The following is a 52,719-nucleotide window of genomic DNA, read 5'->3' on the forward strand; positions in this document are numbered from 1 at the left end:
TGCCATGCGTCCGAAGCCGTCCGACACATGACCATGATCCGGCCGATGCAGCCGGGACATCTTGGCGCCATCAAATCCACCCGGATTCCGGCGCGTTCGATCACCGCGCCGTAGCGGGCGCATTCCTCGGTGATGATGCGGGCGAAATCGCGGGGATATCGCGACCAGCCCATCCTCCCGCAACCGTCGCAGCGCCTCCCGCACCGGGGTGCGGCTGAGCCCGGACCGGGCTGCGTGGCGGGTTCGGGAACCGGTGCGCCGGGGGGGCAGGCGGAGCCGGAGGATGGCGGTTCGGAGCGTGGCGTTAAGCTGTTCCGCTGCCAGAGCCTCAGGGCGCTGCCAGGAAGGCCCGGATCCGATCCGCCAGCGGCGCCATGCCCACCACGCCGTTCAGGTGGCCGAGCGGCCCGGTCACCTCCGCCAGCTCCGCCGGACGGCCGACGCGTTGCAGCGTCGCCAGCAGTTCGCGGTTGGCGTCCATCAGGAACACGCGGTCGGTCGGGGAGGCCACCACCAGCCAGCGCGCTCGGCTGCGCCCAAGCGCCGCCTCCGTGCTCGGATACTCGTTCAGGAACAGCTGGTTGGCGCGGGTCAGGTAGAGAAAATGGTTGGCGTCCGACAGGCGCGCGCGGGCCAGCGCGGCCTCGTCGATCGCGCGCTCCGCCTCAAACCGGTCCGCCAGCCGCCGGGCGGGGTCCTGGCCCTCGGGGATGGCGCGGCCGAAGCGGGCCAGGCTGGCGCGGTCCTGGGCGTGGACCGTCACGATCTTCAGCGCCGCCGCCAGCCCCTGCAACGGCGGCTCCCGCCCCTGGGCGTAGTAGTCACCTCCGCGCCAGTTCGGGTCGAGCCGGATCGGCGCCTCCCAGATGTCGAGCCAGTTCAGCATCCAGGGGTCGATCTCGCCGGCGCCGATCACCGGCATGACGCGGTCGATCATCTCCGGATAGGCGGCGGCCCATTCGATGGTCTGCAGCGCACCCATGGAGGGGCCGGTAACCAGCGCCAGGCGCTTCACGCCCAGGCTGTCCAGCAGCTTCTTCTGCACCTCGATGAAGTCGCGCATCGAGACCACGGGGAATTCCGGGCCCCAGGGCCGGCCGGTGGCGGCGTTGATGGAGACTGGGCCGGTGGTGACGGTGCGGCCGTCCCGCACATTCAGGTTCACCAGCGTGTCGGAGGAGATGACGAAGTAGCGGTTGGTGTCGATCGCCCTGCCCGGGCCGATGATGGCGTCCCAGTAGCCGGGCGGCTGGTCCGCCGCGTAGCGCCCGAAGGCGTGGCTGTTGCCGGAGAAGAAATGCGCCACCAGCACGGCATTGTCGCCCGCCGCATTCAGCGTGCCGGCGGTCTGGTAGCCGATGCGGAGGCTGGGCAGGGTGGCGCCGTTGCGCAGCGTTTGGTCGGTGGTCTCGAAGCTGCGCTTCTCGACGATCTCGGTCGGGGTCGGGTTTGTCGCCGTCTGGGCCTGCGGGGCCCCTGCCACGCCAGCCGCCATCACCGCGGCCAGCAGCCATCTGCGATACATGTCCTGGATCCTTTCGCGGTGCTTTGCGTGAGCCCCGTGCTTCGGGTGCGTCCCGTGCTTCGGGTAAGCCTGCGGCGCCGGGCATGCCCAAGGCAAGCGGCTTTCGATCCGCCACTCGGCCCCCCGTCGCCTCCCGCCGCAGGGCGCGCTAGGGTGGGGGATCAAAACGCTAGCCAAGGTCCTCCCCGACATGAACCTCGCCAAGATCCCGACCGGCAAGGCCCCGCCGCATGACATCAATGTCGTGGTGGAAATCCCCCAGGGCAGCCAGGTGAAGTATGAGCTGGACAAGGATAGCGGCGCGGTGGTGGTGGACCGCTTCCTGTTCACCCCCATGGCCTATCCGGCCGCCTATGGCTTCATCCCCGGCACCCTGGCCGATGATGGCGATCCGGCCGATGTGCTGGTGCTGACCCCCGCCCCCGTGGTGCCCGGCTGCGTCATCCGCGCCCGCCCGATCGGCGTGCTGCACATGGAGGATGAGGCCGGATCGGATGAGAAGCTGGTCTGCGTGCCGCATGACAAGGTCCATCCGATGTATTCGGGCATCACCAGCGCCGAGGAACTGCCCGAGATCACCCGCCGGTCCATCGAGCACTTCTTTGCCACCTACAAGGACCTGGAATCCGACAAGTGGGTGAAGGTGCGCGGCTGGGGTTCGGCCAGCGAGGCGGCGGATATCATCCTGTCCTCCATGGCGGCCTATGAGGCGACGGTGGACAAGGACGCGACCGAGTAACGATCGCCCCTCGCTTTTTTCTGGGGTGCACTTGACGGGCGGCGTGGACAGCGCAAGCGCCGCCCGGCAAGCTTCCACCGGCTCGCAATGCGGGCCGGCCCCCGCGCGGCTCCCCCCGCACCCGGACCGGCCCGAAGAACGGACCGGGAAGCCCAGAAAAGAGGCCTGAAAAGGGGGAGTTCGTCGCTTTGATGACGTTCGCATTGTTGCTGATCATCGCATTGGGCACGCTGTCCATCGCCTATGGCGTGGTCACGGCGAAGGAGGTGCTCGCGCGGGACGCCGGCACCGACCGGATGCAGGAAATCGCCAAGGCCATTCAGGAGGGCGCCAATGCCTATCTGAAGCGCCAATACATCACCATTTCCATCGTCGGAGTCGTGCTGTTCTTCGTCATCCTGGCGGCCTTCGGCTTCGGCGGGCATGCCTTTGCGGTGGCGATCGGATTCCTGATCGGCGCGGTCCTGTCGGGGGGCGCCGGCTTCATCGGCATGAACGTGTCGGTGCGCGCCAATGTCCGCACCGCCCAGGCGGCAACGCAGTCGCTGGCCTCGGGGCTGGATGTCGCGTTCAAGTCGGGCGCCATCACCGGGATGCTGGTGGCGGGCCTGGCCCTGCTGGGGGTGGCCGCCTACTTCATGATCCTGGTGCCGATCGGCGGGTTCGCGGCCAATAGTCGGTTGGTGATCGATGCGCTGGTGGGGCTGGGCTTTGGCGCCTCCCTGATCTCGATCTTCGCCCGCCTCGGCGGCGGCATCTTCACCAAGGGCGCCGATGTGGGCGGCGACATGGTCGGCAAGGTGGAAGCGGGCATCCCGGAGGATGACCCCCGCAACCCCGCCACCATCGCCGACAATGTGGGCGACAATGTCGGCGACTGCGCCGGCATGGCGGCGGACCTGTTCGAGACCTATGCGGTGACCATGGTGGCGACGATGGTGCTGGCCGCCATCTCCTTCACCGAGGAAGCCCGCATCGCCGGCATGCTGTTCCCGCTGGCGATCGGCGCGGTCTGCGTGGTGACCTCCATCGCCGGCACCTACTTCGTCAAATTGCCGGCCAGCAACAACATCATGCACGCGATGTATCGGGGCTTCATCGTCACCGGCGCCTTGTCGCTCGCCGTGCTGCTGCCGCTTTGTTACCTGGTCTTCGGCACCGGCACGATCACCGCAGGCGGCCATAGCTTCGGTGCCTTTGCGCTGTTCCTGTGCGGCGCGGTGGGCCTCGCGGTCACGGCGGCGATCGTGGTGGTGACGGAATACTACACCGGCACGCAGTTCCGCCCGGTGCGCTCCATCGCGGAAGCCTCGCAGACCGGGCACGGCACCAATGTGATCCGCGGCCTGGCTGTCTCCATGGAAAGCACGGCGCTGCCGGCGCTGATCATCATCGCCGGCGTGCTTTCGTCCTATGGCCTGGCCGGGCTGTACGGGATTGCCATCGCCACCACGACGATGCTGGCACTGGCCGGCATGGTGGTGGCGCTCGATGCCTTCGGGCCGGTGACGGACAATGCCGGCGGCATTGCCGAAATGGCGGGGCTGCCGAGCGAGGTGCGCGTTTCCACGGATGCGCTGGATGCCGTGGGCAACACGACCAAGGCGGTGACCAAGGGCTATGCCATCGGCTCCGCCGGCCTCGGCGCGCTGGTGCTGTTCGCGGCCTATACCCAGGACCTGAACCACTTCATCGCCAACCCGGACATCTACCCGTATTTCGCCGGGATCGGCGTGATGACCTTCAGCCTGTCCGACCCCTACGTCGTGGTCGGCCTGCTGTTCGGCGGCCTGCTGCCCTATCTGTTCGGCGGCATGTCGATGACGGCGGTGGGACGCGCGGCGACCGCGGTGGTGGAGGAAGTGCGCCGCCAGTTCCGCGAACATCCGGGCATCATGACCGGCGCGGAAAAGCCCGATTACGGGCGCGCGGTGGACATGCTGACCAAGGCGGCGATCAAGGAAATGATCATCCCGTCGCTGCTGCCGGTGCTGTCGCCGATCTTCGTCTTCCTGGTGATCCTGATGATCGGCGGCAAGGCGGCGGCGTTCTCCTCGCTGGGAGCCATGCTGCTCGGCGTGATTGTCACCGGCTTCTTCGTCGCCGTCAGCATGACGACCGGCGGCGGTGCCTGGGACAACGCCAAGAAGTACATCGAGGAAGGCCATTACGGCGGCAAGGGCAGCGATGCCCACAAGGCCGCGGTGACCGGCGACACGGTGGGCGACCCTTACAAGGACACCTCCGGCCCCGCGGTGAACCCGATGATCAAGATCACCAACATCGTGGCACTGATGCTGCTGGCGGTGCTGGCGCATAGCTGAGCGAAGCCTGGCCTCTCCCTCCCCCGCACTAGCGGGGGAGGGTCGGGGTGGGGGTCTCAGCGTCGCCGTAGGCTCAGCGCCCCCTGAACACCGGCTTCCGCTTCTCCACAAACGCCCGCGTCGCCTCCCGGAAATCCTCCGTATACGGAAAACTCTTGCTCGCCTCATACTGCGCGGGCGTGATCGGCAGCGCCCCGCGCAACTCCTGCAGCGCCCGCTTGTGGAAGCGGTTGGCGAGCGGCGCGCCCTGAGCGATGCGGTGCGCCATGGCCAGCGCTTCTTCCTGCACCGCCTCATCCGCCACCAGTCGGGACAGCAGGCCCTTCTCATAGGCCTCCGCGCCGGTGAAGACGCGGCCCTCCACCAGCATCTCCATCGCCACGCCGTAGCCGACCGACTGCAGCAGCGGGTCCAGTTCCTCATAGGCATAGAAGATGTTCAGGTTGCGCGCCGGGATGCCGATGCGCGTCGCGGGTCCGCCGACCCGGAAATCCGCCATCGTCGCCAGCCCCGCGCCGCCGCCCATGGTCCAGCCGCGGCAGGCGGCGACCACCGGGTGCCGGCAGAGCCGCAGGGACTGGAAGCTGCGGCCGATCTCCGCGGCATAGACCGCCTCCCGCTCCGGCGTGCCGCGCTCGGTCTGGAAGGCGGCGATGTCGGCGCCGGCGCAGAAGGCGTCCTCGCCGGCGCCGCGCAGCACTAGGCAGCGCAGGTCTTCATCGGCGGAGCAGGTCTCCACCGCCTCCGCCAGGCCGATCCACATCGGCAGATCCATCGCATTGCGCTTGGCCGGCCGGTCGATGGTGAGGATGGCGATGGCGCCATCGCGCGCGAGCTTGATCAGGGGGTGCGACATGGCCGCGACCGTAACGCCCTCGCGCCCCGCCGGCCAGATGGCCGCACGCAACCCCGGCCCCGCCCATCCGTTCTGCCCGCGACGTTCACAGGAGCCATCCATGACCCAGACACGCACCGACCAGGCCGCCCGCGACAAGGTGTGGGAGCTGATCCGCGACATCGAGGTGGCAACCATGGTCACCCTCGACCAGCAGGGCCACATGCGCGGCCGCCCGATGCGCGCCGTGGAACTACGCGAATTCGACGGCACGCTGTGGTTCTTCACCGCCGGCGCCTCGCCCAAGGCCGATGAGATCCGCCAGGATGAGCGCGTGCTGCTGGCCTATGCCGAGCCGTCCGACCAGAACTACGTCTCCATCTCCGGCACCGCACAGATCATCCGCGACGTGGCCAAGCAAAAGGCGATGTGGTCCGAGCCGCTGCGCACCTGGTTCCCGGGCGGACCCGAGGATCCCAATGCGGCGCTGCTGAAGGTGGAGGTCGAGGGTGCCGAATACTGGGATGCACCCTCCTCCACCCTGCTGCACGCCTATGGCTACGTGAAGGCGCGCATCACCGGGGAGCCGCCGAAGGCCGGCGAGAACGACAAGGTGTCTTTCTAGCGCCCGGCATAGGCCGCCTCAGGGCCGCGTGATCCACGCCTCAGCGATCACGCGGCACACCAGAAAGCTCAGCCACCAGCGCCCCCACGGAGGCGCTGTCCAGCCCCCCTCGGCCGGAGGCGACCACCGCCTCCAGCATCTGCGCCGTCAGCGCCGTGGCGGGGGCGAAGACGCCGTGATCGCGCATGGCGGTGGCGGACAGGCGCAGATCCTTCCGCATCAGCTCCGCCCGGAAGCCGGGCGCGAAATTGCCGGACAGCATGCGTGCTGCGTGGTTCTCCATGACGAAGCTCGCGGCACTGCCGCCGCGCAGCGCCTGGCGCATCTTCTCCCCGTCCAGCCCGGCCTTGGCGCCCAGCGCCAGCGCCTCCGCCACCGCCAGCATGGTGGTGGCGACGATCAGCTGGTTGGCGGATTTGCAGACCTGGCCGGCGCCGGCGGGGCCGAGATGGGTCAGCGTCTTGCCCATGGCGCGGAAACAGGGCTCGGCGCGCAGGAAGGCGGCTTCGTCGCCGCCCACCATGCAGGTCAGCGTGCCATCCAGCGCTCCCTTCGGCCCGCCGGAGACCGGGCTGTCCAGCAGGATGGCGCCCGTCTCCGCCGCCAGCCGTGCCGCGAATCCGGCGGCGGCGGCGGCCGAAATGGTCGAGAAATCCACCACCACCGTGCCCGGGGCGACACCCTTCGCCAGGCCCTCCGGCCCGAACAGCACCGCCTCCACATCCGGCGTATCGGGCAGGCACAGCGCGACGAAGGCGGCGCCGCGCACGGCTTCCGCCGGCGTCCCGGCCCAGCGCGCGCCACCGGCTTCCAGCGCCGCCGCCTTGCCGCGGCTGCGGTTGCTGACCGTCAACGCATAGCCGGCCTTGGCCAGGTTGGCCGCCATGGCGGCGCCCATCACGCCGAGGCCGATGAAGGCGGCGGGGGCGGGCGGCTGGATCGTCTCGGTCATGCTGTGTCCTCAGGTGCGGCGGATCGCGGCGCGGATGTTGTCCAGCAGACTGTCCATGTCGCGCTGGAAATCGACGCCATTGGCATAGCCATCAGCCTCCCCGGTCTGTTCCATGAAGCGCTGCCAGCGCGGCGCCGCCATGGCCTGGCGGAAGCGGTCGTGCAGGGAGGACACCATCGCGGGCGGCATGCCCGCTGGGCCCACCCAGCCCTTCATGTTGTCCGCCACCAGGTCGATGCCGAGTTCGCGCAGCGTCGGCACCTGCGGATAGGCCGGCATCCGCTGGGCGGAGGCGCAGGCCAGGGGCAGGATGTCGCCGGAAGCCGCCAGCCCGCGCAGCTCATCCGAGGCCTGCACCACCAGATCCACCTGCCCGGCCAGCAGCGCCTGCTGCTGCGGTCCGCCGCCGGTGTAGGGCACGTGCAGCAATTCGGTGCCTGTGGCGCGGCCGAGCAGGATGAAGATGGAATGGGACAGGCTGCCGACGCCGGCGGAGCCATGCGTCAGCGCCTCCGGCCGCACCTTCGCCGCCTCTATCACCTGTTGCATGGTGGTGAAGCGGCCGCCCTTTCCGCGGGCGCAGATGAAATGCGCGTTGCGCGTGAGGCGGATGACGGAGGTGAAGGAGCGCTTCGGGTCGTAGGGGACCTCCCGATGCGCGGGGATCGAGGTGCTCTCGGACCCACCGGCAATCAGCAGCGTGTGGCCATCCGGCGCCGCGCGGCTGACGAATTCGGCAGCGATCGCCCCGCCCGCGCCGGGCCGGTTCACCACCACCAGCGGCTGCGGAAACAGCGGGGAGGCGGCCTCGGCGATGGTCCGCGCGATGATGTCGGAGCCGCCGCCGGGCGCGAAGCCGACGATGAGCTGGATTGGCCGGGTCGGCTGCCAGCCGGATTGCGCGCGCGCGGCGCCGATGAAGGGCAGGGCCAAAGGGGCGGCCAGCAGGCTACGGCGGCTGAAATTCATCGACTTTCTCCCGATCACGGCCGTCTGCGCGGCCCGTGCGGAGAAAATGCCGTCGCTGCCGACAGTCTGCAACCTCGCCAATGCCCGGCGAGGTTCAGTCGCCGTCGTCGGGAATGTTCAGCAGCACGCCGCAGGCCTTGCAGTGCACCGCATCGGTATCATGCCGGCCGAGGCCGCAATCCGGGCAGCGGAAGCTCACCTTCAGCGGCCGGAACAGCGCCTGCGCCAGCCGCAGGAACAGCGTGACGCCAGCCAGCATGATCAGCACGGTCAGCAGCCGGCCCCAGGTGCCTTCCAGGGTGATGTCACCGAAGCCGGTCGTGGTGAGGGCTGCCACGGTGAAATACAGCGCATCCGCCCAGTTCGCGATGTCCGGATTGCGGGCGTATTGCGTGGCGTGGACGATGCCGGTCATCACGGAGATGAACACCAGCAGGTCGGCGGCGGCGATCGGCGCCTCCGGGTTGCGGCGGAAGATCGGCAGGTCGCGGCGCAGCTTCGCCAGCAGCCGTGCGGAACGCAGCAGGCGCAGGGTCCGCAGGCTACGGAGGAAGCCCCAGCCGGGGGCGAAGGGCGCCAGCAGGAAGGCGGCGACGGCCACCACATCGGCGATGCCGGCGGGGTGCAGGATCTCCCGCCACGGCCGCGGGCTGGCCCGCAGACGCAGCACCAACTCCGTCCCCAGCACCAGGCCGAAGGCGAAGTCCACAAGGCGCAGTACCGGCCCCTGCGGCAGGAAGGATTCGACGATCACCCAGGTCAGCGCCGCCAGGTCCAGCGCCAGCAATCCGTAGCCCGCGCGGATGCCGACCCGTCCGGCGACCCTGTCGAAGGCGCCGATCGGCTCGGACATGGGCTAGTGGCCTGCCCGTGGCATCTGTTGCGCTGCGCAGCTTGTGCCGCGGGCCACAGGCCGCCGGCCGCGGGGCATCAGCGCGTCGGCTTCGGCGGGGTCACGCTGTAATCGTAGAAGCCGCGGCCGGATTTGCGGCCCAGCCAGCCAGCCTCGACATATTTCGCCAGCAGCGGGCTGGGGCGGTATTTCGGGTCGCCCATGCCCTCCTGCAGCACGCGCAGCACGGCGAGGCAGGTGTCCAGCCCGATATAATCCGCCAGTTCCAGCGGCCCCATCGGGTGGTTGCAGCCCAGCTTCATGCCGGCATCGATGGAGGCGACATCGCCCACCCCCTCATGCAGCGCGAAGCAGGCCTCGTTGATCATCGGCAGCAGGATGCGGTTGACGATGAAGGCTGGGTAGTCGGCGGCATAGGCCACCGTCTTGCCCATTCTTTCGGCCAGCGCCGCCACCGCTGCGACCGTTGCGTCGTCAGTCGCCAGCCCCCGAATCACCTCGACCAGCTTCATCAGCGGGACGGGATTGAAGAAATGCATGCCGACGAAACGGCCTGGCCGGTCGGTTGCCGCCGCCAGCCGCGTGATCGGGATGGAGGAGGTGTTGGACGCCACCAGCGCATCCGCCTTCAGATGCGGCGTCAGCGTGGCAAAAATCTTGTGCTTGATGTCCTCGCGCTCGGTCGCAGCCTCGATCACCAGGTCGCAGTCGCCGAAGGCCGCGTAATCCGTGCTGGTGGAGATGCGGGCCAGCGCCGCGTCGCGATCCGCCTGGGACAGCGTGCCCTTGGAAACCTGCCGGTCCATGTTCTTCGCCAGCGTGGCCATGCCCTTGTCGAGGGCCGCCTGCGCCACGTCCAGCAGCACGACCGTCAGGCCGGACTGGGCGGCGACATGGGCGATGCCGTTGCCCATCTGGCCGGCGCCGATGACGCCGAGTTTTTCGATTTCCGTCATCATCGTCTCCGCCGTGGGGCGCCCTGCTCCCCCCGTTGGGGGAGAGGGCTTTCGAGGCTTACTTCGCGTCGAGGGCGGCTTCGAGTTCCGGGATCACCTTGAACACGTCGCCGACCAGCCCGTAATCGGCCACCTGGAAGATCGGCGCCTCCTCGTCCTTGTTGACGGCGACGATCACCTTGCTGTCCTTCATGCCGGCCAAGTGCTGGATCGCGCCCGAGATGCCGAAGGCCATGTACAGCTCCGGCGCCACGATCTTGCCGGTCTGGCCCACCTGCATGTCGTTCGGCGCATAGCCCGCATCGACTGCGGCGCGCGAGGCCCCGATGGCTGCCCCGAGCCGGTCCGCGATCCCGTCCAGGATCTTGAAGTTGTCGGAGGACCCCATGGCGCGGCCACCCGAGATCACCACGCGGGCGGCGGTCAGCTCCGGCCGCTCCAGCTTCACCAGCTCGGCGCCAACAAAGGTGGACAGGCCCGGATCGGCGGCGGCGGCGGCCGGCTCGATCGCGGCGCTGCCGCCCTCGGCGGCCACCGGGTCGAAGCTGGCGGCGCGCACGGTCAGCACCTTCTTCGCGTCGGCGGTCTTCACCGTGGCCAGCGCATTGCCGGCATAGATGAAGCGGCGGAAGGTGTCGGCACCCTCCACGCCCGCCACGTCGGAGACGATCTGCACATCGAGCAGGGCGGCGACGCGCGGCATCACATTCTTGCCGGCCGCGCTGCCCGGGGCCAGCAGATGGTCATAGGAGGGCGCGAGGGAGACCAGCAGCGCCGCCACCGGCTCCGCCAGCCCCTGCGCCGTCGCGCCACCTTCGGCGACCAGCACCTTGGCCACGCCGGGAAGCTGGGCTGCGGCGGCGGCGTCGGATTGCGCCAGCACCAGCACATGCACATCACCGCCCAGCTTCTGCGCCGCCGCGACGGCGCTGCGGGTGGGGGTGGAAACGGTTTCGCCGCGGTCGGCGAGCACCAGGACGGCCATGCTCAGATCACCTTCGCTTCGTTGCGCAGCTTGTCCACCAACTCGGCGACGCTGCCGACCTTGACGCCCGCCTGGCGCTTCGGCGGTTCCTCCACCTTCAGCACGGTCAGGCGCGGCGCGGCATCGACGCCGAGATCGGCGGGCTTCACCGTCTCGATCGGCTTCTTCCGCGCCTTCATGATGTTGGGGAGGGAGGCATAGCGCGGCTCGTTCAACCGCAGATCGGCGGTGACGATGGCCGGCAGCTTGAGGGAGACGGTCTCAAGCCCGCCATCAACCTCCCGCGTCACGCGGGCGGCGCCATCGGCGATCTCGACCTTGCTGGCGAAGGTGCCCTGGCCCCAGCCGAGCAGCGCGGCCAGCATCTGCCCGGTGGCGTTCATGTCGTCATCGATGGCCTGCTTGCCCATGATGACGAGTTCCGGCGATTCCTTGGCGACCAGCGCCTTCAGGATCTTGGCCACCGCTAGGGGTTCGACCACGCCATCGACCTCGACCAGGATGCCGCGATCGGCGCCCATGGCGAGCGCGGTGCGGATCTGTTCCTGCGCCGCGGTCGGGCCGACGGAAACCGCGATGATCTCGGTGGCGGCGCCCTTTTCCTTCAGGCGCACCGCTTCCTCGACCGCGATCTCATCGAAGGGGTTCATGGACATCTTGACGTTCGCCGTCTCGACGCCCGTGCCGTCCGCCTTCACGCGGACCTTTACATTGTAGTCCACCACCCGCTTCACGGGGACGAGGATTTTCATGATTTGCCGGGTCCCTGGTCGTCGCGCGGCGCGGAAAAGGGGCGCCGGGCGTATTTCGCACATGCAAAAACGGTCCGGACCATAGGGCGGGGTCCGGGTGTGGGCAAGGCGGGCATGGCTGAGGCGGGCATCAGCCGCGCGAGACCGCCATGAGGATCAGGAACAGCACAAGCGTCACGCCCTGCATCACCACGCGCCAGCGCATCAGCCGATTGGATCGCACGCCACCAGCAGCCTCGCTGCGCGCCAGGCCGAGCATGCCGGCGAACATCACGCCGAGCGTGGCAAGCAGGGAAAGGCCCACAAGGACCGTCAGGAATGTCGTCATGCCGCCAAGATGGCACGTCCCGCCGCCGGGGCAAGGCGCGCCGGATCGCTACTTCCGCGCGCCAGATATCGCGACGGCGCCGATCGTCACCGCCACCACGCACATCAGGAAGCCGGCCGAATAGCCGCCGGTCAGGGCGATCAGTCCGGAAAAGGCGGGGGGGGCGACCAGCATGGTCATGCCGAAGGCGAAGGACAGCGCCGCGGTGGCGCCGCCGACCTGGCCTGGCGGGGCCAGCCGCGCGGCCTCCGCCAGCATCACCCCGTTCCAGCCCACCGCGGTCGCGCCCATCACGACCCCGGCAGCGGCCACCAGGAAGCCCGGCCAGCCCGGCCCGGCCAGCGCCAGCGCCAGGCCCGCGAGCGCCGCGCCGCCACCGCAGGCGGCCAGCACGCGGGAGGCCCCCAGCCGGTCCGCCAGCAGCGCCCAGCCGATGCGCCCGACCACGCCCGCCGCCTGCGCCAGCGCCAGCCGCAACCCGGCCTCTGCCAGGGGGGTGCCGAGGCTCGCCACCTGGAACGCCACGAAGAAGGTGGAAAAGCAGAACTGCGCAATGCCATAGCCGCAGGCCATCACCGTCAGCCGCGCCAATTCCCGGTTCGTCCGCAGCAGGCCGACATGGGCGGCCGATTCGCGCAGCACCGCCAGCAGGCCGGGGCTGGCCCCGGGGCGGTTCCGTTCCGCATCCAGCCCGGCCCGCAGCGGCTGGATGGCAAGCGCCACCAGGAAGGCGATCGCCGCCATGCACAGGATGCTGACGCGCCAGCCGGCGACCAGCGCGATGGCGGGTGCAAGGGCCGCGACGATCATGGCGCCCAGTGGCACGCCGGCCTGCTTCAGGCTGAACACCAGCGCACGGCGCCGCGCCGGGGTATGCGCCGCGATCAGATGGCTGCCACCCGGCGTCACCGGCCCATGTCCCATCCCGGCCAGTACGGCGGAAGCCGCCAGCGCCGCCGGATGACCGAGCGCCGCCAGCGCGATGCCGCAGCCCAGCACCACCATCGAAATCTGCAGCATCCGCACGCCGCCCCAGCGGCGGATCAGCGGCCCGGTCAGCGGCCCCGTGATCAGCGCGCCGAAATAGACCAGCGCCGTATGCAGCCCGGCCAGGCTGGCCGGCACCCCGGTTTCCGCCGCCATCGCCGGCGCCAGCACCGGCACCGTCAGGAAGGCGCCCATGCCGGCCAGATGGGCCGCCATCAGGGCGAGCATGATCACGGGCAGCGGGGGGGCGGGGGAGGTCACGCGGCTATCCTCCGCCGGTCCGCGCTGCATCGCAACATGCTGGCCTGCATTCTCATTCCAGGGTTGACCCGCAACGGTTGAGCGGGTTCACCCCTGCCATGCGCGTCCTTATCCATATCCTGCCAATCCTGGCGCTGCTGCTGGGCAGCCCGTCCCTTGGCCAGCCCGCCCTTGGCCAGCCCGCACCGGCCCAGACGGTCAATCCCGCAACGCCCCCTGCACCTCCGGCAGGCACCGTCCCCGCGGCCGGGGCTACGGACATGGAACGGCTTCTGGCGACGCTGCGAAACGATGCGGCGCGCGCCGAATTGCTGCGGAGCCTGGAGGCGCTGGTCGCTGCCCAGCGCAGCGCCGGCCCGGCTGCCGCCCCCGGCACGCCCGATGCGCCCGCCACACCGGCCACGCCCGCCACACCGGCCACGCCCGCCACACCGGCCACGCCCGCCACACCGCCGGCGGCGGAGCCCGTTCTGCTGGCCCCCAACACGCTGGGCGCGCAACTGCTGACCGGCGCCTCCGAGCGGTTGCAGGGCATCTCCGAAAGCCTGGTAGCCGCGGCGGAGGCTGCGACGGACCTACCCTCGGTGGCGCGCTGGGCCTCGGATTTGGCGAGGGACCCGGTGACGCAGGCCCGCATCATCGATGCCGCCTGGAAGCTGGCGCTGCTGTTCGGCGCCGGCCTGCTGGCCGAATGGATGACCCGCCGCTTCCTGCGCCGCTGGTCGAACCGGCTGGACGCGATGGCGCCCGCCAATGGCGATGCCTGGTCGCGCATGCGCCGCGTGCCGCTGGTGCTGGCCCGGTTGGTGCTGGACCTGGTGCCGCTGCTGTCCTTCGCCGTGATCTCCTACGGCATGATCGGCGCGGTGCGGCCGCTGCCGACGACGGAACTGGTGCTGCTGACGGCAAATAATTCCTACATCGCGCTGCGGGCGGTGATGGCGCTGTCGCGCATGATCTTCTCCCCGGCCTCCAGCATTCTGCGCCTGGTGCCCTGCCTGGATGAGACGGCGGCCTATGTCACCATCTGGGTGCGGCGCATCGCCGGCATCGCCATCTTCGGCTATGCGGTTGCCGAGGCCGGGCTTCTGTTCGGCCTGCCCTGGGCGGCGCATGACGCCATCCTGCGGCTGTCCGCGCTGGTCGTCTCCCTGCTGCTGATCATCGTCATCCTGCAGAACCGCGCCGCGATGGCGAACCTGCTGCGTGCCCCGGACCTCCGCCCCGGCGACCAGCCGGACCGCATGCGCCGCATGCTGCGGACCATGCGGAACCGCCTGGCAGATATCTGGCACCTGCTGGCGATCCTGTGGCTGCTGGCGCTGTGGGGCGTCTGGGCGCTCGAGGTGCAGGACGGGTTCGAACGCCTGTTGCGCGTCTCCCTCGCCACGCTGCTGATCATCGGCCTGGCCAAGCTGGTGGATGAGCTGCTGCGCCGCGCCATCATCCGCGGCTTCGGCATCGGCCCCGAACTGGCGAAGCGCTATCCGGGGCTGGAGGCGCGGGCCAATCGCTACCTGCCGGTGCTGAAGGGCATCATCAGCGCCATCGTCACCGTCCTCGCCTTGCTGTTCCTGCTGGAAGCCTGGGGGATGAATTCCTTCGCATGGTTCCGCCGCGGCCGGCTTGGCGCCATGCTGCTGTCCTCGCTTCTCTCCGTCGCGCTGACCCTGGTGGTGGCGCTGACGGTGTGGGAAGTGGCGAACGGGGCCATCGCCCGCTACCTGGAGCGACTGTCGCGCGATGCCCAGGCGGCGCGCAGCGCGCGGGTCCGCACCCTGCTGCCGATGCTGCGGACCATCCTGTCCGGCACCATCATCGTCTTCGTCGCGCTGAACGTGCTGACCGAGATCGGTGTCAATGTCGCCCCGCTGATCGCGGGTGCCGGCGTCATCGGCCTGGCCATCGGCTTCGGGTCGCAGACGCTGGTGCGGGACGTCATCACCGGCATCTTCCTGCTGTTCGAGGATGCGGTCGCGGTCGGCGACGTGGTTTCGGTCGGCGGGCTGTCAGGCGTGGTGGAACAGCTTTCCATCCGCTCCATCCGCCTGCGCGCGCTCGATGGCAGCATCCACATCGTGCCGTTCAGCGCGGTCACCACCGTCACCAACATGACGCGGGACTTCTCCATGGCCGTGCTGGACGTCTCTGTCGCCTACGGCGAGGATACGGACCGGGTGGTGGGGGTGATGAAGGAGGTCGCGGCCGAGATCCGGAGCGATCCGAAGTTCGCCCCGCTGGTGCGCGACGAGCTTGAGGTGATGGGCGTCGAGCGGCTGGCCGATTCCGGCGTGGTGATCCGCGCCCGCATCAAGGGCGAGCCGATGGCGCGTTGGAGCCTGAGCCGCGAGTTCAACCGCCGCATCAAGCAGCGCTTCGACCAGCTCGGCATCGAGATTCCCTACCCGCACCAGAAGCTGGTCATCGAGCGTCAGCAGGGCCGCCACCCTGCAGAACACTTCCCCGAGGCGCCGGAAGGCGCTAAGACCTAGGGTGTGACGACCTTCCGGATCCTCACGGGCCGAATTATCGGCCCGGTCGCCTGACCCGATCCCCCCATGGGGGGATGGGCGCATGCGCGGCCGGGTGCCTTCTCGGTTCTTCGCCACCCGATCCGGAGCCTTCCCAGATGTCCTTCTACGACCCCGAGCCGCTTTGCGCGGCGCGCTTCACCGTCACCGCCGATGCATTCCCCGGCCTGCTGCCGCGCATCCTGGAGCCTTTTGCCAAGCGCGACCTGATCCCCGACCTGGTGCGCGCGACGCGGGAAGGGGATGCGATCCGCGCCGAAGTCGCGCTGCACGCCATGCCGCTGTGCATGGTGCATCTGGTGGCGGGCAATCTTGGCCAGATCATCGGCGTGCGGCGGGTGGAGGCGATGGAAGGCCGTGTCGTGCGCCCGCTGCCCGAGGCCGTGGTGGAACTCGCAACGGCGGCGTGAAACCCTCGTCCAGGATCGGCCTCGCCGATTGAACCGAAGGGCCGGCAGGGCGATATGGGGGGTATCATGCAATACCTCCTCGCCCTTCTCGTCCCTCCCCTCGCCATCCTGTTCGCCGGCAAGCCGTTCCAGGCCGTGTTCAACGGACTGCTTTGGATAGGCGGGCTGCTGTTCATCCTGCTGCCCTTCGTCGCCGGGCAGGCGGCCTGGGGCATCGCGGTGATCTGGGCGCTGGCCGTGGTGCATGGCCGCCGCAGCGAGGCGCGCGACCGCCAGTTGATCGAGCAGGCGCTGCGCCGGCGCGGTTAGGGCATTTTCAAGCCTTGCGGCTTCGCAAGGCGATCCAGAAAATGCGTTGAGACAATTGCCTAAGCCGCTGCCAGCACCCGCCGCGCCTCCGCCGCGTCCGCCGCGATCGCCGCCTTTAGCGCCTCGAGGCCGGCGAAGGTCGCGTCCGGCCGCAAGAAGCGCACCAGCCGCACGCCGATTTCCTGATCGTACAGGTCGCCGGTGTAGTCGAAGATATGGGTTTCCAGCCGCGTGACCGGGTCTCCGCCGAGGGTCGGGCGGCGGCCGACATTGGCGACACCCTCCACCACCCGTCCGTCCGGCAGCGCCACCCGCACGGCATAGACGCCGCGCGCCGGCTCCAGATGCCGGCCGAGCAGGATGTTGGCGGTGGGCCAGCCCAGTTCGCGCCCCAGCTTGTCGCCGTGGAACACCACGCCGCGCACTTCCCAATCCCGGCCGAGTTCGGCCGCGGCACGGTCCGGGTAGCCATCCTGCAATGCCCGGCGGATGCGGGTGGAGGAGACCGGCCCACCCTCATCCACCACCGGCGGCACCACCGTCAGGCCGATGCCGCGGGCCTCCGCCTGCTGCGCCAGGAAGCCCACATCGCCGCCGCGGCGGTGACCGAAGGCGAAGTTGGTGCCGCAGGCCAGGTGCCGGGCGCCGATCGCCTGGTGCAGCACTTGTTCCACGAAGGCCTCGGCCGGCATGGCGGCCAGCCGCGCATCGAAGGGCAGGGCGAAGACCGTCTGCACGCCCAGCGCCCCCAGCGCCCGCGCCTTTTCTGGCAACAGGGTCAGGCGGAAGGGCGGGTCCTCGGGCCGGAAATGCTCCCGCGGATGCGGCTCAAAGGTCAGGGTGGCGAGCGGCAGGTCCGGCCTTGCGGCATGCGCCGCACGCAGCACCGCCACATGGCCGCGATGCACGCCGTCGAAATTGCCCAGCGCCACGGTGGCGCCGCGGGCCGCGGCCGGCACCGCGTGCCAATCCTGGATGATCTCGGGCATCACGCCTGGTCGGGCCGCAGCCAGGGCTGGGTGCCGGGGGGCGGGGCGAAGCCGGCCAGCTTGTCCAGCGCCTCGCCCACCGTCGCCGCGCGCATGGCCAGCGGCCGCTGCTGTTCCCGCACGAAGCCTTCCCGCTGCATGAAGTCCAGCACGTCGAGGAAGGGGGTCCAGAAGCCGGACACGTCCAGGAAGACCACGCCCTTGGCCTGGATGCCGAGCTGCGCCCAGGTCAGCGCCTCCACCGCTTCCTCCAGCGTGCCGAAGCCGCCGGGCAGCACGATGAAGCCGCCCGAGAGCTCCGCCATCTTCGCCTTGCGCTCATGCATCGTGTCCACGACATGCATCTCGACGCCGCCGCCATGGCCGACTTCGCGCTTCAGCAGGCCGTGCGGAATCACGCCGATCACCTCCGCGCCCGCATTCAGCGCGGCGTCGGCGACGATGCCCATCAGGCCCACGGCGCCGCCGCCATAGACCAGGCCGATGCCACGCCGGCCCACCTCCCGCCCCAGCTCCCGCGCTGCCTCGGCATAGTCTTCCCGGGCACCGACCATGGAGCCGCAGAACACGCATACCCGCTTCGGTCTCGTCACGAATTGGCCCTCATGCTGCGCCGCCGCATGGCTGCGTTAGCCGGGGCAGGTTGGATCGACAAGGCCGGGGCGGTTTGCGAGAACCGGTCCGCCTCATTGCAGATGGATTTCACCATGCCCGCCACAACCCTCGGCACTTCCGAACGCCTGCTGGAGGAACTGCGCCTCTGGGTGGAGCAGGAAACGCCGACCACGGACCCTCTGGCGGTGAATGCGCTGATCGACCGCTGCGAGGCGGAGCTTGCCGCGGTGGGCGGCGATATCACCCGCATCCCCGGCCGCGACGGCTTCGGCGACACGCTGATCTGCCGCACGCCGGGCGTGGCCGGCAGCAATCTGGCGCCGGTCATGGTCTCCGGCCACCTCGACACGGTGTGGGACCACGGCACGCTGGCCGGGCCGATGCCGTTCCGGGTGGAGGGCGACAAGGCCTATGGCCCGGGCATCTACGACATGAAGGCCGGCTCCTTCATGGCCTTCCATTCGGTGCGCGAGATCCTGCGCCAGAAGATCCCGACGAAGCGCCCGATCGTGCTGCTGCTGACGCCTGATGAGGAAGTCGGCAGCCCGACCAGCCGCGACATCATCGAGAACACCGCTCGTGGCGCGCGCGCCGTGCTGATCCCGGAACCGGCCGGCGCCGGCGGCGCCTGCGTCACCGCGCGCAAGGGTGTGGGCCGCTTCGTGGTGAAGGTGCGCGGCGTCTCGGCGCATGCCGGCGGCAATTGGGCGGAGGGCCGCAGCGCCGTCGTCGCCCTGTCCCGCCTGGTGCTGCGGCTTCACGAGCTGACGGACCTTTCCGCCGGCATCACCACCAATGTCGCACCGGTCTTCGGCGGCACCCGCCCCAACGTCATCCCGCCCGAGGCCGGCGCCGAGGTCGATCTGCGCGTGCCGTCCATCGCGGAAGGCGAGCGGCTGGAGAAGCTGATTTTGGGACTTGCCGGCGAGCAGGACGGCATTGTCGTCAGCATCACCGGCGGCATGAACCGACCGCCCTTCGCGGAGAATGGGGAAATCGTGGCGCTGTATGAGCAGGCGAAGGGCCTGGCGGCGGCGGCGGGCTATACGCTGCCGAAGCAGCATCGCGGTGGCGGCTCGGACGGCAATTTCACCGCGGCACTCGGCATCCCGACGCTGGACGGCCTCGGCTGCTCAGGCGCGGGTGCCCACGCGCCGCATGAGCACATCATCTGGACCGACCTCGCTGCCCGCTGCGCGACTTTGTGCGGGTTGCTGGAGGAGATCGACTGAGCACCTTCCCCCTCTACGCCCTGGCGGCGCTGGCCGAAATTGCCGGCTGCTTCGCCGCCTGGGCGGTGCTGCGGGATGGGCGCAGCGCCTGGTGGCTGCTGCCGGGCCTCGCCTGCCTGGCCTTCTTCGCCTGGGCGCTGACGCGGATCGATACGCCCTTCGCCGGGCGAGCCTTCGCCGCCTATGGCGGGGTCTATATCGCCGCCTCGCTGGGCTGGATGTGGGCGGTGGAGGGCGCGCGGCCGGATCGCTTCGATCTGCTGGGTATGCTCCTATGTCTGGGCGGCGCCGGGGTCATCCTGCTGGCGCCGCGGGGTTAGGAGAACGCCATGCCGAAAGCCTTGATCGTCGGTGCCGGGCCGGGCTTTTCCGCCAGCCTCGCGCGCCTTCTGGCGGCGGAGGGCTACACCGTGGCGCTGGCGGCGCGGGATACCGACAAGCTGGCCGCGCTCGCTGCCGAGACCGGCGCCAGCCTGCATCGCTGCGACGCCAGCGACCCCGCCCAGGTCGCGGCCTTGTTCGCCCAGCCGGCGGCGGCGGAGGCGGAGGTGGTGTCCTACAACGCCTCATTCCGCGTGCGTGGTCCCACGGTGGAGCTGGCGCCGGAGGATGTGCGCCGCACCCTGGAAGTCTGCGCCTTCGGCGCCTTCCTGGTGGCACAGCAGGCGGCCGCCCAGATGCTGCCGCGTGGCACGGGCACCATCCTGCTGACCGGCGCCTCTGCCGGGGTGAAAGGCTATGCCCGCTCCGCCCCCTTCGCCATGGGGAAATTCGCGCTGCGCGGCCTCGGCCAGGCGCTGGCGCGGGAGCTGCATCCGCAGGGGGTGCATGTGGTGCATATCGTGGTGGATGGCGGCATCCGCAGCGAACGCCGGCCGGAGACGGGGCAGGACACGCTGCTGGACCCGGATGCCATCGCCACCGCCGCACTCGCCGCCATCCGCCAGCCCCGCAGCGCCTGGTCCGCCGAGATCGAGCTGCGGCCCTGGGTCGAGACTTTCTGAGGGAAACGCCAATGCACAACGATGCCCAGGGCAATGCGATGACCGTTGCCTCCGTCGAGGCGGCGCGGGCCTTCGACCATGCGATCGAGGGGTTTCTGAAGTACCGCTTTGATACCGGCCTGCGGCTCAAGGCGTTTCTCACCGCCGATTCCACGGCGCCGTTGGGCCAGGTGATGGCGGGCAGCTTCGCGATGCTGGCCTATGACCGCGCGCTGCTTGGCCGCGCCGCCGGGTCGCTCGCCAAGGCGCAGGCGCTGCCGGCCAATGCGCGGGAACGCGCGCATATGGCGGCACTGTCGGCCTGGATCGACGGCACGCCGGAGAAGGCGCTGTCGATCTGGGAACAGATCGTGGCGGAGCATCCGCGCGACCTGCTCGCCTTCCGCCTGCACCATTTCTGCGCCTTCTGGATGGGCGCGCCGGAACGCATGGTGACGCTGGTGGAACAGGTGATGCCGCATTGGTCGGACAGCACCGCCGGTTATGGCAGCGTGCTCGCCTGCCGCTGCTTCGCGCATGAGGAAACCGGCAGCTACACCATCGCCGAACATGCCGGGCGGGACGCCGTGGCGCTGGACCGTGCCGACCTCTGGGCCGCGCATGGCGTGGCGCATGTGCTGGAGATGCAGGGCCGCCGGACCGAAGGGTTGGACTGGATCGCGGCGCTGGAACCCAACTGGGACGGCGGCAACAACCTGATGCACCATCTCTGGTGGCATCAGGCGATGTTCATGGCGGAGCAGCGCGATTTCGACGGCGTGCTGCGGCTGTACGACACGCGCTTTCGTAACCGCGAATCCAAGGTCCATCTGGCGCAGCCGGACCTCTACATCGATGTGCAGAACGCGGCCTCCATGCTGTTCCGCCTGCAACTGCGCGGCATCGCCGTGGGCGATCGGTGGGAGGAACTGGCGGAGAAGGCGGAGGCGCGCATCGGCGATACGCTCTCGGCCTTCACCCAGCCGCATTGGATGATGGCGCTCGCCGCCGGGGGCCGGCGTGACGCCGCCGCGCGGCAGCTTGCGGCGCTGGAGGAGGCTGCGCGTGGCAACACGCACCACGCCCGCATCCTGCGCGACGCCGCCCTGCCGGCAACGCGTGCCGTGGCGCTGCACGCGGAAGGCCGCCACGCCGAGGTCTGCGACACGCTGCGTCCGGCGCTGGGCGACCTGCACCGCCTCGGCGGCAGCCACGCGCAGCAGGATGTGCTGGAACAGATTTTCGTGGATTCCGCCATGAAGGCGGGTCGCCAGGCGGACGCGCGGCTGGCGCTGGAACGCGCCGCCGCCAAATCCCCAGTGCCGCCGGCACGCCGCGTCGGTTTCGCCGAAGCGGCGCTGGCCGTCGCCTACTGACCGGCCAGGGCGCGGGCGAACACCGGCACAGCGTCCAACAAATCCTGCGCGCGGACGCATTCGCGCGGCGTATGCGCCATGGCGATGTCGCCCGGGCCGAGCACCACGCAGGGCGCCAGCACCTGCAACTCGCTGGCATCCGTGCCGTAGGGGGCGGTGCGCGGCGCGTGGTTGGTCAGCCGCGTGGCGCGGGCGATGAAGGGGTGGTCGGCCGGCAGCTCGGGCGGAAAACCCTCCATCTGTTCGGTCAGGTCGATCCCGGCATCCCGCGCCGCCTGCCGCACGGCCTGCAGGATGGGCTTCGGGTCCACCTTGGCGCTGTAGCGGAATTTTATCTGTGCGGTGGCCTTCGCGACCGTCACGTTCATGGCGGTGCCGTGGTTGTCGAGGATCAGGTTGAAGTCGGAAAACGGCGGGTCGTAATCCGCATCCTGTAGCGCCGGGTTGCTGCGAAGCTCGTCATGCACCGCGCGCATCGCCACCAGGAAGGGCAGCAGCTTCCAATTCGCATTCGTGCCCTTGCCGGTGGAGGAATGCGCCTGCACCCCATGCGCCGTCGCGGTGAAGGCGATGTGGCTGCGATGGCCGCGCACCGGCACCAGCCCGGTCGGCTCCACCACGAAGATGCCCGCCAGGTTCAGCGACTTCGCCAGCACGCTGTCCCGCGCGATGCGCCGCGCGCCTTCCTTGGTGGTTTCCTCGTCGGTGGTGATCAGCAGCGTCGCCGGCACATCCGCCGGCGCGTTCTGGGCGGCGATGATGGCGGCCGCCACCTGCCCCTTCATGTCCACGCTACCGAGGCCGTGCAGCAGCCCCGCCTCATCCAGCCGCGGCGCCCAGGGATCACTCTCCCACCCCGTCGCCGGCACCGTGTCCATATGCCCGGACAGCGCATAGCCACCCTTCGGCCCCTTATGCGCCACCAGCGCCCGCTTTGGCACACCGTTGGCATCCGTGTAGTCCAGCCGTTCCACCTCAAATCCGAACAACTCCTGCTCGATGCGGTCGGCGACCGGCAGGTTGGAGAGGGTGGATCGGCTGTCGATCGCGATGAGGTCGGCTGCCAGGCGCAGCACAGGGTCATGAAGGCTCATGCCTGCCAGGGTCGCTTGCCCGCGCCGGGCGGGCAAGGGAGGATGCGCGCATGAACGCGCAAAGCTACCTCGACCCCCGCAGCGGCCGCACCTGGCCGCTTGATACCCCCCGCTGGTGCGGCGACGACCGGGCGCCCCTGCTGCTGACCCTGCGGCAGGGCCTGTCCCGCCACGAGATCGATACCGGCACCCGCAGCATCTGGCGCTACGCCGCGGCCCTGCCCTGGATGCCCAAGGCGCCGATCAGCATGGGGGAGGGCTGCACGCCGCTGGTGGAACGCAAGCTGCCCGGCGGCACGGCGCTGCTGAAATGCGAGTGGTTCATGCCCACCGGCAGCTTCAAGGACCGCGGTGCGAGCGTCATGCTGTCCCTGCTGCGCGACCAGGGCATCTCCGCCGTGCTGGAGGATAGTTCCGGCAATGGCGGCGCCGCCGTTTCCGCCTATGCGGCGGCGGGTGGCTTGGCCGCCACCATCTTCGTCCCCGCCAGCACCAGCCCGGCCAAGACGGTGCAATCCCGCGCGGCGGGTGCGACCATCGAACTCATCCCCGGCTCGCGCCAGGATTGCGCTGATGCGGCGCTGGCGAAATCGGACGAGCTTTTCTACGCCAGCCACAATTGGCAGCCCTTCTTCCTGGAAGGCACCAAGACCCTCGCCTACGAACTCTGGGAGGATTTCGGCTTCAAGGTCCCGGACAACGTCATCGTCCCCTGCGGCGCCGGCTCCAATGTCCTCGGCTGCTGGCTGGGCTTTTCCGAACTTTTGCGGGCGGGCCAGATCGAAAAGCTTCCGAAGATCTGGGCGGCACAACCGGTGAATTGCGGCCCCATCGCACGCGCCGCCCTCGGCCTGCCGGCGGTCGAAGCCCAGCCGACCATCGCGGAGGGCACCGCCATCGCCCAGCCGATTCGCCTGCCCGAGTGCCTCACCGCCCTGCGCGAGTCCCATGGCGGCGCCGTGCTGCTGGAGGAGGCGGAGATCGCCGAGGCCGCACTCGCCTTGGCCCGCACCGGCCTCTATGTCGAGCCCACCTGCGCCCAGGCCGCCGCCGCCTTCTCCAAGCTCCGCGCCAAGGGCCGGATTGCGGAGCGAGAAACCACGGTGGTGGTGCTCACCGGCACCGGCCTCAAATCCACGCCGCGCTATGCCGAAATGCTGGGAGTCGCCATCTGATGTCGCTGGACCATCTGCCGACCCCCTGCCTGCTGCTCGACCTGCCGACGCTCAAGCGCAACATCGCCCGCATGGCGGATGCCATCGCCCGCCATCCCGGCGTGGTGCTGCGGCCGCATATGAAGACCGCGAAATCGGCTGCGGTGGCCGAACTGGTCGCCCCCGGAGGCGGTCCCATCACCGTCTCCACCCTGGCCGAGGCGCGCTACTTCGCCACCCATGGTTTTCGCGACCAGATCTATGCGGTCGGCATCACGCCGGCGAAGCTGGATGCCGTGGCCGCGCTGAACGCGGATGGCGCCGAGGTGCGGATCATCACGGATGACCTGGAAACCGCCCAGGCCATCGCCGCCCATCCCGGCCGCCTGCCGACACTGATCGAGGTGGATATCGGCGAGGGCCGCGCCGGCGTGGCGCCGGACAGCGACGCGCTGCTGGAGATCGGCGCCGCGCTCGGCCCGAAGCTGGCCGGCGTTCTTTCCCATTCCGGTCATTCCTATGCCGGCCGCAGCGAGGCCGCGATGGCGGAGCTTGCCGAGATCGAGCGCGCCGGCATCGTCCTGGCCGCGGCGCGGCTGCGGGAGGCGGGCCATGCGGTGCCGGTCGTCTCGGCCGGCGCCTCCCCCACCGCGCTCTATGCCGCGCATCTGGAGGGCGTCACGGAAATGCGCGCCGGCGTCTACATGATGGGCGACCTGTTGCAGGCACAGCTCGGCGTGCATCCGCTGGAGGATATCGCGGTCACGGTGCTGACCAGCGTCACCGGCCGCTACCCCGCCCGCAACGCCGTGCTGGTCGATGCCGGGGCGCTGGCGCTGTCCAAGGACCGCAGCACGGAGGCCGCGCCGCGCGACTGGAAGTTCGGCCGTGTGCTGGATGTAGCGGGCCAGCCCAGCCTCGGCGATGCCATGGTGGTGCGGGTGCACCAGGAGCATGGCGAGGTCCGCGCCGCGGAAGGCGGCACGCTGGATCTGGATCGGTTGAAGGTCGGCACCCGGCTGCGCGTGGCGCCCAACCATGTCTGCCTGACCGCCGCGGCGCATCCGCACTACCATGTGCTGGACGAGGCCGGCCGCGTGGTGGCGGTGTGGGACCGGGTCAATTTCTGGTAACGATATCGAAGTGTTGCAGTTCTTGTGCGGGCGCGTGACAGCGCGGATGCTGGGCCATGATGGTCCAGATGTCCCGCCGGAGCGCCCTGTTGCTCCCCGCCGTGCTCCTCCGTCCGGCACATGCCGACCAGCCGGTGCCGCCCTTCCCCCAATGGGTCGGCCGCACCGCGCGGCTGCGTAGCCCGGCCGGTGACGCGCGCCTGCTGCTGCAGGCCGATGGCACCGGCCTGCTCGCCGTGCGCGCGCTTTTCCGATGCCGGCCGCTGCCGGTGCTGTCCTGGCGCATGGCGCCCAATGGACGGGAACTGACCTACAGCCGCCAGGCCGCCATTTCCGCCAGCCGCGTGGTCGAAGGTACCGCCCGTATCGAGCCGGGCAGCAACGGCCTGATCTGGACCGAGGCGCAGGAACAGCGCGCACGATTCGACGGCTTTGAGGCGCCGGAAGCCGCGGGAAGCTGCCTGTAGGTCGACTGCGCAAATCTGTACCTGGATTAGTCACGACGAGTCCCGATCCAGGCGCAAGCCACTGATTTTGCTGGGTAACGCAAAGAATGCTGATATCGTGAATTTTTCTGCGAGGAAATCCTTTTTCGGCCACCCTGATGGCGTCAGCCCGCTCTGGTACAACCCAAGCGCGTTATTCGGGCTAGGCATCGCCCGATAGCCTCGGGCCGGGCAGCGCCCACGCTGAAGCGCCGTCCGTCCCACAACCCTGTTGTGCATTCCGCAGCCAGACCGTTACTGTGGCACGCGGCCTGCTGGGACCGCGTCGGGCGCCATCGGTCGCGACGCCCTGTCATCGGGGGAAACGGGTCATGAGCGGCTTGATCATTTGCTGGGTATGCGGCCAGGAGGTCGTCGCCCCGGCGGAGCGGGCGACTGGCAAGCATTTCAAATGCTTCTCGATCTCAAGGTCGGAGCCGAGCACCCATGGCACCACCGACGGCCCGGTTTGGCAGTATGATGGCGGCAAGGACTCCGCCATTGCCTTCAAGCTGATGGGCCATCTGCGCACCTACCCCCTGTCGGCTGATGAGCGGAAGTTCCTCTGGCGAATCGCGGGTTCCGACGCCCGGCCGTCGCGGTCGCCCTGCGGCACCCGCGGCAGCTACCATCACGACAGCACCGGCGCGTCGTACAGCACGAGGAGCTTCACGTCGGTGTTCTTCGATGTGGAGCCGTCGGAACGGAACTGGATCCTCATCTTCGGCCTGGGCAGCCATGTCGATGGCGGCACCGCGCGCTACAGGGTCAAATGGGATACCGGCACGACCACGACCTTCGACTTGGGTGTCGCCAAAGACCGCTGAGCCGGCCTGGACCGACCAGGCCGGGAGAGGGTCGATCGTGGTCTTGGCGCCAGCCACAGAGGCGCCCTCTTCAGATCCGGCGGCATCACCTGCCAAGCCGAGAAGCGTGAAGGCCCGGCGCTAATTCGCGAACCCAGTCAAAATGTCTTGGCTGTAATGCTAACGCATGTCGCCTCTTGCCGCTGTTCTTGCAAATGCGGCCACCTCCGCAATTCTCGTCACCCTTTTGAGTGCGGTGTTCCTGGTGGTTGCCGTCCTCGGACCCTTCGGCCTGGTACTGCTTGGCCTGCTGATCCTCGTGGTGTGTGTGCGGGTGCAGCTTGGCGAATTGGCGCCGGCCTGGGCGACTTCGGCGACGCCCCCACGCCTCGATCGTCGTGACCCGCCGGAACGCCAGGCGTCGGTGCTGGCGCAGCGGGCGGAGCGGGAGGGCCAGCTCTGCTTCTACCGGCGCACCGAGCTGGGGCTGCTGGCGGCGAGGTATTCTCGGCACCGCGGCAACACGGCGGCACAGAGGCGGTCAGCGCCGGTCCGGATAATCCCGGGCCGGGCGTGGCTTGAAGGCGGGCAGCGACCAGCCGCGCCAGATCGCGGCGCCGCGGATGCCGAAGCCGAGTGCGATGCCCGCAACCAGCGCCACATCGCGCGGCAGCAGCGCCAGGCGCAGCGCCACATAGGCCAGCGCGGCCGCCGCTGCGGCGGTGATGTAGATTTCCTTGCGCAGGATCAGCGGCAGCTCATCGCAGACCACGTCGCGGATGATGCCGCCAGCGGTCGCCGTCACGGTACCGAGCAGCACCGCTGCCCAGGGCTGCGCCCCGGCGATCAGCGCAATCTCCGCCCCGAGCACGGCGAACAGCGCCATGCCCAGCGCATCCGCCCAGAGCAGCGCCTTGAAACGGCTTTCCACGCGGTGCGCGAAGAAGAACACCAGCAGCGCGGCGGCGGCGGCAGTCGCCGGCACTTCCGGCTGATTGAGCCAGAACACCGGCGTGCGTCCCAGCAGCAAATCCCGCACCGTGCCGCCGCCGAAGCCGGTGATCATGCCGATCAGCACGAAACCCACCACGTCCAGCTGCTTGCGGCTGGCGACCAGCGCGCCGGAGGCGGCGAAGACGGCGATGCCCAGCAGGTCCAGGACCTGCAGCGCGCTGTCCAGCCCGCCCAATTATTCCGCCGGCACGGCAAAGGGCCGCGCGCGCCGCGCCGCATTGCTGGCGCGGCCCATGCACAGCAGCGACCCCACCAGCAGCAGCGCCGCCAGCGGCAAAACGAGCGAGGCGTAGCCGTAGTCGATTAGCAGCCCCACCGGCACCGGCGTGATGGCCCCGCCCAGCGGCAGGCCGGCGGAGACGAAGCCGAACACCTTGCCCATCTGCCCCGGCGGAATCGCATCCTTCAGCATCACGTCGCGCGGCGTGCGGGAGGAGCCCATGGCCAGCCCCGCCGCGCCCGCGACCACCGGCTGCATCCAATGCGGCATCGGCAACACGCCCAGCGCCAGCAGCAGCAGCGCCGCCAGCAGGGTCAGCACCAGGATGAAGGCAAGATGCTTCTTCGAGCGGTCCGCGAACCAGCCGCCCACCAGCGTGCCGCCGGTCGCCCCCACCATGTAGCCGGTCAGCGCGAAGGACGCGATCGCGACGGGGGTGCCCCACATCTCCATCAGCACGGTGATGGAGAAGGCCTGGATCACCGTGCCGGCCATGGCCGACAGCAGGAAGAAGCCGAAGAACAGCAGAATGGGCCGGGACAGCAGCAACTCCCGCCCGCCTGGCCCGCCGGTGGCCTTCTTCGGCTTGGCCTGGTCGCGCAGGATGCGGCTCTGCCATAGGATCGCCAGCACCACGGGAATGCCGATCAGCCCGAGCAGCAGCAGCGCCTGCCGCCAGCCCATCACCAGCAGCAGGCCCGCCACAACCGGCGGCCCGGCGGCGAAGCCGAGATTGCCGGTGAAGGTGTGCATGGCGAAGGCGCGGCCGATGCGGCTCGGGTGGATCGACCCGCCGAGAATCGCGTAATCCGCCGGGTGGATCACCGAATTGCCGACACCCGAGAGCAGCGCCAGCAGCAGGATGGCCCAGTAGCCGGGGGCGAAGGCCATGGCGGCGATGGATAGCGCCATCAGCAGCACGCCGCCCACCAGGAAGGGGCGTGCGCCGTGCTTGTCCACCAGGAAGCCCACCGGGGTCTGCAACGCCGCCGTCACCGCCGCCATCAGCGCCACGGCCAGGCCCAGCTCGGCGAAGGTCACGCCGAATTCGTCGCGCCACACCAGGAACAGCGGCGGCAGGCACAGCATGTAGAAATGGCTGAGGAAATGCCCGGTGCCGATCAGCGCCAGGATGCGGCCATCCTGGCCAGGGGGTGGCGCATCCGTATCCGGGGCGGTGGTGGCTGCCATGCCGCGCGGGCTCCTCTCGGCTGGGCTGAAACTGCGCCCGGCCCGGCCCTGCGGTCAATCCGGCCTCAGCTCGGCCAGATCCAGAGCAGGTAGCCGGCATACAGCGCCAGCAGCAGCCCGCCCTCCCGCCGCCCGATGCGCCATCCGCTGCGCGCCAGCACCAGCAGCAGCAGGGCCACGCCCAACATCACGAACATGTCGAAGCCCGCGATCTCCGGCGGCACCGCGGTCGGCGCGATCAGCGCCGTGACGCCGCCAATGCCCAGCACATTGTAGATGTTGGAGCCCAGCACATTGCCCAGCGCCACATCCGCATGCCGCCGCACCGCCGCGACGAGGGAGGTGACAAGCTCCGGCATCGAGGTGCCGACGGCCACGATGGTCAGGCCGATCACGCTCTCGGACACGCCGAGGCCGCGGGCCAGGGCCGTGGCCCCCTCCACCAGGAAGCCGCCGCCGGCCACCACCAGCGCCAGCCCCACCACCACGAAGCCGATCGAGGCCGGCACGCCGCGCCAGAAACCGCCGGGTGGGTGCTCCGCGTGCTGGGCGAGGCCGCCCGGGTGCACCTCCTCCAGCGCCTGCGCCTTCTCAAAGGCAGCGGTGTGGTCCCCTGTGCTCGCGCTCTCCTGCCGCCAGGCATAGACGAGGTAGCTGGTCAGCCCGAGCAGGAAGGCGACCCCCACCACCCGGTCCAGCGTCCAGAACAGCCCCACCGCCAGCAGCGCCGCCGCCGCAACCGCTCCCACCACGCCATCCCGCCTCAGCGCCGCGGAGGGCACGACGATGGGGAAGACCAGCGCCGACAGGCCCAGAATCAGCAGGATATTGGCGATGTTGGAGCCGACGATGTTGCCCAGCGCGATGCCCGGCGACCCGGCCAGCGAGGCCTGCACACTGGTCACCAGCTCCGGCGTCGAGGTGCCGAAGCCGACCAGGGTCAGCCCGATCATCAGCGGCGAAACGCCAAGCCGCTCCGCGATCCGCACCGCGCCGCGCACGAAGAACTCGCCCCCCAGCACCAGCATGCCGAGGCCGAGCAGGATCAGCAGCGGCGTGCTCATGCAGGCTTCCGGCGCCACACCTGCCACAGGGCCGTGAAGCCGCCGATGGCCACCAGGGCCGTCGCGACGCGGGACGCGGTGGCCGGCCCGGCCTCCCCGGACAGCAGCGCCGGTATCTGCGAAAGCGCGGAGCCGCCGCCGAACATGGCGAGCGCGCAGATGAGGAAGCCGGTCACCAGCGCCGGGCCGCGCCGCTGCCAGGCGGCGAGGATGGCCAGCGCCCCGAGCCCCGCGGGAATCAGCGCCGTCCAATGCACCGGCGGCGCCGGCAGGAAGTAGCCGGCCAGGCCGATGACCAGCAGCAGCGCGCCAAGAATCCGCAGCGTGCGGCCGGGATGGGAGGTGGTGGTCATGTCGAATCCCTTTGGCGTCATGCGGCGAAGCCGCGTGGACGGTTCGACATCACGCTGGCCGCTCCTGTGAGCGGCGCGGCGCCAGAGGGTCCCGAACCAGAGCGTAAATGGCTCGGCGCATCCCGCTTTCAAGCGCCCCGCAGCAGCCCCACCGCATCTACCACGGCCCGGTCCGCAAAGACCTGCGGCGGCAGCGCGCGGAAGGCGGCATGCGGCACCAGGATGGCCAGGATATCCGCCTGCACCAGCGCCGCCTCGATGCCGACCAGCGCCACGTCCGGCCGCCCGGCCAGGGATGGCGGCAAGGCGGGCAGCAACGGGTCGCAGCACAGCAGCCGCAGCGTGCCGTCGCGGGACAGATCCTCGGCGATCGCCAGCGCCGGGCTGGCGCGCAGATCCTCCACATCCGCCTTGTAGGTCAGGCCGAGGCAGGCGATGGCGGGGCGCGTCATGCATGCCGCCAGTGCCCGGATGCGTGCGGCCACCTGGCCAGGCTTCGCCCCGTTCACCCCACGCGCGGCGTGGATCAGGGCGGATCGGTCGGGTGCGGCCTCGGCCAGGAACCAGGGGTCCACCGCGATGCAATGCCCGCCGACGCCGGCGCCGGGTTGCAGGATGGCGACGCGGGGGTGGCGATTGGCCAGCGTGATGGCGGCCCAGGGGTCCACCTCCACTGCCTCGCAGATCGCGGCCAATTCGTTGGCGAAGGCGATGTTCACGTCGCGAAAGGCGTTCTCCGCCAGTTTTGCGAGTTCCGCCGTGCGGCAATCCGTGATCCAGCATTGCCCTGTGACGAAGCCGGCATAGACCGCGCGGGCCAGCTCGGCGCAAGCGGGGGTCAGGCCGCCGATGATGCGGTCATTCGCCACCAACTCCCGCAGCATGGACCCCGGCAGCACGCGTTCCGGGCAATGCGCCAGATGCACGCAGCCGGGTGGCGCCGGCTTGCCTCGGCGGGGCAGCGCCAAATCCGGCCTTGCGGTGGCCAACCTGGCCGCCAGCGCCTCCGTCGTGCCGACCGGGCAGGTGGATTCCAGGATGACCAGGTTGCCCGGGCGCAGCAGGGGCGCGATCGCATCCGTGGCGGCCTCCACGCAGGACAGGTCGGCGCGGTTGCCGGGGCCGAGCGGCGTCGGCACGGCGATGACGAAGACCTCCGCCGGGGCGGGCACCGCCTGCGCCATCAGCCGCCCGGTGGTCAGCGCCGCGGCCAGCAGCATGTCGAGGTCCGGTTCGCGGAAATGCGCCTGGCCGGCCTGCACCGCGGCGACCACGCGCGGGTCGGTGTCGCAGCCCACCACCTGATGCCCGCGGCTGGCCAGCATCGCCGCGGCCGGCAGCCCGATATAGCCCAAACCCATCACGCAGAGGCGATGCACCTAGATCTGGTCCACCTTGTCCTGATGGGACGGAGAGGCACCAACCGGCTCCGCCCCGCCTGCGAAGGCCCTGGCCTCCCACCACTGCGCCACCGCCTCCGCAATCCGGTCCGCCGCGCGACCATCGCCATAGGGGAAGATCGGCCGGGCCATTTCCGCCAGCCGGTCCGGCTGGTCCAGCAGGGCATTGGCGGCGGCGAGGATCACGCTGGTGGCCGTGCCGGTGACCAGCGCGGCGCCGGCCGAAACCACCTCCGGCCGTTCGGTCACCTCCCGCAGGATCAGCACCGGCAGGCCGAGGGCGGGCGCTTCCTCCTGCATGCCGCCGCTGTCGGTCAGCAGCAGGCAGGCGGCGCGCATCAGGGCGACGCTGTCGCAATAGGGCAGGGGGCCCAGCAGATGCACGCCCGGCACCGCACCGAGCCGCGCCGTCACCGCATCCCGCACGCCCGGATTGGGGTGCAGCGGCCAGACGACCTCGACATCGCCGCGCGCCGCAAGCGCCGCCACCGCATCGGCGATCCGCAGCAGCGGCGCGCCCCAATTTTCCCGCCGATGCGCCGTGACCAGCACCATGCGCCGGCCGGGGCGAATCTCCACCGGCACCTTGCCGGTGCGGCGCGCACCGAACAGCGCGTCGATCCCGGTATTGCCGGTGACCAGCACCTGGCCGCTGCCATACTCCACCCGCAGATTGGCCGCCGCCGCGGCGGTGGGCGCGAAGCGCAGCGCCGCCAGGGCATCGATCGCGACGCGGTGGAATTCCTCGGGCCAGGGGTTGTCCAGGTCGCCGGAGCGCAGCCCGGCCTCGACATGGCCGACCGGCACGCCCGCCTGATGCGCGGCCAGTGCCGCGGCGAAGGCGCTGACCGTATCGCCCTGCACCAGCACGAGATCCGGCCGCGTCGCGGCAATGGCGCCGGCCATCGCGGTCAGCAGATGGCCGGTCAGCAGCGGCAGGCCCTGGCCGGCGGGCTGGGCGCCGAGGTCGATATCCGCCCGCTCGCCGAATTCGGCCAGCACATCGGCCACCAGCCCGCCATGCTGGCCGGTGGCGCAGGCAAGCGGCCGCAGCCGGGGCTGGCGCCGCAAGGCGGCCAGTACCGGCATCATCTTGATCGCTTCCGGCCGCGTGCCGAAGGCAACGAGGATGCGGCAGCCGTGGGGCGGCTGGGGCATCGCGTTCATGCGGCCTGACCCAGCGTGGCCCCCAGGACCGCCCCCAGCACCGCCACCGGGGGCGCAGCCGGAACGCCGAGGGATTCGCGGATGAAGCCGACCAGCGGTTCCACCACCTGGCTGCGGCGTTCCGGGTCGCCGAATACCGCCATCTCCACCACGCCAAGCTCCGGCAGTCCCGCCACCTCCCGCAGCCCGGCCGGAAAGCCGCTGCGGCCGAGCACCGTCAGGGCGAAGCCGGCCTGCGCGGCGGCGGCCAGCCCCAGCAGGCTGTCGCAGGTGAACACCGTCTCCGAGGCCATCCCGGCGCGGGATAGGGCGCGCAGCGCGCGTTCGCGGAACATGCAGCCTTCCGGCAGCAGCGCCAGCGGCAGCGGGCGGTCCAAGGGGGCCTGCCAATCCGGCGCGGCGGCCCAGACGACGGGCTCCGTCCAGATCGCCACCCCCGCCACTTCCCCGTCGCGGCGCTTGCCGAGCACCAGGTCCAGCCCGCCGGCTTCCTGTTTCACGCGCAATTCGTGGCTGCGCCCGACCTCAACTTCCAGCCGCACATCCGGGTAGGTGCGGGCGAAGCGGGCGAGGATATGGGCCAGGCTGCGCGGCACGAAATGATCCGCGACGCCGAGGCGGAGACGGCCGGCCACCGGCGGTTCCACCATCCGGCGCACGGCTTCGTCGTTGAGCGCCAGCATGCGCCGGGCATGGGCCAGAAGCGTCTCGCCCTCCGCCGTCAACTCGACGCGGCGGCTGGTGCGGCGGAAGACCGGGCGGCGGAGCAGGTCCTCCAGCCGCTTGATCTTCAGGCTGACCGCCGACTGCGTCAGGGACAGGGCGCTGCCGGCCGCGGTGAAGCCGCCGAGTTCGGCGACCAACACGAAGCAGCGCAGCAGGTCGAGATCGAGGTCGGGTCTACGCATGATCCGCCGATGATGGTGAATCACACGTTAACAAGCAACTCCTGGTTGATGAAACCTGCCGGCGGCGCCGTGGGGGCGCGGCGCCGGCAGAATCCAGCCTCAGATGTCCTCGTCGTAGCCGCCGCCATCATCATAGGCGCCGGCATCATCCTGGTAGCCCTGGTCGTCATGGCCCGCGGCGTCCTGACCCGGATCGGTCCAGGGGGAGGAGGTGGGCACCGCTTCCTGGCCGAAACCGCCGGCCCCGGCTGCCGCGTCGGCCGTGGCCGCTTCGGCGCCGCCGCCGCCCAGCGCGCCCATCAGCACATTGCCCAGCATCATGCCGCCGGCGACGCCGACCGCGGTCATCATCGCGGTGCGCATGAAGCCGCCGCTCTGGCCCTGCTGCAGCGCCTGCGGGTTGTGGCCCGGCGGATATTGCGGCTGCGGCTGCGGGCGGGTGCGCATCATCGGGCGCTGCTGCTGCTGCTGGTTGCCGCCGAACATCCCGCCGAACAGGCCGCCGCGCTGCGGCTGCTGTTGCGCCTGGCTCGCCTGGGACTGCGCCTGCTCCAGCTCCCATTCCAGCTGCTGGATGCGGTTCTGCATCTCGACCAGCGCGTGCTCCTGCACGAAGGCGGTCTGGGTCAGGCGGTAGCGCGCCTCCGGGTGGCGGGCGAACAGATCGCCGATCAGCCGGTCGGCCTCGGCGTCCACCGGCGGCAGCGGCTGCGCCGGCTGCTGCTGGCCACCGCCCAGCGCCCCCCAGGGCGAGGCCGGGCGCGCTGGCGCCGCGCCTGCTGCGCCGCTCACCCGCTCGACATAGCCGGTGATGATCCGGCGTTCCTCGTCCGTCATGGTCCCCTGGTCCCTTTGCGGTCATGCGGGGCCGCCGGCCGGGAATGGCCTGTCACGTTACCCGCAATTCATCCGGGCGGGGAATTGGCCCGTCGCGCCGATCATTTCAAGCGGCACCCCTGTGACGTTCAGTGAGCCAGCTGGTCGGGCAGTCCGAGCCGGCGCCATTCGATGACCGGGCAGCGATCCATCACCACCGCAACCCCCGCTTCCCGGGCACGGGCGGCCGCCGCCTCATCCACCACGCCCAGTTGCAGCCAGACCGACTTGGCGCCGAGCCGCACCGCTTCATCCATCACCGCGCCGGCCTCCGCGCTGCGGCGGAACACATCGACCATGTCGAGCGGGCCGGCCTGGTCCAGACCGGGCAGCACCTTCCGGCCATGGATGTCTTGCCCGGCAAGTGTCGGGTTCACCGGCACCGCGTCGTAGCCGCGCGCCAGCAGGAAGCCGAGCACGCCGTGGCTCGCCCGCTCCGGGCGGTTGGAGGCGCCGACCACGGCAATGCGGCGGGTGGTCAGCAGCAGATCGCGGATGCGGTCGTCTTCCGTCACATTCAGAACCTTTCGAGCAGACTGCCGCAGCCCTCCACCTTGTCCGGGATGCCGCGGCTGCGCAGGGCGTGCCAGTAGGTGGCAACGTTGATGGCGATCACGGGTTTGCCGAGCCACAGCTCCGCCATCGCCGCCAGCTTCACCATGGACAGGTTGGTGCCGACCTGGACGATGGCATCCACATCGTCGCCATCGATCTCCTTGATCCCCTGCACGCAGCGCGCCGGCGTCTGCGCCGCGATATCGGTCCAGGAGGAACAGCGGAAGGCGGTGTCCCGCACCACGTCGAAGCCCATATCGCCGAAATAGCGCGCCACCTCGATATTCATCGCCGGCCAGTAGGGGGACATCACCGCCAGGCGCCGGATGCCGCCATAGGCGTTCAGCGCGGCGGTGCAGGCATGGCTGCCGACGCTGATCTTCAGGCCGGACAGATCCTCCACCTCGCGCACGAAGCGGTCGGCGCCGCGGGCGCCGTCGAAGAAGGTGACGGCGGACATGCCCATCACCAGCGCATCCGGCTTGCAGGTCATCACCGACCGCACCGCATCCAGCGTGTTGCGGCCAATCAGTTCGGCACCGGCGCGGAAGGTCTCGTTGGAGACGGCATCGGCATTGGGGGTGAAGATGCGGCTGTAGTGGTTGGTGACGCCGGCCGGTCGCATCATGTCGAAATCCGGCTGCACAACGGTGTTGGTGGACGGCCCCATCACCCCGAACTTGCAGCGCCAGCCGAGCACGTCACCCATTTAGGCCATCCTTCGTCCATCCTGGGTGCAGCCTGCCACAGCGCACGGCAGACGCCAGACCCGCAAGGTTGCAATTCGCCAAGGCTTGCCCTTGCCAGAGGCTGCTTTGCGACGTCTCCTTGCCGTCCAGGAAGGCTTCCGGAGAACAACAATGCACACCCTCCCCACCCTGTCGCGTCGTGCGGCCCTGCTTGGCCTGGGCGCGGCGCTGCCGCTGGCCGGCGCCCGTGCGCAAACCGGCGACTGGCCCAACCGGCCGATCCGCTGGATCAATCCCGGCCCGGCGGGCGGCGCCGGCGACGTGATTTCCCGTCTGGTGGCGGACCGGCTGCAGGGCCGGCTCGGCCAGCCGGTGGTGGTGGACAACCGCCCGGGCGCCGGCACCAATATCGGCATGACCCAGGTCGCCCGCGCGGCGCCGGATGGCTACACGGTGGGCCTGGCCACCATCGCGGCCAATGCCGCGAACAAGTGGCTGTACCGCAACATGCCCTTCGACCCGGAGAAGGATTTCGCCGCCGTCGGGTTGATCGCGCTGGTGCCGAACATCGTGGTGATCCCGCCGAGCGTTCCGGCGCGCAACCTTCAGGAATTCATCACCTGGGCGAAGGCGCAGGGGCGGCCGATCAATTTCGGCTCGGTCGGCGCCGGGTCCTCGCAGCATCTGGCGGGGTCGCAGTTCCAGATCATCACCGGGCTACAATTGCAGCACCTGCCCTACACCAACAGCGGCCAGATGAATTCGGACCTGATCGAGGGCCGCATCGACATGCTGTTCCAGTCCATCTCCGCGGTGACGCAGATGGCGCAGGCCGGGCGCATGCGCCCCATCGCGGTCAGCGGCACCGGGCGGGTTTCCGCCTTCCCGGACCTGCCGACGATGCAGGAACAGGGCATCGACATCACCTCCACCGGCTGGTTCGGGCTGTGCACCCCGGCCGGGGTGCCGGAGCCGATCCTGGCGCGGCTGGATGCCGAATTGCAGGCGATCGTGCAGGACCCGGCCTTCATCGAACGCGTCACCACCGGCGGCGCCATTCCGCGCGCCATGGGCCGCGCCGCCTTCACCACCTACATGGCGGAGGAAAGCGCCAAGTGGCGCGTGGTGATCGAGGCCGTGGGCGCGCGGGTGGACTGAACCCAGAAACCGTTGACCGGAACCTGCGGCCGGCGTCATCGCGCAGGCGTGCTCCACGCACGACACCGGCCGAGGCCGCGAATGCGGCCCGCCGCTTATGCGGCGAGCCAAGCAAAGCGCCGGCGCCTGAGGCGGATCGGTCACGATCCGCGGGATTTGGCGTGAACCGCGATCAGGGCAGCGGCGGGACCAGGTTCCTCGGGCGGTAGGTGATCTCCGCCCCAACCGGGTCCCGGCCGCCCTTCAGCCGCGTCACCGGCAGCCCGTACCGCGCCGCCACGCTGGGGTGCAGGCTTTCGTTGATCGGCTTCAGCGCGCGGCCCTGCGCATCCAGGGGCTGCGCCAGGCTTTCCCAGCGCCCCAGCGCGGGCTGCCTTTCCAGCACCGCGCGATAGCGGGGCGGCAGAAGGCGCGTGAGGGACCAGCGGGATTCATGGTGCGGCGCCACCGGGTCCGGCGCGCCGCCGGTGGCGGGCGGCAGCATGGTGAAGTCCAGCTGCAGCCCCGCCGCCTGCGCTTCCTCTGCCATCCAGAGCAGCGGAATCTCCGCCAGCCGGCGGTTGGTGTAGCCGCCGCCCACATCCGAATGGGCGCCGGCGAACCACATCTGGCGAATGTCGCAGCCGGGCGGCTCCACCCCGGTCCACAGCGTCGGCACGAAGCTGCGCCGCAGCTCTTCGATCGCCAGCGCATGCCGCCCGCGCTGCACGATGCGGGAGGGTTCGGTATCGTGGAACCGGTTCGGCGCGGCGAACAGCCGGTTCCGCATCGTCGCCGGCACCCCAAGCGCCCCCACCGTGTCCCAGACGCCGAGGAAGGCGATCTTCACCTCGGTGTGGCAGTCGGAGCCATGGTTCTCGCAGAAATCCGCCGGGCTGCGGGGGGAGGCGGTCTGGTAGTAGCTCCAGGCCGCGCGGAGATCGGCCAGCCGCTGGCGCTTCAACAGCCCGCAGGACCCGATCAGCCCAGACAGGCTGCGCGCGCTGAAGGCCCCGCGGGAGAAGCCGAACAGGAAGATCTCATCGCCCGGCACGTAGTTCTGCACCAGGAACATGTAGCCGGAGCGGATATTGTCATCGACGCCCTCACCGAAGGCGCCGCCGACCAGCCTTTGCAATGCAATGCCGGTGGTGCCGACGCCGCGCAGATACAGCGTGATCTGCCGGATGCCGTCCTGGCCGCTATTGGCCCGCACGGCGCGGGCCAGCCGCGCCACATTGGTCTCCGACCGCGCCGCATCGGCGCTGTTCCAGGTGCCGTCGAAGCAGACGACCAGCCGCTTCGCCGTCATGCCGATACCCCCCTGGCTATTGCCGCGCCGCGCCCGAGATCTCGACCAGCCGGCGCCAGACCGGGGTTTCCCGCGCGATCAGCGCCGTCATCGCCGCCGGGCTTTCGGAGACCACCGCATCATAGCCGAAAGGCCGCAGCGCGGCGCCGAAGGACGGGTCCTGGCCAACCTGGCGGATCGCCGCGAACAGGCGCTGCACCTCCGCCTCCGGCGTCGCGGCCGGGGCGAGGAGGCTGTTCCAGGACCGGATGTTGATGGAGGCCAGCGCAGGGGTCTCTGCCAGCGCCGGCACATCCGGCAGGAAGGCCAGGCGGCTGCCGGAGCTGACGCCCATCGCCTTCATCCGGCCCGAGGCGATATGCGGCAGCAGCGCCGCCGGCAGGTCCGCCGTGGCCTCCACCGTGCCGGCGATGACATCGATCGCCTGCTGCGCGCCGCCGCGATAGGGCACCGCGGTCATCTCCACCCCCGCCGCGGTGTTGATGGCGGACAGGGTCAGATGCGTCACAGTGCCGATGCCGGCATTGGCGACGCGGACGCCGCCCGGGTTCGCCTTGGCCCAGGCCAGCAGCGCGGCCATATCCGTCCAGCCATGGCGCTGCGCCACATCGGTGCCCACCGCGATCACCACCGCGCTGTCCGAGATCTGGCTGACCGCGCGGAAATCCTTGGTCACGTCGAAGGGCATGGAGGGCTGGATGAAGGGCGCGGCGCAGAGCGTGGCGGCGCCGATGATGCCGATGATGCTGCCATCCGCCGGCCCCTTGGCCACCGCATCGGCACCGATCAGCCCGCCGCCGCCGCTGCGGTTCTCCACCACCACCGACTGGCCATCCAGCAGCGGCGCCAGCCGTTCCGCCAGCAGGCGGCCGAGGCTGTCCACGCCGCCACCAGGCGGGAAGGGCACCACCACGCGCAGCGGACGGCGCGTTTGCGCGAATGCGAGGGATGGCGCGGCGAGGGCGCCGAGCAGGACGGCGCGGCGGGCGAAGCGGGTCATTGATGAAACTCTCCCAGTGTTGCCGCCAGCCTAGGGAGAGACGTCACGTCAATGCAACGGGATCGCGGCACGCGAAGCGATTGATGCTGGAATTGCGCCACGCCGCGCGGCCTCCCGCCACACACGCTCGATCGCCGTGCGACCGCGGCGGGTGATGGTGGCGGCATCGGCCACCGTCACGCGGCCATCCCGCAGCAGCACCCGGCCTTCGACCATGGCGAGCGACAGATCCGCCGCGCTGCCATTGGTGATCAGCGATTTCAGCGGGTCCCAGACCGGCTGGTAGCGCGACGATCCGAGGTCGAACATCACCAGATCCGCCCGTGCGCCCTTCGCCACCAGGCCCAGGTCATCGCGCCCCAGGGCCAGCGCTGCATCGCGCGTTGCCGCGCGCAGGATGCGCGGCGCCGCCAGCCCATGCGGCGTGCCGGATTGCGTCTTGGCGAAGACGGAGGCGGTGCGGAGTTCGTGCAGCATATCCAGCGTCACGCCATCCGTGCCGATGCCAAGCCGCAGCCCCGCGGCCTCCATCCGCGCCAGCGGCACGAAGCGGCCGGAACGCGCGAAAGCCAGCGGGCAGGAGGCCAGGGCAGCGCCCGATTCCGAGATCATCGCCATCTCGGCATCCGTCGCGAACATGCCATGCGCCAGCACCACGCCCGGCCGCAGCAGGCCCATGTCGCGGATATGCGCGATGGAGCCTGTGCCATGGGCGGCCTGCACCTTCTCGATCTCGATCAGGTTCTGCGCGGCGTGGATCGAGACCACCGTCTGCCGCTCCCGCGCCGCCGCATCGATGGCGCGCAGCAGGTCCGGCGTGCAGCTATCCGGGCCATGCGGGCCGAAGCCGACGCGGGTGACGCCGCGCGGGCCTTCATCGAAACGGTCGAACAGTTTGATTATCGCATCGAAGCCGGTATCCGCGGTTGGGCTGTAGGTCGGCTTGCCATCCGGCGTCATGCCGACAGGGGCGGAGAACAGGTAGGGGCAGGACCAGCTTCGCAGGCCGAGGCGCTTGGCCCGTTCGATGAAGGGCCATTGCGCCACGCGGTACACGTCGAGCAACGCGGTGGTGCCGCTGCGGAGACCCTCGAGCAGCGCCATTTCGGCGGCATCGCCGATCTCCTCCTCCGTCATCACCTGCGCCGCCACGTCACCCAGCGGCATCAGCAGGGAATAGACGATGTGGCCCGGCAGATCGCCCGGTGCGATGTCATCCGCCAGGCCGCGGAACAAGGGCGCGGACAGCGCGTGGTTGTGCAGGTTGATGAAGCCCGGCAGCAGCAGCGCATCGGGGGCCACGATGCGCTCGGCTTCCAGTGTCGGCGAACCCGCCACCACATCGGCCACCATGCCATCCTGGACGATGACGCTGTGCCCGGTGCGGAGGCCATTTTCCGCATCCCAGACCCAGCCGGGCTCGATCACCAGCGTCATGACAGCACTCCGCGAAAATGCCCGATCAAGGCCGAGAGGGTGAGGATGGAGATGGCGGTGGAGACCACGACGGCGGCGCCCGACCGGTCCGCCCCGGTGGCGTAGCGCCGCGCCAGGATGAAGGCGTTGGCACCTGTCGGCAGCGCCGCCATGGTGACGGCGACCGCGGTATCGATGGCGGAAATGCCCAGCGCGAGGGCCAACCCCCAGGTCAGCAGCGGCAGCGCCAGCAGTTTCAGCAAGACGATCGCGGTCGTTTCCTTCCACGCCGCTGCCGCCGAAATACCGGCCAGGCCTCCGCCGAGGCAGAACAGCGCCAGCGGTGGCGCCGCACCGCCCAGCAATTCCAGCGTCCGCCGCAGCACGCCGGGCACCGGCAGGCCGAAGGTCACCCAGATGAAGGCGGCGAGCACCGACAGCACCACCGGATTCTTCAAGATGCCGGTGGCCGAGGAGGTCAGCACCCGCCGCCACGGCGCATTGGCGTGCAGCCCGACCTCAGTCACCACCGTCGCCATCCCCAGCAGGATCATGGTCTGCAAGGCCAGGATGCCGAGCATCGGCGGCACGCCCGGCGCGCCATAGGCGGCGAAGATGATCGGCACGCCCATCATCACGGAATTGCCGAAGACGCAGGCCAGCGCGAACAGCGCTGCTTCCGCCAGCGTCAGCTTGAAGATGCGCCGCGCCGCCACGACCACCAGCCCATAGGTGAGCACGGAGGCGGGAATGATCGCGAGTGCCGCGCCGCCACCCCCCTCATGCGGCCGGGTGCCGCCGGCGAATAGCAGCGCGGGGGCGGCCAGGCCGAAGACGAAAAGGGACATGCCCTGCAGCGCCTCGTCGCTCACCATGCGCCGCACCACGGCCGCATAGCCGAGGGCGATCAGGATGAAGACCGGCAGCACGACCTCCACCACCCCGCCCATCCGGCGCTACCCCTGCAGAAGCGTGTCGGTGAACTCCGGCAGCCAGGGCTGGCGGGCGCGCGTGTTGCGGGAGGCGTGCAGGATGGCGCGCACCTCCGCCACCGTGCGGTCGAAGTCGCGGTTCACCAGCACATGGTCGAAATCGGACCAATGCGCGATCTCGTCCTTGGCGGCGACCAGGCGGCGGGCGATCTCGGCCTCGCTGTCCTGGGCGCGGCCGCGCAGGCGGCGTTCGAGCTCGGCCATGGAGGGCGGCAGAAGGCAGACGCCCACCACATCGCCCGGCAGCCGCTCGCGCAACTGGCGGTGGCCCTGCCATTCGATGTCGAACAGCACGTCCCGCCCGGCGGCGAGGCTGGATTCCACCGCAGCCCGCGGCGTGCCGTAGGACCGGCCGATGAATTTGGCATATTCGAGGAATTCGCCGGCCTCGACCATCGCGTCGAACTGGCTTTGGGTGCGGAAGAAGTAGTGCACCCCTTCCAGCTCACCGGGCCGCGCCGCGCGGGTGGTGGCGGAGACGGAAAGCGCCAGCTCCGGCTCCATCTCCAGAAGCGCGCGCGACACGCTGGTCTTGCCCACGCCGGGTGCCGAGGCCAGCACCAGGCAGACGCCGCGGCGGGGGGCGTGGGTGGTGGTGGTCATCATTCGACGTTGGCCGCCTGCTCCCGCAGCCGCTCGATCGCCGCCTTCAGCTCCAGCCCCACGCGCGTCAGCGCCACGCTGGCCGACTTGCTGCACAGCGTATTGGCCTCGCGAACGAATTCCTGCGTCAGGAACTCCATCTTCCGGCCGATCGCCTCGCCGGAGGCGAGCAGGGTCCGGGCCTCGGTGATGTGCGCCGAAAGCCTATCCAGCTCCTCCCGCACATCGGAACGCTGGGCGAGCATCGCCACTTCCTGCGCCAGCCTTTCCTCCGGCACCCGGGCGCGGACATCGCCCTCGCCCAGCAGGTTTGCCAGGTTCTCCAGCAGCCGGGCGCGCTGGGCCGCGGGCTGGCCGGCGGCTTCCACTGCGGCGGCGTCGCGCAACGCCGCGATTTCCCCCAGCAGCGTCTCCAAAATCTTTGTCAGTTGCGCGCCTTCGCGGGCGCGGGACGCCACCAGCCCGTCCAGCGCCACGGCGAAGCTGGCGGCGAGCGTCTTGCGCTTCGCCTCCTCTGCCGCCTCATCCGGCTCGGACACTTCGGCGCGCAGCACGCCGGGCAGGGACAGCACGGCCTCCGCACTCGGCACCGGGGCGCCGGGCAGGCGGGCAGAGACTTCCAGCACCAGGGCGATGGCGGCCTCCAGCGCCACCGGGTCCGGCGTCAGCCGTGGCGCACGGTCCTCCCGCTTCAGGGTCAGATTGGCCGAAAGATTGCCGCGCTTCAGGCGCTTGCCCACCGCTTCCCGCAGCGGCGCTTCCAGCACATCGAGGCCAGGCGGCAGGCGCAGCCGCACATCCAGGCCGCGGCCGTTGACGCTGCGCAACTCCCAGACGAAGGAGGACCCATCCGGCAGCGCGCCGCTGTCGCGGGCGAAACCGGTCATCGAGGCGAGGATGCTCATGCGGGCCTTGTCCTCCCGACCGTGGCGGAGGGCAAGGCATGCGTTACGATTCCTGGGCGGGTGTGCTGATCACGGGCGCTTCCTCCGGCCTCGGCCGGGCACTGGCAGAGGCCTGCGCGGCGCCCGGCGTGACCCTGCACCTGTCCGGCCGCGATGCGGGACGGTTGGGGGCGGTGGCGGCAGCCTGCACCGCCCTCGGCGCCACAGTGCGCCCCGCGGTGCTGGATGTGACGGATGCGGCGGCCATGGCGGGCTGGGTCGGCGCGGCCGGCCGGCTGGACCTCGTGATCGCCAATGCGGGGGTTTCAGGCGGCACCGGGGATGCGGTGGAACCGCCGGAACAGGCGGCGCGCATCTTCGCCACCAACCTCGGCGGCGTGCTGAACACCGCGCTGCCGGCACTGGACAAGATGGCGGGGCAGGCACCGGGCGCGGATGGGTTGCGCGGGCGGGTGGCGGTGGTGGCGAGCCTGGCTGCCTTCGTCGCGGCGCCGGGTGCGCCGGCCTATTGCGCCAGCAAATCCGCGGTGCAGCGCTGGGCGGAAGCCACCGATGCCAGCCAGCGCCCGCGCGGTATCCGCCTGCACGCCGTCTGCCCCGGCTACATCCGCACGCCGATGACGGCCCGAAACCCCTTCCCGATGCCCTGGCTGATGACGCCCGAACAGGCCGCCGCGCGCACCCTCGCCGGCATCGCGGCCAACCGCGTGCGGGTGGTCTATCCGCGCCGGCTCTATGCCCTGTCCCGCATCATCGGCGCGCTGCCGCCCGGCTGGCGCAACCGCCTGATGCGGAGTGTGCCGGCCAAGCCGGTGGAAGGCTGAGCTCAGCGCCGGTAGGTCGCCAACCACACCCCGGCCAGCACCACCGCACCCCCCACCAGCACCAGCGGCGAGGGCCATTCCCCCAGCAGTAGCGCCCCCACCCCGGCGGCGAAGGGCGGCTGGATGTAGCCGACCATGGCCGCATCCGTGGCCCGCGCCCGCGCCAGCAGCCGCAGGAACAGGGTCAGCGGCAAGGCGGAGGTGACAATGCCGAGCAGCGCCAGCACGCCATAGACCCAGCCCGGCTGGATGTAGGATTCAACGCCACCAAGCGGCAGCGACAGCCCACCGGCCACCAGCCCCCCCACCACCTGCTGCCCCAGCACGATCTGCGGTGCCGCGCCGATGCGGGCGCGGCGCGCATAGACGGTGCCGATGGCGTAGAACAGGCCGGAGAGCAGGATCAGCAGCCCCCCGGTGAAGCTGGCGCCGCCCACCAGCGCATCCGGCCCCAATATTACCGCGATGCCGGCAAACCCCACCAGCAACCCGGCGACGCCGCGCAGCCCCGGCCGTTCCTCCCGCAGCACCACATAGGCAATCATTGCGACAAGCAGCGGCGTGCCAGCATGGATCAGCGCGGCGGGGGCGGCCTGGATGTGGCTGAGTGCCGAGGCGGTCAGCAGGTTCGGCACCCAGCCATTGCAGGTGCCGAGCACCAGCGCCGGCAGCCAATAGCGCCGGATCGGCCCGCGCAACTGCCCGCTGGCCGCCAGGAAGGCCAGCACCGCCAGCGCCGCGAAGCCGCCGCGCACCGCGGCGAGTGCGAAGGGCGACATCTCGGCCGCGATCAGCCGCAGCAGCGGGAAGGAAGACCCCCACAGCCCGCCAATCACCAGCAGCCGCCACCACAGCGCCGGGCCGCTGAGGAGGGTCGTTCCGGTCATCGCGGTGGTGGTCATCGCGGGTTGGCGCGGGACCTCTCGATCTCCCGCCAGCGCGCCACGTTGCGGTTGTGCTCCGCAAGGGTGCGGCCGAAGGCGTGGCCGCCGGTGCCGTCGGCGACGAAATAGATGTAGTCGGTGGCCTCCGGCTGCGCCACGGCGCGCAAGGCCGCGCGCCCGGGGCTGGCGATGGGGGCCGGCGGCAGGCCGCGGATGCGGTAGGTGTTGAAGGGGTGGTCGCGGTCCAGGTCCGCGCGGGTCAGCGGCCGGTCCAGCACTCCGCCATCGGCGGCGGCATAGGCGGCAGTCGGGTCCGATTGCAGCATCATGCCGATGCGCAGACGGTTGATGAAGACGCCGGCGACGCGGGCGCGTTCCTCCCTCTGGCCGGTCTCACGTTCCACGATGCTGGCCAGGATCAGCGCCTCCCGCGCCGTTTGGATCGGCAGGTTCTGGGCGCGGGCGGCCCAGATCTCGGCCAGCGCCTGGTCCATCGCCTGCTTCGCCCGACGCACCACGGCGGCGCGGTTGTCACCCCATTGATAGGCGTAGGTCTCGGGCAGGATCTCGCCCTCGGCGAAGGCGGGGATGTCGCCCACCAGGCCCTCCGCCGCCTCCAGCAGCCCGGTGATCTGCTGCACGGTCAGGCCTTCGGGGATGGTCAGGCGGCGTTGCACCGGGCGGGCGTCGCGCAGCACCTGCAGCACGTCGCGCAGGCTGGCGCGGGCCGGGAACTGGAATTCGGCGGCGCGTAGCGGGCCTTCCGCACGGGTCAGCCAGGTGGCGGCGAGGAAGGGCAGGGGCTGGGCGATGATGCCACGCTCCGCCAGCGCATCCGCGATCGCGGCGGTGCCGCCACGCGGCACAACCATCTGCGTGGGCTCGGCCAGCGGGCCGGGCGCGGTCCACTGCTCCCGCGCATACCAGAAGGCCCCCCCGGCACCGGCGGCCAGGAACAGCAGGACAAGCAGCAGGGCGATCAGACGGCGCATGGTCTATGACTGGCGCCGGACGCCGCCCCTGGCAAGGCGGCTGGCCGAAACGTCAGGCCGCCTTGCGGAAAATGATGCTCGCATTGGTGCCGCCGAAGCCGAAGCTGTTGGACAGCACCGTATCGATCCTGCGCGGCTGGGCCTGCAGCGCCACCCGGTCGATCACGCTTTCGCGGGACGGGTTTTCCAGGTTCAGCGTCGGCGGGGCCACGCCGTCGCGGATCGCGAGGATGGAGAAAATCCCCTCCACCGCCCCGGCGGCACCCAGCAGATGCCCAATGGCGGATTTGGTGGAGGACATGGCGAGGTGCTTCGCCTCATCCCCCCAAAGCCGCTCCACCGCCTGCAATTCCAGGTCGTCGCCCATCGGCGTGGAGGTGCCATGCGCGTTGACATACTGGATGTCGGCCGGCGACAGGCTGGCGGATTTCAGCGCCGCGCGCATGGCGCGGAAGGCGCCGTCGCCATCCTCGGTCGGTGCCGTGATGTGGTAGGCGTCGCCGGACATGCCGTAGCCGATCACCTCGCCATAGATCTTGGCGCCGCGCGCCTTGGCGTGTTCCAGCTCCTCGAGCACCAGCACGCCGGCACCCTCGCCCATGACGAAGCCGTCGCGGTCGCGGTCCCAGGGGCGGCTGCCCTTGGTGGGCGCGTCGTTGAAGGCGGTGGACAGGGCGCGGGAGGCGCAGAAGCCGGCCATGCCGATTTCCGCCACCGCGGCCTCGGCGCCGCCGGCGACCATGACATCGGCATCGTTCAGCGCGATCAGCCGCGCCGCATCGCCCAGCGCATGCACGCCGGTGGCGCAGGCCGTCACCACCGAATGGTTCGGACCCTTGAAGCCGTATTTGATGGAAACATGGCCGGAGGCCAGGTTGATCAGCGCGGAAGGGATGAAGAAGGGCGAGATCCGCCGCGTCTTGTTCTGCGAGATCAGCAGGGAGGCTTCGTAGATGGTCGGCAGGCCACCGATGCCCGAGCCGATCATCACCCCGGTGCGGCAGCGTTCTTCCTCCTGGTCCTCACCAGGATTCCAGCCGCTATCCTCGACCGCTTCTGTGGCCGCCACCAGCGCGAGCTGGATGAAGCGGTCCATCTTCTTCTGGTCCTTGACCGGGATCCACTCGTTGATGTCGAGCTTGCCCTCGGACCTGGTGCCGAGCGGCACCTGGCCCGCGATCTTGGCCGGCAGGGCGCTGGTGTCGAAGTTCTGGATCGCAGCCAGCCCGCTTTCGCCAGCCAGCATGCGCTTCCAAACGTTTTCCACACCCAGACCGAGCGGGCAGGCAATACCCATGCCCGTGACGACCACGCGCCGCGGCGCAACGAGATGACCGAACACCGCTGCTTCCCCTACCTGTTCATCGAAATCTTGAAATCAGGCAGACTTCTGCTTCTCGATGTAGTCGATCGCGTCCTTGACGGTCGTGATCTTCTCGGCGGCGTCGTCCGGGATCTCGACCCCGAAGGCTTCCTCGAAGGCCATCACCAGCTCGACGGTGTCGAGGCTGTCCGCGCCCAGGTCGTCGATGAACGACGCCTCGGTGGTGACCTTCGACTCCTCGACGCCGAGGTGCTCCACAACGATCTTCTTCACCTTGTCGGCGGTGTCGCTCATCCCGCGATGTCTCCTGCTGGTCGTGCCGTGCGCATAGGGCCGCCCGGAACCTGGAATCCCTTGACCCGGGTCCGGGGCGGGGCGGCTTAACATGGAAGCGTCACTTGGCCTAGGCGCTGCCGCCGCGCAAGCCGTGGGGGGCTTGTGGAGACGGTTTTTCCCGGGTTGTGGCGCCTCAGATCATCGCCATGCCGCCATTCACATGGATGGTCTGCCCCGTGACCCAGCCGGCCTCGGTGCTGGCGAGGTAGGTGACGGCGGCGGCGATATCCTCCGGCGCACCCATGCGCTGGGTCGGGATCCGGCTCAGCAGGGCGGTGCGGGCGGCTTCCGGCAGCGCATCCGTCATCGCGGTCTTCACGAAGCCCGGCGCCACCACATTCACCGTCACGCCGCGCGTCGCCACTTCCTGGGCGAGCGACTTGCTCATGCCGATCAAGCCGGCCTTGGCGGCGGCGTAGTTCGCCTGGCCCGCATTGCCGGTGATGCCGACGATGCTGGCGATGGAGATGATCCGGCCCGTGCGGCGCTTCATCATGCCGCGCAGGGATGCGCGGGCCAGGCGGAACGGGGCCGTCAGGTCCACTTCCAGCACCGCGTTCCAATCGGCATCGCCCATGCGCAGCGCCAGCATGTCTCGCGTGAAGCCGGCATTGTTCACCAGGATATCCAGCGGCCCGAGACCGGCCTCCACCGTTTCCACCAGCGCCGCGGGTGCCGCGGGGTCCGCGAGGTCGGCGGGCGCCACCAGGACGCGGTCGCCCAGCGTTGCGGCCAGCGTGGCCAATTCCGCCTCCCGCCGCCCGGTGATGGCCACCTTGGCGCCTTGGGCGTGGAGCGCGGTGGCGATGGCGGCGCCGATGCCGCCGGTGGCGCCGGTGACCAGGGCCACCTTGCCGGTGAGGTCGAACATCAGGCTTCTCCGTCCGTGAGGCGCTTCATCAGATAGTGTCGGCTATGTCCCGGCGGGAAGCCCTCCACCGTGGCGAACAGCCGGTAGCCGAGGGATTCGTAGAAGGGCCGTGCCTGGAAACTGAAGGTGTCCAGCCAGATGCCGGCGCAGCCCCGGCTCCGCGCCACTTCCTCGGCCCGCGCCATCAACACGCGGCCGAGGCCCTGGCCGCGCAGATGCTCCGGCAGATGGAACAGGGCGATGAACATCCAGCCGAAGGAGATGCGCGCATGCAGCCCGCCGCAGGGCGCCGCTTCACCCGGCGCGCGCACCACGAGATTCAGGGTCTCCGTGCGCTGGGGGCCGGTATGCGGCTCGGCCTGGGCCGCCAGGCCCGCCTGCAGCATCGGTATCACCGAATCGGCCGGGGCGGCCGTCTGCGTGATGGTGGCGCGTGGCGCGGCGGCGTCTGGCCAGGGTGTCGTGACCGGCTCGGGCGCATCCAGCCGTTTGGTCATGGTGAAGCGGGTGGCGCCCGGCGGGCAATCCTCGATCTGGCCGACCACGCCGAAGCCGAGCCGCTCGTAGAAGCCGCGCGCCTGGAAGGTGTAGGTGTCGAGCCGGATGCCGGTGCAGCCGCGCCGCCGCGCCTCATCCTCCGCTGCCCGCATCAGCTTGCGGCCCCAGCCGGCGCCGCGCAGCGCGGGCGGCAGGGCGAGATTTTCGATATACAGCCAGCCCCAGCCCGTGGCCCCGATCAGCCCGCCCACCACCGTGCCATCGGCATCGCGCAGCAACACGGACAGGCCCTGCCGGTCACGCGGGTGGCCGGCCGCCGTATTGGCCTCCCACAACGCATCCCGCGCGGCCTTTTCCTCCTCCGCGCTGGGCTCGGAGGTGAGGTCGAACCAGTGGGTCACCCCGGGGGGCACCCCGGTGGTCACAGCGACTTCAGGAAGGCTTCGATATCCGCCGGCGAGCCGATGGCGCTGGCCTGGGCCTCCGGCGCCAGGCGCTTCATCAGCCCGGTCAGCACGCGGCCGGAGCCGATCTCGATGAAGCGTTCGCAGCCCATGCCGCCCATCGCCAGGATGCATTCGCGCCAGCGCACGGTGCCGGTGACCTGGCGAACCAGTAGGTCCCGGATCTCCGCCGGGTCGGTGGCCTTGGCGGCGGAGACATTGGCCACCAGGGGCACCAGCGGTGCGCGCATCTCGGCCTCGGCCAGGGCCTCGGCCATGGCCTCCGCCGCGGGGGTCATCAGCGCGCAGTGGAAGGGGGCGGAGACCGGCAGCTTCATGGCGCGCTTCACGCCGGCCGCCTTGGCGCCCTCGATGGCGCGGTCCACGGCGGCGGCATGGCCGGAGATCACGATCTGCCCGCCGCCATTGTCGTTCGCCACCTGCACGACCTCACGCGCGCCGGTGACCGGGTCTTCCGCCGCCGCGGCGCAGATGGTGGCGGCCTGTTCGGCCTCGGCGCCGAGCAGGGCTGCCATGGCACCTTCGCCGGCCGGCACCGCCTGTTGCATCGCATCGCCGCGCAGCCGCAGCAGGCGCGCGGTGGTGGACAGGCTGAAGGCGCCGGCGGCGGCCAGCGCCGAATACTCGCCGAGCGAATGGCCGGCGACCAGCGCGACGCGGGACTTCAGGTCGAAGCCGCCTTCTTTCTCCAGCACCCGCAGCACGGCGAGCGAGACGGCCATCAGCGCCGGCTGGGCATTGGCCGTGAGGGTCAATTCCTCCGGCGGGCCTTCGAACATCAGCCGCGACAGCTTCTGGTTCAGCGTGTCGTCGACTTCCTGGAACACTTCGCGGGCGGCCGGGAAGGCGGCTGCGAGGTCGCGGCCCATGCCGGGGGCCTGGCTGCCCTGGCCGGGGAAGGTGAAGGCGAGCGCCATTTTTTCTCGGTCCGTGCGATCTGTCGTAAGGCGGTCGCGCGGCCTAGGGCGGTGTGGGTTGCGGCGTCAAGGCCCGGGGGGGCGCCGGATTCGGAAACCGCTTGCCCCGGACCCCCCGCGCGTGCTTTACGCCCCGCTCCCCTGCCGGGACCCGAGGCATCGGTCCCGGCTATGCCCGTTTTTGCGCGTCCCGAGCATGGTGCTTGGGTCCGTCGGGCTGAGACAGCCGGAGGGAAACGGATGCCCTTGTATGAATGCGTGCTGATTGCACGCAACGACATCACGCAGGCCCAGGTCGAGGCGATCGCCGACCAGGTGCAGGCGACCCTCACCGAACTCGAAGGCGGCGAGATCAAGAAGCGGGAATATTGGGGCCTCCGTGGCCTCGCCTACCGCATCAAGAAGAACCGCAAGGCCCACTACATGCTGCTGGGCCTGGACTCCACGCCGGCCGCCCTGCTCGAGGTGGAGCGCCAGCTCGGCCTGAACGAGGACGTGCTGCGCAGCCTGACGCTGCGGATCGAGGCGATCGACGACGCGCCGTCGGCCATCCTGGCCCGCCGCTCCGACGACCGTGAGCGTGACCGCGGCTTCCGCGGCCCGCGTCCGGCCGGCCGCTTCAGCTCCGGCCGCACCGGCGGGCGCGAGCGTGACGACCGTGAGGAATTCCGTGCCCGTCCGCGCGACGAGCTCGATGGCGGCCCCGGCGGCGAGGAGTAATTCATCATGTCCGACCATAACGAAGAGACCTCGCTGAACCCCGCCGCGCGGCGCCCCGCCGTCGGCGCCCGCCGGCCGTTCTATCGCCGCCGCAAGTCCTGCCCCTTCTCCGGCCCGAACGCGCCGAAGATCGACTACAAGGATGTGCGCCTGCTGTCCCGCTTCCTCTCGGAGCGCGGCAAGATCGTGCCGAGCCGCATCACGGCGGTCTCCGCCAAGAAGCAGCGCGAGTTGGCGAATGCCATCAAGCGCGCCCGCTTCCTGGCGCTGCTGCCCTACGTGATCAACGACTGATCACGCGGCGGCCGAGGACAGCATGATGGCGGATCGCCAGGGGCAGGAGACGGGACAGGGCGGGCGCATCGCGTCCGATCCGCGCCTGCTCGCTGCCCTGGCGGCCGGGCTGCTCGCGGCCGTGCTCAGCCTTTGGGCCTTCCGGGGCCTGCCGGGCGGCGCCTTCGCGCTGTGGCTGGTATCCCTGCCGCTGTTCATGGCGGGGATCGGCTTCGGCGGCCTCGCCGTGATGGCTGCGGTCGGGGTGGCCGGGCTGGTGCTGCTGCTGTTGGGCAGCGGGGCTGGCCTCGGCCTGTTCCTGGCGCTGTTCGGCGTGCCGGCGCTGCTGCTGGTGTTGGCCTCGACCCGCGGGCTGGCCTTGTCCTTCGCCCTGCTCGGGCTGATCCCGGCGGCGGGCGTGCTGCTGGCGGCCTTCCTGCTGGGCGATGCGCCCGGCGGGCTGGAAGGCGCGATGCGCGAGGCGGCCGAGATCGGCCTCCAGCGCATGGGGTTGCCGGCACATGAAGGGCTGGTCGAGGAGCTGGTGCGGGTCAAGGCCGCGGCCATCGGCTTCTGGGTGGCGCTCGCACTGCTGGTCAACGCCGCGGCCGCTGCCGCCCTGCTGGTCCGCGCCGGGGTTATCCCCGCCGCGCCGGCCTGGCGGGAGGCGCGGCTGCCCAGCTGGTACCCGGCGCTGCCCGCGATCGCTGGCGGTTTCTGGATGGCGGCGCCGGAGGGTGGCGATGCCATCCGCCTTTCGCTGCTGCTGGTGCTGCTGGTGCCGGTCTTCCTGCATGGCCTTGCCGCCCTGCATCGCGTCTCGGCGGCCCTCAAGGGCCGCGCCTTCGTGCTGGGCGGCACCTATGCCGCGCTGCTGATCCTGTCCGTACCGGTGGCGCTCGGCGTCGCGGGTTACGGGTTCTACGACATTCTCAATGGAACACGGGCCCGGCGCGTTGCGCCCCCCCGAAGCTGAACGGTGCAGCCATGATCGAAGTCATCCTGATGCAGCGGGTCGAAAAGCTCGGCCAGATGGGCGAGCTGGTGAAGGTCCGCCCAGGCTATGCGCGCAATTTCCTCCTGCCCCAGGGCAAGGCGATCCGCGCGAACAAGGACAACCTCGCGCGGTTCGAGCGCGAGCGCGCCCAGCTCGAAGCCCAGAACCTGAAGCGCCGCGGCGAGGCCGAGCGCGTAGCGGAACGTGTGCACGGCCTGACGGTCGTCATCATCCGCTCCGCCGGTGAGAGCGGCGGCCTGTACGGCTCCGTCTCCGGCCGCGACATCGCCGATGCCTGCAAGGGCAGCGGCCTGACGCTGGAGCGCAGCCAGATCCTGCTGGATCAGCCAATCAAGCAGCTCGGCCTGACGCCGGTGCGCGTGGCGCTGCACCCGGAAGTGGTGATCGAGGTCGGCGTGAACGTCGCCCGCTCGATCGAGGAATCTGAGAAGCAGGCCCGCGGCGAAGACCTCCGCGCCGCCGACCAGGCCGAAGAGGAAAGCCTGGAAGCTGAACTGGCCGCCGAACTGGCCGAACTCGGGGCCGCCGCCGACCGCGACTGAGGATAACGGGGGCTGGCTTCGGCCGGGGCGTGGGTTGCTCGCAAGG

The 52,719-nt window shown here is 70.2% G+C and carries 57 protein-coding genes; 20 read left to right on the forward strand and 37 right to left on the reverse strand.

Annotated elements, in window-relative coordinates; genetic code table 11:
• A partial coding sequence (locus tag ACFHNC_RS21875; protein WP_437171420.1) for a GntR family transcriptional regulator occupies positions 1–360 on the reverse strand: 360 nt, incomplete at its 3' end.
• The gene (locus tag ACFHNC_RS21880; protein ID WP_437171366.1) at positions 329–1,525 is read right to left on the reverse strand and encodes an E22 family MetX-like putative esterase; all 1,197 of its coding nucleotides are present in this window, start codon (positions 1,523–1,525) and stop codon (positions 329–331) included. The genes ACFHNC_RS21875 and ACFHNC_RS21880, both read right to left, overlap by 32 nt.
• Before the next feature lie 190 nt (positions 1,526–1,715).
• Between ACFHNC_RS21880 and ppa the strand changes: the two genes are divergently transcribed.
• Complete coding sequence (ppa, locus tag ACFHNC_RS21885) at positions 1,716–2,264, forward strand: inorganic diphosphatase (protein ID WP_437171367.1); 549 nt, start codon at positions 1,716–1,718, stop codon at positions 2,262–2,264.
• 191 nt (positions 2,265–2,455) lie between these two features.
• A complete protein-coding gene (locus tag ACFHNC_RS21890) occupies positions 2,456–4,588 on the forward strand; it encodes a sodium-translocating pyrophosphatase (RefSeq protein WP_437171368.1) in 2,133 nt (710 codons plus the stop codon).
• A gap of 73 nt (positions 4,589–4,661) precedes the next feature.
• Here the strand turns inward: ACFHNC_RS21890 and ACFHNC_RS21895 are convergent, their stop codons facing one another.
• Positions 4,662–5,444: an enoyl-CoA hydratase/isomerase family protein gene (locus tag ACFHNC_RS21895; protein ID WP_437171369.1), complete on the reverse strand. Its 783-nt coding sequence runs from the start codon at positions 5,442–5,444 to the stop codon at positions 4,662–4,664.
• A gap of 100 nt (positions 5,445–5,544) precedes the next feature.
• Here ACFHNC_RS21895 and ACFHNC_RS21900 point away from each other — a divergent pair, with 100 nt between their 5' ends.
• Positions 5,545–6,048, forward strand: a complete 504-nt coding sequence (locus ACFHNC_RS21900) for a pyridoxamine 5'-phosphate oxidase family protein (RefSeq protein WP_437171370.1) — start codon at positions 5,545–5,547, stop codon at positions 6,046–6,048.
• A 40-nt stretch (positions 6,049–6,088) separates the two neighbouring features.
• Here ACFHNC_RS21900 and ACFHNC_RS21905 read toward each other — a convergent pair whose 3' ends face one another.
• The 8 genes from ACFHNC_RS21905 to ACFHNC_RS21940 form a co-directional block, all read right to left on the reverse strand.
• Complete coding sequence (locus ACFHNC_RS21905) at positions 6,089–7,000, reverse strand: NAD(P)-dependent oxidoreductase (protein ID WP_437171371.1); 912 nt, start codon at positions 6,998–7,000, stop codon at positions 6,089–6,091.
• Between the two features lie 9 nt (positions 7,001–7,009).
• The gene (locus ACFHNC_RS21910) at positions 7,010–7,969 is read right to left on the reverse strand and encodes a Bug family tripartite tricarboxylate transporter substrate binding protein (protein ID WP_437171372.1); all 960 of its coding nucleotides are present in this window, start codon (positions 7,967–7,969) and stop codon (positions 7,010–7,012) included.
• Positions 7,970–8,063: 94 nt separating this feature from the next.
• The gene (locus tag ACFHNC_RS21915) at positions 8,064–8,822 is read right to left on the reverse strand and encodes a potassium channel family protein (RefSeq protein WP_437171373.1); all 759 of its coding nucleotides are present in this window, start codon (positions 8,820–8,822) and stop codon (positions 8,064–8,066) included.
• A 77-nt stretch (positions 8,823–8,899) separates the two neighbouring features.
• Positions 8,900–9,778 (reverse strand): 3-hydroxybutyryl-CoA dehydrogenase, encoded by an 879-nt coding sequence (locus tag ACFHNC_RS21920; RefSeq protein ID WP_437171374.1) that lies wholly within the window; start codon positions 9,776–9,778, stop codon positions 8,900–8,902.
• Positions 9,779–9,836: 58 nt separating this feature from the next.
• Positions 9,837–10,763 (reverse strand): electron transfer flavoprotein subunit alpha/FixB family protein, encoded by a 927-nt coding sequence (locus tag ACFHNC_RS21925; RefSeq protein WP_437171375.1) that lies wholly within the window; start codon positions 10,761–10,763, stop codon positions 9,837–9,839.
• A gap of 2 nt (positions 10,764–10,765) precedes the next feature.
• Complete coding sequence (locus ACFHNC_RS21930; protein WP_437171376.1) at positions 10,766–11,515, reverse strand: electron transfer flavoprotein subunit beta/FixA family protein; 750 nt, start codon at positions 11,513–11,515, stop codon at positions 10,766–10,768.
• Between the two features lie 130 nt (positions 11,516–11,645).
• Positions 11,646–11,843, reverse strand: coding sequence for an HIG1 domain-containing protein (locus tag ACFHNC_RS21935; protein WP_437171377.1), 198 nt, complete (start codon positions 11,841–11,843; stop codon positions 11,646–11,648).
• Between the two features lie 48 nt (positions 11,844–11,891).
• Complete coding sequence (locus ACFHNC_RS21940; RefSeq protein ID WP_437171378.1) at positions 11,892–13,121, reverse strand: MFS transporter; 1,230 nt, start codon at positions 13,119–13,121, stop codon at positions 11,892–11,894.
• Positions 13,122–13,189: 68 nt separating this feature from the next.
• Between ACFHNC_RS21940 and ACFHNC_RS21945 the strand changes: the two genes are divergently transcribed.
• The 3 genes from ACFHNC_RS21945 to ACFHNC_RS21955 all read left to right on the forward strand — a co-directional run bounded on the left by ACFHNC_RS21945 (position 13,190) and on the right by ACFHNC_RS21955 (position 16,341).
• Complete coding sequence (locus ACFHNC_RS21945; protein WP_437171379.1) at positions 13,190–15,583, forward strand: mechanosensitive ion channel domain-containing protein; 2,394 nt, start codon at positions 13,190–13,192, stop codon at positions 15,581–15,583.
• 137 nt (positions 15,584–15,720) lie between these two features.
• Positions 15,721–16,032 (forward strand): hypothetical protein, encoded by a 312-nt coding sequence (locus ACFHNC_RS21950; protein WP_437171380.1) that lies wholly within the window; start codon positions 15,721–15,723, stop codon positions 16,030–16,032.
• Positions 16,033–16,098: 66 nt separating this feature from the next.
• A complete protein-coding gene (locus ACFHNC_RS21955) occupies positions 16,099–16,341 on the forward strand; it encodes a hypothetical protein (RefSeq protein WP_437171381.1) in 243 nt (80 codons plus the stop codon).
• A 59-nt stretch (positions 16,342–16,400) separates the two neighbouring features.
• On the opposite strand, the gene ACFHNC_RS21960 is transcribed toward ACFHNC_RS21955, so the two are convergent.
• Together ACFHNC_RS21960 and ACFHNC_RS21965 are read right to left on the reverse strand one after the other, a co-directional pair.
• Positions 16,401–17,330 carry a bifunctional riboflavin kinase/FAD synthetase gene (locus tag ACFHNC_RS21960; RefSeq protein WP_437171382.1) on the reverse strand — a complete coding sequence of 310 codons (930 nt, stop codon included), beginning with the start codon at positions 17,328–17,330 and terminating at the stop codon, positions 16,401–16,403.
• Entirely contained in the window at positions 17,330–17,923 is a 594-nt protein-coding gene (locus tag ACFHNC_RS21965; protein ID WP_437171383.1) for a TIGR00730 family Rossman fold protein, read from the reverse strand. Before ACFHNC_RS21965 ends, ACFHNC_RS21960 begins: the two co-directional genes overlap by 1 nt.
• Positions 17,924–18,037: 114 nt before the next feature.
• Between ACFHNC_RS21965 and ACFHNC_RS21970 the strand changes: the two genes are divergently transcribed.
• From ACFHNC_RS21970 to ACFHNC_RS21985, 4 genes are read left to right on the forward strand one after another with little or no spacing between them, the layout of a single operon-like run.
• Positions 18,038–19,177, forward strand: a complete 1,140-nt coding sequence (locus ACFHNC_RS21970; protein ID WP_437171384.1) for a M20 family metallopeptidase — start codon at positions 18,038–18,040, stop codon at positions 19,175–19,177.
• Complete coding sequence (locus ACFHNC_RS21975; RefSeq protein ID WP_437171385.1) at positions 19,150–19,497, forward strand: YnfA family protein; 348 nt, start codon at positions 19,150–19,152, stop codon at positions 19,495–19,497. The genes ACFHNC_RS21970 and ACFHNC_RS21975 overlap by 28 nt, the downstream gene beginning before the upstream one ends.
• Positions 19,498–19,506: 9 nt before the next feature.
• Positions 19,507–20,181 (forward strand): SDR family NAD(P)-dependent oxidoreductase, encoded by a 675-nt coding sequence (locus tag ACFHNC_RS21980; protein ID WP_437171386.1) that lies wholly within the window; start codon positions 19,507–19,509, stop codon positions 20,179–20,181.
• Between the two features lie 11 nt (positions 20,182–20,192).
• Complete coding sequence (locus ACFHNC_RS21985; protein ID WP_437171387.1) at positions 20,193–21,536, forward strand: tetratricopeptide repeat protein; 1,344 nt, start codon at positions 20,193–20,195, stop codon at positions 21,534–21,536.
• On the opposite strand, the gene ACFHNC_RS21990 is transcribed toward ACFHNC_RS21985, so the two are convergent.
• Complete coding sequence (locus tag ACFHNC_RS21990) at positions 21,530–22,630, reverse strand: M20/M25/M40 family metallo-hydrolase (RefSeq protein ID WP_437171388.1); 1,101 nt, start codon at positions 22,628–22,630, stop codon at positions 21,530–21,532. The two genes, ACFHNC_RS21985 and ACFHNC_RS21990, sit on opposite strands and share 7 nt — an antisense overlap.
• A 50-nt stretch (positions 22,631–22,680) precedes the next feature.
• Between ACFHNC_RS21990 and ACFHNC_RS21995 the strand changes: the two genes are divergently transcribed.
• The 4 genes from ACFHNC_RS21995 to ACFHNC_RS22010 all read left to right on the forward strand — a co-directional run bounded on the left by ACFHNC_RS21995 (position 22,681) and on the right by ACFHNC_RS22010 (position 26,229).
• On the forward strand, positions 22,681–23,805 hold the full coding sequence (locus ACFHNC_RS21995; RefSeq protein WP_437171389.1) for a pyridoxal-phosphate dependent enzyme: 1,125 nt from the start codon (positions 22,681–22,683) through the stop codon (positions 23,803–23,805).
• The gene (locus ACFHNC_RS22000) at positions 23,805–24,917 is read left to right on the forward strand and encodes an alanine racemase (RefSeq protein ID WP_437171390.1); all 1,113 of its coding nucleotides are present in this window, start codon (positions 23,805–23,807) and stop codon (positions 24,915–24,917) included. The genes ACFHNC_RS21995 and ACFHNC_RS22000 overlap by 1 nt, the downstream gene beginning before the upstream one ends.
• Before the next feature lie 56 nt (positions 24,918–24,973).
• Positions 24,974–25,384 (forward strand): hypothetical protein, encoded by a 411-nt coding sequence (locus ACFHNC_RS22005; protein ID WP_437171391.1) that lies wholly within the window; start codon positions 24,974–24,976, stop codon positions 25,382–25,384.
• Between the two features lie 350 nt (positions 25,385–25,734).
• Positions 25,735–26,229, forward strand: coding sequence for a hypothetical protein (locus ACFHNC_RS22010; protein WP_437171392.1), 495 nt, complete (start codon positions 25,735–25,737; stop codon positions 26,227–26,229).
• 520 nt (positions 26,230–26,749) lie between these two features.
• On the opposite strand, the gene ACFHNC_RS22015 is transcribed toward ACFHNC_RS22010, so the two are convergent.
• The 10 genes from ACFHNC_RS22015 to ACFHNC_RS22060 all read right to left on the reverse strand — a co-directional run bounded on the left by ACFHNC_RS22015 (position 26,750) and on the right by ACFHNC_RS22060 (position 35,665).
• Positions 26,750–27,397, reverse strand: coding sequence for a trimeric intracellular cation channel family protein (locus ACFHNC_RS22015; RefSeq protein ID WP_437171393.1), 648 nt, complete (start codon positions 27,395–27,397; stop codon positions 26,750–26,752).
• Complete coding sequence (locus ACFHNC_RS22020) at positions 27,398–28,633, reverse strand: MFS transporter (protein ID WP_437171394.1); 1,236 nt, start codon at positions 28,631–28,633, stop codon at positions 27,398–27,400.
• Positions 28,634–28,698: 65 nt separating this feature from the next.
• Complete coding sequence (locus tag ACFHNC_RS22025) at positions 28,699–29,697, reverse strand: calcium/sodium antiporter (RefSeq protein ID WP_437171395.1); 999 nt, start codon at positions 29,695–29,697, stop codon at positions 28,699–28,701.
• The gene (locus ACFHNC_RS22030; protein ID WP_437171396.1) at positions 29,694–30,050 is read right to left on the reverse strand and encodes a hypothetical protein; all 357 of its coding nucleotides are present in this window, start codon (positions 30,048–30,050) and stop codon (positions 29,694–29,696) included. The genes ACFHNC_RS22025 and ACFHNC_RS22030 overlap by 4 nt, the downstream gene beginning before the upstream one ends.
• A 128-nt stretch (positions 30,051–30,178) precedes the next feature.
• Positions 30,179–31,429, reverse strand: a complete 1,251-nt coding sequence (wecC, locus tag ACFHNC_RS22035; protein ID WP_437171397.1) for a UDP-N-acetyl-D-mannosamine dehydrogenase — start codon at positions 31,427–31,429, stop codon at positions 30,179–30,181.
• Complete coding sequence (wecB, locus tag ACFHNC_RS22040) at positions 31,430–32,608, reverse strand: non-hydrolyzing UDP-N-acetylglucosamine 2-epimerase (protein ID WP_437171398.1); 1,179 nt, start codon at positions 32,606–32,608, stop codon at positions 31,430–31,432.
• Positions 32,609–32,613: 5 nt separating this feature from the next.
• Positions 32,614–33,525 (reverse strand): LysR substrate-binding domain-containing protein, encoded by a 912-nt coding sequence (locus ACFHNC_RS22045; RefSeq protein WP_437171399.1) that lies wholly within the window; start codon positions 33,523–33,525, stop codon positions 32,614–32,616.
• A 99-nt stretch (positions 33,526–33,624) separates the two neighbouring features.
• Positions 33,625–34,362: a DUF2076 domain-containing protein gene (locus tag ACFHNC_RS22050; RefSeq protein ID WP_437171400.1), complete on the reverse strand. Its 738-nt coding sequence runs from the start codon at positions 34,360–34,362 to the stop codon at positions 33,625–33,627.
• Between the two features lie 128 nt (positions 34,363–34,490).
• Entirely contained in the window at positions 34,491–34,916 is a 426-nt protein-coding gene (locus ACFHNC_RS22055) for a CoA-binding protein (protein ID WP_437171401.1), read from the reverse strand.
• 2 nt (positions 34,917–34,918) lie between these two features.
• Entirely contained in the window at positions 34,919–35,665 is a 747-nt protein-coding gene (locus ACFHNC_RS22060) for a maleate cis-trans isomerase family protein (protein ID WP_437171402.1), read from the reverse strand.
• Between the two features lie 151 nt (positions 35,666–35,816).
• Between ACFHNC_RS22060 and ACFHNC_RS22065 the strand changes: the two genes are divergently transcribed.
• Positions 35,817–36,803 (forward strand): Bug family tripartite tricarboxylate transporter substrate binding protein, encoded by a 987-nt coding sequence (locus ACFHNC_RS22065; RefSeq protein WP_437171403.1) that lies wholly within the window; start codon positions 35,817–35,819, stop codon positions 36,801–36,803.
• A gap of 172 nt (positions 36,804–36,975) precedes the next feature.
• Here ACFHNC_RS22065 and ACFHNC_RS22070 read toward each other — a convergent pair whose 3' ends face one another.
• The 6 genes from ACFHNC_RS22070 to ACFHNC_RS22095 are packed head-to-tail and all read right to left on the reverse strand — an operon-like array spanning position 36,976 to position 43,010.
• Complete coding sequence (locus ACFHNC_RS22070) at positions 36,976–38,094, reverse strand: DUF2235 domain-containing protein (RefSeq protein ID WP_437171404.1); 1,119 nt, start codon at positions 38,092–38,094, stop codon at positions 36,976–36,978.
• A 16-nt stretch (positions 38,095–38,110) separates the two neighbouring features.
• Positions 38,111–39,094, reverse strand: a complete 984-nt coding sequence (locus ACFHNC_RS22075; RefSeq protein WP_437171405.1) for a Bug family tripartite tricarboxylate transporter substrate binding protein — start codon at positions 39,092–39,094, stop codon at positions 38,111–38,113.
• A gap of 48 nt (positions 39,095–39,142) precedes the next feature.
• A complete protein-coding gene (locus ACFHNC_RS22080) occupies positions 39,143–40,531 on the reverse strand; it encodes an amidohydrolase family protein (RefSeq protein ID WP_437171406.1) in 1,389 nt (462 codons plus the stop codon).
• On the reverse strand, positions 40,528–41,451 hold the full coding sequence (locus tag ACFHNC_RS22085) for an AEC family transporter (RefSeq protein ID WP_437171407.1): 924 nt from the start codon (positions 41,449–41,451) through the stop codon (positions 40,528–40,530). Before ACFHNC_RS22085 ends, ACFHNC_RS22080 begins: the two co-directional genes overlap by 4 nt.
• A 15-nt stretch (positions 41,452–41,466) precedes the next feature.
• A complete protein-coding gene (gmk, locus tag ACFHNC_RS22090; RefSeq protein ID WP_437171408.1) occupies positions 41,467–42,108 on the reverse strand; it encodes a guanylate kinase in 642 nt (213 codons plus the stop codon).
• On the reverse strand, positions 42,105–43,010 hold the full coding sequence (locus ACFHNC_RS22095) for a YicC/YloC family endoribonuclease (protein WP_437171409.1): 906 nt from the start codon (positions 43,008–43,010) through the stop codon (positions 42,105–42,107). Before ACFHNC_RS22095 ends, gmk begins: the two co-directional genes overlap by 4 nt.
• Before the next feature lie 38 nt (positions 43,011–43,048).
• Here ACFHNC_RS22095 and ACFHNC_RS22100 point away from each other — a divergent pair, with 38 nt between their 5' ends.
• A complete protein-coding gene (locus tag ACFHNC_RS22100) occupies positions 43,049–43,834 on the forward strand; it encodes an SDR family NAD(P)-dependent oxidoreductase (protein WP_437171410.1) in 786 nt (261 codons plus the stop codon).
• A 2-nt stretch (positions 43,835–43,836) separates the two neighbouring features.
• Here the strand turns inward: ACFHNC_RS22100 and ACFHNC_RS22105 are convergent, their stop codons facing one another.
• The 7 genes from ACFHNC_RS22105 to fabD form a co-directional block, all read right to left on the reverse strand.
• Positions 43,837–44,721 carry a DMT family transporter gene (locus ACFHNC_RS22105; protein ID WP_437171411.1) on the reverse strand — a complete coding sequence of 295 codons (885 nt, stop codon included), beginning with the start codon at positions 44,719–44,721 and terminating at the stop codon, positions 43,837–43,839.
• Positions 44,722–44,732: 11 nt separating this feature from the next.
• Complete coding sequence (mltG, locus tag ACFHNC_RS22110; protein WP_437171412.1) at positions 44,733–45,710, reverse strand: endolytic transglycosylase MltG; 978 nt, start codon at positions 45,708–45,710, stop codon at positions 44,733–44,735.
• A gap of 52 nt (positions 45,711–45,762) precedes the next feature.
• On the reverse strand, positions 45,763–47,052 hold the full coding sequence (gene fabF, locus ACFHNC_RS22115; protein ID WP_437171413.1) for a beta-ketoacyl-ACP synthase II: 1,290 nt from the start codon (positions 47,050–47,052) through the stop codon (positions 45,763–45,765).
• Between the two features lie 36 nt (positions 47,053–47,088).
• Complete coding sequence (locus ACFHNC_RS22120; RefSeq protein ID WP_092963667.1) at positions 47,089–47,328, reverse strand: acyl carrier protein; 240 nt, start codon at positions 47,326–47,328, stop codon at positions 47,089–47,091.
• Positions 47,329–47,503: 175 nt separating this feature from the next.
• Positions 47,504–48,241 (reverse strand): 3-oxoacyl-[acyl-carrier-protein] reductase, encoded by a 738-nt coding sequence (gene fabG / locus ACFHNC_RS22125; RefSeq protein WP_437171414.1) that lies wholly within the window; start codon positions 48,239–48,241, stop codon positions 47,504–47,506.
• A complete protein-coding gene (locus ACFHNC_RS22130; protein WP_437171415.1) occupies positions 48,241–49,164 on the reverse strand; it encodes a GNAT family N-acetyltransferase in 924 nt (307 codons plus the stop codon). Before ACFHNC_RS22130 ends, fabG begins: the two co-directional genes overlap by 1 nt.
• Positions 49,161–50,120, reverse strand: a complete 960-nt coding sequence (fabD, locus tag ACFHNC_RS22135) for an ACP S-malonyltransferase (RefSeq protein WP_437171416.1) — start codon at positions 50,118–50,120, stop codon at positions 49,161–49,163. The genes ACFHNC_RS22130 and fabD overlap by 4 nt, the downstream gene beginning before the upstream one ends.
• 240 nt (positions 50,121–50,360) lie before the next feature.
• On the opposite strand from fabD, the gene rpsF reads away from it, so the two are divergent.
• The 4 genes from rpsF to rplI are packed head-to-tail and all read left to right on the forward strand — an operon-like array spanning position 50,361 to position 52,673.
• Positions 50,361–50,840, forward strand: a complete 480-nt coding sequence (gene rpsF / locus ACFHNC_RS22140) for a 30S ribosomal protein S6 (protein ID WP_437171417.1) — start codon at positions 50,361–50,363, stop codon at positions 50,838–50,840.
• A 6-nt stretch (positions 50,841–50,846) separates the two neighbouring features.
• Positions 50,847–51,134 (forward strand): 30S ribosomal protein S18, encoded by a 288-nt coding sequence (rpsR, locus tag ACFHNC_RS22145; RefSeq protein ID WP_168048423.1) that lies wholly within the window; start codon positions 50,847–50,849, stop codon positions 51,132–51,134.
• Positions 51,135–51,159: 25 nt separating this feature from the next.
• Entirely contained in the window at positions 51,160–52,089 is a 930-nt protein-coding gene (locus tag ACFHNC_RS22150) for a hypothetical protein (RefSeq protein ID WP_437171418.1), read from the forward strand.
• Between the two features lie 11 nt (positions 52,090–52,100).
• Entirely contained in the window at positions 52,101–52,673 is a 573-nt protein-coding gene (gene rplI / locus ACFHNC_RS22155; RefSeq protein ID WP_437171419.1) for a 50S ribosomal protein L9, read from the forward strand.
• Positions 52,674–52,719: the final 46 nt, after the last annotated feature.

Origin of the sequence: Falsiroseomonas sp. E2-1-a4, assembly GCF_051433165.1 — a bacterium.
In the GTDB taxonomy this organism is placed as follows: Bacteria; Pseudomonadota; Alphaproteobacteria; order Acetobacterales; family Acetobacteraceae; genus Falsiroseomonas.

Excerpts from the sequence above, each read along its gene's own strand:
- ACFHNC_RS22100 (WP_437171410.1), top strand. The coding sequence starts at position 43,049 with ATGCGTTACGATTCCTGGGCGGGTGTGCTGATCACGGGCGCTTCCTCC.
- ACFHNC_RS21905 (WP_437171371.1), bottom strand. The coding sequence starts at position 7,000 with ATGACCGAGACGATCCAGCCGCCCGCCCCCGCCGCCTTCATCGGCCTC.
- rpsR (WP_168048423.1), top strand. The coding sequence starts at position 50,847 with ATGTCCGACCATAACGAAGAGACCTCGCTGAACCCCGCCGCGCGGCGC.
- ACFHNC_RS22075 (WP_437171405.1), bottom strand. The coding sequence starts at position 39,094 with ATGACCCGCTTCGCCCGCCGCGCCGTCCTGCTCGGCGCCCTCGCCGCG.
- wecB (WP_437171398.1), bottom strand. The coding sequence starts at position 32,608 with ATGCCCCAGCCGCCCCACGGCTGCCGCATCCTCGTTGCCTTCGGCACG.
- ACFHNC_RS21930 (WP_437171376.1), bottom strand. The coding sequence starts at position 11,515 with ATGAAAATCCTCGTCCCCGTGAAGCGGGTGGTGGACTACAATGTAAAG.
- ACFHNC_RS22070 (WP_437171404.1), bottom strand. The coding sequence starts at position 38,094 with ATGACGGCGAAGCGGCTGGTCGTCTGCTTCGACGGCACCTGGAACAGC.
- gmk (WP_437171408.1), bottom strand. The coding sequence starts at position 42,108 with ATGATGACCACCACCACCCACGCCCCCCGCCGCGGCGTCTGCCTGGTG.
- ACFHNC_RS22025 (WP_437171395.1), bottom strand. The coding sequence starts at position 29,697 with ATGAGCACGCCGCTGCTGATCCTGCTCGGCCTCGGCATGCTGGTGCTG.
- mltG (WP_437171412.1), bottom strand. The coding sequence starts at position 45,710 with ATGCGCCGTCTGATCGCCCTGCTGCTTGTCCTGCTGTTCCTGGCCGCC.
- ACFHNC_RS22030 (WP_437171396.1), bottom strand. The coding sequence starts at position 30,050 with ATGACCACCACCTCCCATCCCGGCCGCACGCTGCGGATTCTTGGCGCG.
- ACFHNC_RS21940 (WP_437171378.1), bottom strand. The coding sequence starts at position 13,121 with ATGCAGCGCGGACCGGCGGAGGATAGCCGCGTGACCTCCCCCGCCCCC.
- ACFHNC_RS21915 (WP_437171373.1), bottom strand. The coding sequence starts at position 8,822 with ATGTCCGAGCCGATCGGCGCCTTCGACAGGGTCGCCGGACGGGTCGGC.
- ACFHNC_RS22080 (WP_437171406.1), bottom strand. The coding sequence starts at position 40,531 with ATGACGCTGGTGATCGAGCCCGGCTGGGTCTGGGATGCGGAAAATGGC.
- ACFHNC_RS22020 (WP_437171394.1), bottom strand. The coding sequence starts at position 28,633 with ATGGCAGCCACCACCGCCCCGGATACGGATGCGCCACCCCCTGGCCAG.
- ACFHNC_RS22005 (WP_437171391.1), top strand. The coding sequence starts at position 24,974 with ATGATGGTCCAGATGTCCCGCCGGAGCGCCCTGTTGCTCCCCGCCGTG.
- ACFHNC_RS22095 (WP_437171409.1), bottom strand. The coding sequence starts at position 43,010 with ATGAGCATCCTCGCCTCGATGACCGGTTTCGCCCGCGACAGCGGCGCG.
- ACFHNC_RS22000 (WP_437171390.1), top strand. The coding sequence starts at position 23,805 with ATGTCGCTGGACCATCTGCCGACCCCCTGCCTGCTGCTCGACCTGCCG.
- ACFHNC_RS21900 (WP_437171370.1), top strand. The coding sequence starts at position 5,545 with ATGACCCAGACACGCACCGACCAGGCCGCCCGCGACAAGGTGTGGGAG.
- ACFHNC_RS21945 (WP_437171379.1), top strand. The coding sequence starts at position 13,190 with ATGCGCGTCCTTATCCATATCCTGCCAATCCTGGCGCTGCTGCTGGGC.
- ACFHNC_RS21895 (WP_437171369.1), bottom strand. The coding sequence starts at position 5,444 with ATGTCGCACCCCCTGATCAAGCTCGCGCGCGATGGCGCCATCGCCATC.
- fabD (WP_437171416.1), bottom strand. The coding sequence starts at position 50,120 with ATGGCGCTCGCCTTCACCTTCCCCGGCCAGGGCAGCCAGGCCCCCGGC.
- ACFHNC_RS22065 (WP_437171403.1), top strand. The coding sequence starts at position 35,817 with ATGCACACCCTCCCCACCCTGTCGCGTCGTGCGGCCCTGCTTGGCCTG.
- ACFHNC_RS21985 (WP_437171387.1), top strand. The coding sequence starts at position 20,193 with ATGCACAACGATGCCCAGGGCAATGCGATGACCGTTGCCTCCGTCGAG.
- fabG (WP_437171414.1), bottom strand. The coding sequence starts at position 48,241 with ATGTTCGACCTCACCGGCAAGGTGGCCCTGGTCACCGGCGCCACCGGC.
- ACFHNC_RS22060 (WP_437171402.1), bottom strand. The coding sequence starts at position 35,665 with ATGGGTGACGTGCTCGGCTGGCGCTGCAAGTTCGGGGTGATGGGGCCG.
- ppa (WP_437171367.1), top strand. The coding sequence starts at position 1,716 with ATGAACCTCGCCAAGATCCCGACCGGCAAGGCCCCGCCGCATGACATC.
- ACFHNC_RS21960 (WP_437171382.1), bottom strand. The coding sequence starts at position 17,330 with ATGCCCGAGATCATCCAGGATTGGCACGCGGTGCCGGCCGCGGCCCGC.
- ACFHNC_RS21990 (WP_437171388.1), bottom strand. The coding sequence starts at position 22,630 with ATGAGCCTTCATGACCCTGTGCTGCGCCTGGCAGCCGACCTCATCGCG.
- ACFHNC_RS22010 (WP_437171392.1), top strand. The coding sequence starts at position 25,735 with ATGAGCGGCTTGATCATTTGCTGGGTATGCGGCCAGGAGGTCGTCGCC.
- ACFHNC_RS21920 (WP_437171374.1), bottom strand. The coding sequence starts at position 9,778 with ATGACGGAAATCGAAAAACTCGGCGTCATCGGCGCCGGCCAGATGGGC.
- rplI (WP_437171419.1), top strand. The coding sequence starts at position 52,101 with ATGATCGAAGTCATCCTGATGCAGCGGGTCGAAAAGCTCGGCCAGATG.
- ACFHNC_RS21950 (WP_437171380.1), top strand. The coding sequence starts at position 15,721 with ATGTCCTTCTACGACCCCGAGCCGCTTTGCGCGGCGCGCTTCACCGTC.
- ACFHNC_RS21880 (WP_437171366.1), bottom strand. The coding sequence starts at position 1,525 with ATGTATCGCAGATGGCTGCTGGCCGCGGTGATGGCGGCTGGCGTGGCA.
- ACFHNC_RS22105 (WP_437171411.1), bottom strand. The coding sequence starts at position 44,721 with ATGACCGGAACGACCCTCCTCAGCGGCCCGGCGCTGTGGTGGCGGCTG.
- ACFHNC_RS22150 (WP_437171418.1), top strand. The coding sequence starts at position 51,160 with ATGGCGGATCGCCAGGGGCAGGAGACGGGACAGGGCGGGCGCATCGCG.
- ACFHNC_RS21955 (WP_437171381.1), top strand. The coding sequence starts at position 16,099 with ATGCAATACCTCCTCGCCCTTCTCGTCCCTCCCCTCGCCATCCTGTTC.
- ACFHNC_RS21935 (WP_437171377.1), bottom strand. The coding sequence starts at position 11,843 with ATGACGACATTCCTGACGGTCCTTGTGGGCCTTTCCCTGCTTGCCACG.
- ACFHNC_RS21925 (WP_437171375.1), bottom strand. The coding sequence starts at position 10,763 with ATGGCCGTCCTGGTGCTCGCCGACCGCGGCGAAACCGTTTCCACCCCC.
- ACFHNC_RS21890 (WP_437171368.1), top strand. The coding sequence starts at position 2,456 with ATGACGTTCGCATTGTTGCTGATCATCGCATTGGGCACGCTGTCCATC.
- ACFHNC_RS21910 (WP_437171372.1), bottom strand. The coding sequence starts at position 7,969 with ATGAATTTCAGCCGCCGTAGCCTGCTGGCCGCCCCTTTGGCCCTGCCC.
- ACFHNC_RS21980 (WP_437171386.1), top strand. The coding sequence starts at position 19,507 with ATGCCGAAAGCCTTGATCGTCGGTGCCGGGCCGGGCTTTTCCGCCAGC.
- ACFHNC_RS21970 (WP_437171384.1), top strand. The coding sequence starts at position 18,038 with ATGCCCGCCACAACCCTCGGCACTTCCGAACGCCTGCTGGAGGAACTG.
- rpsF (WP_437171417.1), top strand. The coding sequence starts at position 50,361 with ATGCCCTTGTATGAATGCGTGCTGATTGCACGCAACGACATCACGCAG.
- ACFHNC_RS22120 (WP_092963667.1), bottom strand. The coding sequence starts at position 47,328 with ATGAGCGACACCGCCGACAAGGTGAAGAAGATCGTTGTGGAGCACCTC.
- ACFHNC_RS22045 (WP_437171399.1), bottom strand. The coding sequence starts at position 33,525 with ATGCGTAGACCCGACCTCGATCTCGACCTGCTGCGCTGCTTCGTGTTG.
- ACFHNC_RS21995 (WP_437171389.1), top strand. The coding sequence starts at position 22,681 with ATGAACGCGCAAAGCTACCTCGACCCCCGCAGCGGCCGCACCTGGCCG.
- ACFHNC_RS22050 (WP_437171400.1), bottom strand. The coding sequence starts at position 34,362 with ATGACGGACGAGGAACGCCGGATCATCACCGGCTATGTCGAGCGGGTG.